Raw genomic sequence first — 57,511 nt, 5'->3', positions numbered from 1 at the left:
ATGAATTCCGGCTTGCCCAACAAGGAAAAAGCGCGCGTGCGGCAGCTGTACGCGGAGGGGCTCGCGACCCGGGAAGACCTGCTGGACGCGGAGGCCGCGTCGTATCACTCCGCTGGCACGTGCACGTTTTACGGCACCGCCAACTCGAACCAGATGGTGGTCGAGGTGATGGGCCTGCACCTGCCGGGCGCCAGCTTCGTGCCGCCGAACACGCCGTTGCGCCAGGCGCTCACTGAAGAGGCCGGGCGGCGCGTCGTCGAGCTGTCCCGAGGCGAGGCGTACACGCCGATTTCGCAGGTGCTGGACGAAAAAGCGTTCGTGAACGGCATCGTGGCGCTGCTGGCCACCGGCGGATCGACGAACCACACGATGCACCTGGTCGCGATCGCCGCGGCGGCCGGGATCCAGCTGAGCTGGGACGATTTCTCGGACCTGTCGGCGGTCGTGCCGCTGCTGGCGCGCGTGTACCCGAACGGCAGCGCGGACATCAACCACTTCCACGCGGCCGGCGGCATCCAGTTCCTCGTCGGCACGCTGCTCGACGCGGGGCTGCTGCACGAGGACGTCCAGACCGTCGCGGGCCCTGGCCTGCGCCGGTACACGCAGGAGCCGATCCTGTCCGACGGCGAACTGGTGTGGCGGGACGTGCCGACGCGCAGCCTCGACGAGGAGGTGCTGCGTCCGGTGTGGCGGCCGTTCGCGCCGGACGGCGGGCTGCGGATGGTGGAAGGCAACCTGGGCCGGGCCGTCACGAAGGTGTCGGCGGTCGCCCCGGAGCACCGGGTGGTGGAGGCGCCGGCGCGGGTGTTCACGTCGCAGGAGGCGTTCCGGATCGCGTTCGAGGCCGGGGAGCTGGACCGTGACGTGGTTGTGGTGCTGCGGCAGCAAGGTCCGCAGGCGAACGGCATGCCGGAACTGCACGGGCTGACCCCGGCGTTGGGGGTGTTGATGGATCGCGGCTTCCGGGTCGCGTTGCTCACCGACGGGCGGATGTCGGGTGCGTCCGGCAAGGTCCCGGCCGCGATTCAGGTGACGCCGGAGGCCGCGGTGGGCGGGCCGATCGCCCGGATCGCCGACGGCGACGTGGTCCGGTTCGACGCCCGGTCCGGGTCGCTCGACGTGCTGGTCGCCGACGAGGAACTGGCCCGGCGGGACCTCGCGGACGCCCCGCCGTCGGAGGCCGCGTGGAGCGGGACCGGACGGGAGCTGTTCGGGGCGCTGCGCCGCGCGGTCGGCCCGGCTGACCAGGGCGCGAGCGTGTTCGGGGCGCTCACGCCGGAGCTGGACCTCGCCCGGGGCGTTCCGCCATTCGGAAGCGGGACAATGGACGGGTCCCCGTACGCTCTCCAGACCCAGGAGGTCGGTCAGTGACCACCGGCTCGGACCTGCTCGCCCTGTCCCCCGTGATGCCCGTCGTGGTGATCGACGACGCCGACGACGCGGTCCCGACGGCCCGCGCCCTGCACGCCGGCGGGATCGGGGTGATCGAGCTGACGCTGCGCACGCCGGTCGCGCTGACCGCGATCGAGCGGGTCGCCGCGGAGGTGCCGGACATCGTCGTGGGCGCCGGCACGGTGACGTCGCCGGAGCAGGCGAAGCAGGCCGCCGACGCGGGCGCGAAGTTTCTGGTGACGCCGGGCAGCACGGACGCGGTGCTGGACGCCGCGTTCGCCACCGGGCTGCCGTTCCTGCCGGGCGCGAGCACCGTGTCGGAGGCGATGCGGCTGGCCGAGCGCGGGTTGAGCGCGCTGAAGTTTTTCCCGGCGGAAGCGAGCGGGGGCGCGGCGTTCCTGAAGTCGATCGCCGGGCCGCTGCCGCAGCTGCGGTTCTGCCCGACGGGCGGGATCACGCTGTCGTCGGCGCGGGAGTATCTGGCGCTGCCGAACGTCGGCTGCATCGGCGGGTCGTGGCTGACGCCGTCGAAGCTGGTGGCGGCCAAGGACTTCGCCGCGATCGAGAAGCTGGCTGCCGAAGCCGCCGCACTGCGCTGAGCCGTTCCGGAAACCCGTCGCCTTCGTGCCGGAGGCGGCGGGTTTCTTGGCGTAGCAGGGCCGGTCAGTCGACCGTGGCGTCGTCCAGCAGGCTGGATTCCGCGCCGAATTCGCGCAACTCGTCGCGGATCACCGTGTACGCCAGTCCTTGCGGATAGCCCTTGCGCGCGAGGAACCCCAGCAGCCGCCGGATCGCGGTCTGCTCGTCAACGTTCCCGAGCGACCTGAGCCGTTTGCGCACCAGCTCGCGGGCGCGTTGTTCCTCGGCGTCCCGGTCGACTTCCTCCGCCGCTTGCGCCGCGATCTCGTCGTCGACGCCCTTGCGCCGCAACTCCGCGACCAGCGCCGTCCGCGACAGTCCTTGGTTGGCGTGCCGGTCGCGAACCCAGGCTTCGGCGAACTCGGCGTCGTTGACGAGGCCGGCGCGGTCGAGTTTGCCGAGCAGGGTTTCCGCGGTCTCGCTGTCGAAACCCTTGCGCTGCAACGTCTGCCGCAGTTCCTCGACTGCCCGCGGCCGGGCGGCGAGGAGGTCGAAGCAGATCTCCTTGGCCTTCTTGGCCCGTTCCTCCGGAGGCAGCTCCATCGGATCGACCTTCGGTGCCCTGGCCACGACCACACTCCCGTTCCCGGTGCCGTCCTCGGACGACGGCACCTCCGTTTCGACGCCGATTTCCACCGGCACCGGCCATCGCTGGCTCAGCACCGGCGCGAAGTCCCGCCGGCCGAACCACGTCCGGCGAAACTCACCCGGCTCGGACCTACCGGCCCGGACCTACCGGCTCAGGCCAGCCGGCCCGCACCGGCAATCCCGGTACCGGCCAACCCGGTACCGACCGACCCGCTCACCGCTTCGCGCCGGTCAAGCACACCGCACCGGTCGGGCACACCGCACCCAGCCGAAGACACAATCCTCGCCGGGCACAGAAGCCCCAGGAGACCACCGCCTCCGAAACACCGCCGCACCCGAAGATCCTGTCACGGCGAAACCGCGGGGGCCTCCGGCTTCAGCGGCGGCCCGGCACCAGGCCCGAGCACCGGGGAGGGAACCCGCCGATCCCCTCCCCTCCCCGGATCAGAAGTCGACCGGCGCGGGCACCGTCTCGGCCTCGGCGTCGACCTGCGGGCCGATGTTGAGCTTCTCCTTGATGCGCTTCTCGATCTCGTTGGCGATGTCCGGGTTGTCGCGCAGGAACTTCCGCGCGTTCTCCTTGCCCTGGCCGAGCTGGTCGCCCTCGTACGTGTACCAGGCACCCGACTTGCGCAGAATGCCCTGGTCGACGCCCATGTCGATGAGCGAGCCCTCGCGGGAGACGCCCACGCCGTAGAGGATGTCGAACTCGGCCTGCTTGAAGGGCGGGGCCATCTTGTTCTTGACGACCTTGACGCGGGTGCGGTTGCCGACCGGCTCCCCGCCGTCCTTGAGCGTTTCGATGCGGCGCACGTCGAGCCGGACCGAGGCGTAGAACTTGAGCGCCTTGCCGCCGGTCGTGGTCTCCGGCGAGCCGAACATGACGCCGATCTTCTCGCGCAGCTGGTTGATGAAGATCGCCGTGGTGCCGGAGTTGTTCATCGCACCGGTCATCTTGCGCAGCGCCTGGCTCATCAGGCGGGCCTGGAGGCCGACGTGCGAGTCGCCCATCTCGCCCTCGATCTCGGCGCGCGGCACGAGCGCGGCCACGGAGTCGATGACCAGGATGTCGAGCGCGCCGGAGCGGATCAGCATGTCCGCGATCTCCAGCGCCTGCTCGCCGGTGTCCGGCTGGGACACGAGCAGCGCGTCGGTGTCGACGCCGAGCTTCCGGGCGTACTCCGGGTCCAGCGCGTGCTCCGCGTCGATGAACGCCGCGATGCCGCCGTTGCGCTGCGCGTTCGCCACCGCGTGCAGGGCGACCGTGGTCTTGCCGGAGGACTCCGGGCCGTACACCTCGATGACGCGGCCGCGGGGCAGGCCGCCGATGCCGAGCGCGACGTCGAGGGCGATCGCGCCGGTGGGGATCACGGAGACGGGCGGGCGGTTGTCCTCGCCGAGGCGCATCACCGAGCCCTTGCCGTACTGCTTGTCGATCTGCGCAAGGGCGAGCTCGAGCGCCTTGTCCTTGTCGGGTGCTGCTGGCATGGAAGTCCACCTCGCTGGTTGGGGCCTGTGTGTTCGGTTGTCCAGATCAAGCTTGTCCGGGGTCCAAGCTCTGTCCGGTCCGACGCTACGGGGAGGGACCGACAATTCCAGGCGCGGCGACTGATCTGTGGATCGCTGGCCCCGTTGTGCACAACACCATAGACGAACAGGTGTTCGAGGTTTACGGCGACACGCCCATCCGGCGAGGTTTTCGCCCGCACTCGCGCCCGGCGCTGGAACCCGCAGGTCAGCGCCGCTCCGGCGGCACCTCGAACTCGACGCACACCGCTCGCCAGATCTCTTTGGCCGGCGTTCCCGAGCCGAGCGCCTCTTCGACCGTGCGCCCGCCGAGCCCGCTGAACACGTGGTCCTTGGCGAGCATCTCGGCGCGTCCGGACCCGAACTCCTCGGCCATCAGCCGTCGGAACACCGTGATACGCATCGGGCGAATGCTAGCTTTCCCGCTCCGGCGGGGATCACTCCCCCGGCTGGACGTTCTGCTCGAAGTAGTCGGCCAGCGCACCCGGCGTGGCCGCCTGGCCGCCTGAATTCACCTGGTAGAGGAACCCGACGAGGGGCCGGTCCTTCACGGTGAACACGAGAACCGCCGACGACTGCCCGGCTGCCGCCGAGTAGTGCCCTTCGAGGGCGTTGCCCTTCCAGTCCGCTTCGGTGCGGTCGCCGCCCGCGGAGGAGAGCAGTCCGTCGGTGTACTGCTTCAGCTCCGCTGCCGACTGTCCCTGCACGTACGTCACCTGAGTGCCCGCACGTCCCGGCGCGGCGCACGTCGACGCGGCCCCGAGGCTCTTCGCCGGTGCGGCCGGGCCGTTGCCCGTGCCGGGCGCACAGCCGCCGTTGTCAGCGACCTTGCCGGCCAGCTGACGCATGCAGCCGGTCAGGCCGGACGAGTCGGCTTGCCCCGGCGTACGGCAGTCGTCAGCGCTGTACGTCTGCACCGACGAACCCTGTGTGGTCAGGAACACGGTCAGCCCCGCCGCGAGCACGACCACCACGGCCGCCGCGATGCCGATCAACAGCTTGGTGCGGCTCTTCTTCTCCGGCGCAGCAGGCGTGTACGTCGGGAAGTTCGACGGTGCCGGCGAAGGCTGGAACGGCGGCATCTGCTGCGGTTGCGGCTGCGGCTGCGCGTACGGCGGGTAGTTGCCCTGTGGCGCGGCAGGCGGTGCGTACGGCGCGCCTGAAGCCACCTGGCCCTCGACGTTCTGCGTACGCATCGACAGTCCGTCTTTAGCAACGTGCTGCGCACCCAGCGCGACGGCCGTCTCAGGCTGGTCGAGACTCGTGGGCACAACGCCAAGCTTCTCCGCGATCATCGACCCGACCAGCGGCAAGCGGCTCGAACCTCCGACGAGGTAGATGCCGGCGAGACGGTCCGAAGTGAGCCCAGCCGCACGCAGCGTCCGCGACAGCAGTTCCACACTGCGCAGCATCGCCGGACGCACCAAGCCTTCAAGCTCTCCGCGCGTGACGAGCACGTCCTTGAACGGCTCCGGCATCGGCACCTCTGTCTGCGGATGCCGAGAAAGTGCCTCCTTCGCGGCCTTCACGTCTTCTTGCAGCGCGCGTCGCGTACGCCGGTCCGCAGTGGACTCGGGACGAAGCAGCCTCTGCCAACGCTGTGGGTCCGAGTGCGACACCTCACGTCCAACGTGGACCATCAGCGCCTGGTCGACGTCGAGGCCGCCGAGGTCAGGCAGTCCGTCTTCGGCGAGCACTGTGTAGCCGTTCTGGTTCGCGCCGACGACTGCGACGTCGAACGTGCCCGCGCCGAGGTCGTACACCGCGAGAGCCTGCCCTGGAGCCAGCGCGCGCTCAGGGAACGAAGCGAAGTGCGCCGCGGCGGCGACTGGCTCCGGCACGAGGACGATGTTTCCGCGAAAGCCGGCGAGCCGCGCCGCGCTCAGCAATACGTTGCGGCGCACCGGACCCCACTGCGCGGGGTGGGTGAGCCGAACCTCGTCCGGCTGCTCGCCGCCGAGCTGGCGGGTGGTCTCGTCGAGCACCCGGCGAAGGATCGCGGCGAGCGCTTCGTTGACCGGCACGACATCCGTGCCGAGGAGCAGCGTCTGCTCGTCGATGCGCCGTTTAGGGTTGGGCTCGAACCGCGTCGGGTCGAGACGCGCACGACGTTCGGCGTCCCTGCCGACCATGAGCGTGCCGTCTTCGCCGGCGAAGACCGCGGAGGGCATGTTGGCCGACCCGTCGACCTCTACGACGCGAGGCGGCCTGCCGTGCGCGGAAAGGACGGCAACGGTGTTGGACGTCCCGAGGTCCACCGACAGGATCCGCACAGTAATTTCCCCTCGACTCAAGCAGTGCTGGCGGAGATGCTGCCACGTGCCCGGTCACCGTGCGTGCGGACCCGCGAAACTCGCGACGCGCGCAACCCCGGGAAGCGACGGAACGTCTCGTCTTCCGAGGACGGGGAGGTAATGACAGAGCTAGTGGACAAGACCCGCCGAGAACAGCCTGAACAGACAGCCGCCGCCAGTCCGGTAGGCAGATGGAGCCGTTCCGGTTACGTACGCGCGGCAGTCCTGTACCTCGTGGTGCGGCTGGTCGGCCTCGCCGCGCTCGCCGCCATGGCCGCGCCCAGGGACCTGCCGCTCGGCGAACGGCTGCAGTCCTGGGACGGCTGGTGGTACCTGCAGATCGCGGAGCACAGCTACGCCGGCGTGAGCAATCCGCTCGACGCCGCCGGGCTGCCGTATCCCGACGCGGCGTACGGCTACTTCCCGCTGTATCCGGCCCTGACCGGCATGCTCGCGAAGCTGCCCGGGGTGTCCTACTTCGGGGCAGGCATCCTGCTGTCGACGCTCGCCGGAATCGCGGCGGCGACGGCGATGTACCGGATCGGCCGGCACGTCCACAGTCAGCGAGCGGGGTTGCTGCTCGCGGCGTTGTGGGGTGCCGCGCCGATGGCGATCGCCGAGAGCATGGTGATGACCGAGGCGCTCTTCACCGCGCTCGCCGCGTGGGCGCTGGTCGGCGTGCTCGAACGCAAGTGGTACCTCGCCGCTTCCGCGACGCTCTTCGCCGGGCTCACCCGGTCAACTGCGTGCGTACTGGTCGCTGTCGTGGTGATCGCCGCGGCTGTCGACGTGTGGCGGAACAGACAGCGGTGGAACGCGCTGGTGTGCGTCTTCGTCGCGCCGCTCGGGTTGCTCGGGTACTGGATGTTCGTCGCGGTGCAGACCGGCAGCTTGACCGGCTGGCAGGACGTGGAGCTTCGCGGCTGGAACACGCGTTTCGACGGCGGGGCCGAAGCCTGGAAGTGGATCACGCAGACGCTCTTCACCTCGGGCAACGCGTGGGAAACGCTCGTGGTGCTCGTAACGGTCGCCGCGATCGCGCTCGCGGTCGTCTCCGTGACCGGCCGCCGGATTCCGTGGCCGCTGGCCGCGTACGCGGTGGGGGTCGTCGTGCTGGTCCTCTGCAGTGCCGGGCTGCCCGCTCTGAAGTCGAGGTTCCTCCTTCCCGACTTCGCGCTCCTGCTGCCCGTCGCGATGGGGCTGGCCGGGCGCAAGAAGTCCACGATGATCGCCGCGACGACCGTGTTCGTGCTGATCGGGGCCTGGTATTCGGCCTATTCGCTGACCGTGTGGAAGTACGCGATCTAAGCCGGTCCGTCACCCCAACGCCAGAGACCTAAGGCGGCGCTGCGGCTGCGCTTGAGGTGCGTCTGCCCAGATCAAGCGGCAGTCAGCACTGACGTTGCGGTCAGCGGTCCGGTCCGGGCGGCAGGAGCGGGTTTGCGGTCCGTGAGGGGAACCCTGGGGGAATCTGATTCCCCCAGGGTTCCCCTCACGGACGCGAAGATACTGCCAGGCGAGCATAAAGCGGGGCCAGCGGGCCAGGAGCGACGCAGTTCAACTCCCTCCGTCACCCACACGAGGGGATCCGGCCCGGGGCGCCCTGTCCCGGCCCCGGAAATTGTCGGGGGTGCCGCGCATGATGGATCCCGTGGCAAACAACGTCCTCGACCTCTTCTCCCCGGCGACCAGCACCTGGTTCGCCGGAGCCTTCGCCGCCCCGACGGCCGCGCAGGAAGGGGCCTGGCGGGCCGCACACGCCGGGCAGCACGCCCTGGTCGTGGCGCCCACCGGGTCCGGCAAGACACTGTCCGCGTTCCTGTGGGCACTGGACCGGCTGTCGGCGGAACCGCCGCCGGCGAACCCGCGCGAGCGGTGCCGGATCCTCTACGTCTCGCCGCTGAAGGCGCTGGCGGTCGACGTGCAGCGCAACCTGCGCGCGCCGCTGGCGGGCATCTCCCAGGCCGCGCACCGGCTCGGCCTGCCCGCGCCGGAGATCGAGGTCGGCATGCGCACCGGCGACACCACGGCGGCCGAGCGCCGGTCGTTCGGGAAGACCCCGCCGGACGTGCTGGTCACCACGCCGGAGTCGCTGTTCCTCATCCTCACGTCGTCGGCGCGGGAGTCGCTGAAGGGCGTCGAGACGGTCATCGTCGACGAGGTGCACGCCGTCGCGGGCGGCAAACGCGGCGCGCACCTGGCGTTGTCGCTGGAACGGCTCGACGCGCTGCTGCCCAAACCGGCCCAGCGCATCGGATTGTCGGCCACGGTGCGCCCGATCGACGAGGTGAGCGCGTTCCTCGCCGGCGGCCGCCCGGTCACCGTCGTGCAGCCCAAGCTCGCGAAGACGATCCGGGTGCGGGTGGAGGTGCCGGTCGAGGACATGGCGAACCTCGACGGCCCGGCTCCGTCGCCGATGGAGCGGCTCGACGACCTCACGTCGTTGTCGCAGCTGCCGTCCGAAGGCGGGATCGGCACCCAGGAGGAGGTCTCGGGCGCGGCGGTGCAGCGGCCGTCGATCTGGCCCGCGGTCGAGGAACGGGTGCTGGAGCTGATCCGCGCGCACCGCTCCACCATCGTGTTCGGCAACTCGCGGCGGCTCACCGAACGGCTCACCGCGCGGCTCAACGAACTGGCGTCCGAGCAGGCCGGCCTGGCTCAGGGAAGCTTGGCTCAGGGCGACGCGTTCCCGGCCGAGGCGGTCGGGCAGTCCGGCGTCACGTCCGGGGCGGATCCGGTGATCGCGCGGGCGCACCACGGCTCGATGTCCCGCGAGCAGCGCACCCATGTCGAGGAAGAACTGAAGTCCGGGCGGCTGCCGTGCGTGGTGGCCACGTCGTCGCTCGAACTCGGCATCGACATGGGCGCGGTGGATCTGGTCGTGCAGATCGAGGCGCCGCCCACCGTGGCGTCCGGGCTGCAGCGCGTCGGCCGGGCCGGGCACCAGGTCGGCGCGGTGTCGTCCGGCGTGATGTTCCCGAAGTTCCGCGGCGACCTGGTGTCGTGCGCGGTGGTCGCGGAACGGATGGCGACCGGGGCGATCGAGGCGGTGCGGTACCCGCGCAACCCGCTCGACGTGCTGGCCCAGCACATCGTGGCGATGGTGGCGCTCGAACCGTGGACGGTGCCGGAGCTGGCGACGCTGGTCCGGCGGGCGGCGCCGTTCAGCTCGCTGCCGGACGACGCGCTGCACGCGGTGCTCGACATGCTCGCCGGCCGCTACCCGAGCGAGGAGTTCGGCGAGCTGCGGGCGCGGATCACGTGGGACCGGGTCGGCGGCGAGCTGAACGGACGGCCGGGTTCGCAGCGGCTGGCCGTCACGTCCGGCGGCACGATCCCCGACCGCGGGCTGTTCACCGTGATGACGCCGGGCGACGAGGGCAAACCCGGCTCGCGCGTGGGCGAGTTCGACGAGGAGATGGTGTACGAGTCGCGGGTCGGCGACACGATCCTGCTCGGCACCTCGTCGTGGCGGATCACCGACATCACCCATGACCGGGTGATCGTCGTGCCCGCCCCCGGCCAGCCCGCCCGGATGCCGTTCTGGAAGGGCGACGCCGCGGGACGGCCGCTGGAACTGGGGCGGGCGCTCGGCGCGTTCGTCCGTGAACTGTCCACTTCGGACACTCCGGCGGCTCGGGACCGGGCCGCCGCGGCCGGTCTCGACCAGCGCGCCTGCGACAATTTGCTGGCGTATCTGGAAGAACAGAAGTCGGCGACCCGGCACGTGCCCAACGACCGCGTCATCCTGCTCGAACGCTACCGGGACGAGCTGGGCGACTGGCGGATCGTGCTGCATTCGCCGTTCGGCGCGCAGGTGAACGCTCCGTGGGCGCTCGCGATCGCCGCGCGGCTGCGGGAAAACCGCGGTGTCGACGCCCAGGTGGCGCACTCCGACGACGGCATCGTGCTGCGGCTGCCCGACGCACTCGACGCCGAAGGCGGCGAAGTCACCATCGGCGCCGACGACGTCCTGCTGGACCCGGAGGAGGTCGAGCAGCTGATCGTGGCGGAGGTCGGCGGCTCGGCGGTCTTCGCGGCGCGGTTCCGGGAGTGCGCGGCCCGCTCGCTGTTGCTGCCGCGCCGTGATCCGCGGCGGCGCACCCCGCTGTGGCAGCAACGGCAACGGGCATCGCAGCTGTTGTCGGTGGCGGCGAAGTACGAGCGGTTCCCGGTCGTGCTGGAGGCCATGCGCGAGGTCCTCCAGGACGTTTACGACGTCGGCGGCCTTCGGGAGCTGATGTCGGACGTCCGGGCGCGCAAGGTGCGGCTGGTCGAGGTGGAGACGCCGGCCGCGTCGCCGTTCGCCCGGAGCCTGTTGTTCGGGTACGTCGGGATGTTCCTGTACGAGACGGACGCCCCGCTGGCCGAACGGCGGGCAGCGGCGCTGTCGCTGGATTCCGCGCTGCTGGCCGAATTGCTGGGCACGGAAGCGATTCGCGAACTGCTCGACCCCGAGGCGGTGGCCGAGGTCGAACGGTCGCTGCAGCGGCTCGATCCGGATCGGCACGCCCGGTCGGCGGAGGACGCCGCCGATCTGCTGCGGTTCCTCGGCGACCTCTCGGTGGCAGAGGCCGCCGAGCGCGGGATCCAGCCGGAATGGCTGGCAGAACTCGCCTCGGCACGGCGTGCGATCCAGGTGCGCATCGGCGGCGAGGAGCGGTATCTGGCCATCGAGGACGCCGGAAGGGTGCGGGACGCGCTGGGCGTCGCGCTTCCGGTCGGCGTGCCCGAGGCGTTCACCGAGCCGGTCGCGGATCCGCTGGGCGACCTGCTCGGCCGCTACGCGCGGACCCGCGGTCCGTTCTCCGCGACGGCCGCGGCGGACCGGTTCGGGCTGGGCACGGCCGTCGTCACCGGTGTGCTCGACCGGCTCACCGGCGAAGGCAGGCTCGTGCGCGGCGAGCTGAGTCCGGTCGGGCATCCGGAAACCCATGGCGTGGGCGTCGAATACTGCGACGCGGCCGTGTTGCGGCGGTTGCGGCGCGCGTCGCTCGCTCGGCTGCGGGCCGAGGTCGAGCCCGTGGAACCGGCGGCGCTGGGCCGGTTCCTGCCCGCGTGGCACGGAATCGGCGCGCGCCTGCGGTCCGCGCCGACCGCCGACGACGTGCTGTCGGTGGTCGAACAGCTGGCCGGTGCGCCGTTGCCGGCGAGCGCGGTGGAATCGCTCATCCTGCCGAGCCGGTTGCCGGGCTACTCCCCCGCGCTGCTCGACGAGCTCACTGCCGCGGGCGAGGTCACCTGGGCGGGCTGCGGCGCGCTCTCCGGCGGGGACGGCTGGCTGGCGCTGGCTCCGTCGGACGTCGCGGATCTGCTGCTGCCCGAGGTCGAGGAGAATCCGCCGTCCAGCCCGCTGCACGACGCGATCGTCACGACGCTGGAAGGAGGAGCGTTGTTCTTCCGGCAGCTCGTCGACCGCATCACGCCGGGCCTGGAGCAACCGCCGGACGACGGTGCCGTAGTAGCCGCGCTGTGGGATCTGGTGTGGGCCGGGCTGGTCACCGGCGACACGCTCGCGCCGCTGCGCGCACAGGTCGCGGGCCACGGCGCGCACAAACCGCGGCGGCAAGCACCACGCGGCCGGTACGCCCGCATGCGCGCCGGACGTCCGGCAATGCCCTCCCGCACCGGGCCGCCGACCGCAGCCGGCCGCTGGGCGCTCACCCCGCCCCGCGAAGCCGAGCCGACTCGCCGCGCCCATGCCCGCACCGAGGCGTTCCTCGAACGGCACGGCGTTCTCACCCGAGGCGCACTCGACACCGAACGGGTCACCGGCGGATTTTCCGGGATCTACAAGGTATTGCGCGGGATGGAAGACACCGGACAGGTCATCCGCGGCTACGTCGTCGAAGGTCTCGGTGCCGCACAGTTCGCCGCGAAGGGCGCCGTTGACAGGCTGCGAGCGCTCTCCAGCACCGCACCCTCCGCCGCAGGCCGAAACGACAACGCCCGCGCCGTAGTCCTCGCCGCCGCGGACCCGGCACAGCCGTACGGCGCGGCGCTGTCCTGGCCTGCCGCCACCGGCGACACGAAACACCGTCCGGCGCGCAAGGCCGGAGCGCTGGCGGTGCTGGTCGACGGAGTCCCGGCTCTGTACGTCGAACGCGGCGGCCGCTCGTTGCTGAGCTTCACCGAGGAACGCGGCTCGCTGCAAGCCGCCGCGGCCGCGCTGTCGACCGCGGTCCAGGAAGGCTGGCTGGGTCAGCTGGCCGTCCAACGTGCGGACGGCGAACACGCCCTCACGTCGGAACTGGCCGAGATCCTGCAGGAAGCCGGCTTCCGCGCGACTCCGAAGGGACTCCGTTTGAGAGCTTGATCCTGCACGGTTTCGCCCCGGGAACAGCAGCCTCGGCCGGTCCGATGGTGCCGCCGATCCGTCGGCTCCGTCGGGCGGCGAGCGGGCGTGATCGGTGGACCCGCATCGGGGAAGCAGGTGGTGTCACTAGACTTCGCGTGGCCCCTCGGTGGATATAAGGACGTTCGATCATGGCGATGCGCGAGTTGCGCTACTTCGGTGACCCGGTGCTCAAGTCCGTGTGCGACCCGGTGACCACGTTCGACAGCAAGATCGAGGCGCTGGTGAAGGACCTCCTCGACAGCGTGCAGCCGGAGGGCCGGGCCGGGCTCGCGGCACCGCAGATCGGGGTCGGGCTGCGGGTGTTCAGCTACGACGTCGGCGGGCTGACCGGGTACGTGATCAACCCGGAGATCGCCCACCTCTCCGAGGAGACGCACGAAATCGGCGAGGGCTGCCTGTCCGTGCCGGAGCTGTGGTTCCCGACAGTCCGCGCGAAGCACGCCGTGGTGCGCGGCGTCGACCTGCGCAACGAGCCGATCGAGGTCGAGGGCGTCGATGTGCTGGCCCAGTGCCTCCAGCACGAAACCGACCACCTCGACGGAAAGCTGTACCTCGACCGGCTCACTCCCGAGCGGAAGAAGCAGGCGCTGCGCGAGGCGCGGGGCAAAGACTGGTTCTGGAACCGCTGACCGCGTTCCACGGCATCCGGGCAGCAGCTCCGGCGAAGAGGCGAAGCACCGTGCCGTCGTCCGGACTGGACTCGACATACAGCCCGGCGCGGGCCGCAGTGCGGGTCATGGCGTCATTGCCCGGAAGACGGACCGCGGTCAGTTCCGTGATCCCGTCGACTCCGGCGAGGGCGACCAGCCGAGCGAGCAGCGCCGTGCCGATTCCCTGTCGCTGCCAGGCATCCTCGACGAGGAGCGATACCTCGGCGGTGCCGTCGCGCTGCGGAATCAGCTGCCCGAACCCGATCACGTCCCGGCCGCACACCGCGAGCACGCTGGATCCGCGCGGCGGCATGAGCAACCGGTGCAGCCATTTCCGGGGAACCGTGCGCAGGCCAGTGTGGTAGCGATTGAACAAAGTCTTCGCTGAACAGCGAAGATGCACCGCGCCGACCGCATCGACGTCCCGCGGAGTGCCAAGCCGCAGCACAACCGCGGCCCCGTCCGGACGGTCGAGCACCACCGGACCGGCCAGATTCTGCCGCGCCACGGCGAGCAACTCTAGAAACGCCGCGGCCTGAGCGAGTTCGGCTTCGGCGAACGGCACCCACCGCCGCCGGGCGACGAAAGCCTGCCCGTCGCCAGCCGGGAAAACCGCTCGGTGCCCGCCTTCGCCACGCCCCGGATTGGCCTCGCTCGCCGGGACGAGCGTGACGAGGTCGGCGGACAGCACGAGCCGCAACATCGGCGCACGGCGACCGGGGTCAATGACCGCCTGCTGAGCGGCGGTGAGCGCGGTTATGGCTGGGTCGCGAAGCCCGCTGGCGCTGGTTTCGGCAGTCGCCTCTCGATCTGCGGGAAAGAAGGTTTCCGCAGATGTGCGCAGTTCCCGCCGGAATTCCTCGGCGTGCGTATCTTCCGCAGCGGTCGACGGAGCATCGGATTCTTGAACGGCGGCTCCGGAAGCTGTCTCCCGGCCAGCGGCTAACGCATCCGCCGCCGGGGCAAGGAGTTCTCGGGCGGCGGCGTCAGCGATCGACTCCTCCGCAGCATGCCCCGAGGCGCGAAGTTCGTGTACCGCAGCTTCAGCGATCGGTGCCTCCTCAGCAGACGTAGAGGCACGGAGTTCACGGGCGGCAGCATCAGCGATCGACTCCTCGACAGCATGCGCGGCACCTGCCGGGGCGCGGACTTCACGGATGACGGTTTCGGTCATCCCCAGGCATTCGCCGCCTTCGTCGCGGATGGCGTCTACGAGAAGATGCTGGGGCAGGCCGTTCGCGGGGCGCAGCACGAATTCGTCCAGTACGCCGCCGGGTACGGGGTGTCTCGTGAGGCCGAGGATGCGGCACTCGAGGTCTGCCAGCCGGATCGCGAAGCGGGCAAGGGTTTCGGGCTGGTCGTCGGATCGGATGCGTACTCGCCAGGCATGGGTGGTTTCGGCGGGACGGTGGGGCTTCCGCTCGGAACTGACGGGCGGGAGGCTCGCTGGTCCGTCGGAAGCAGAGGTCGCGAGGAGATTGCGGCGCGTTGGTGGCGTGTTCATGGCACACACCGTCTCCGGCGCACGTAACCGACGGCCTCCTGTGGTGTTTCGGGTGTGTCAGAGGTTTCCCGGAAATGGTGATCCGCGCGAAACCTGCGAAGGCGGTCAGCGTGGGGCGAGCAGCCGGAATTCGTTGTCTTCCAGGTCGGCGAAGACTGCTCCGGGGGTGCCTTGGGCAAGGCCGATCTCGCGGGCACCGGCGGCCAGGATGCGGCGGGTTTCGGCGGCGTGGTCGTCGTCGTGGTTGGTAGCGATGTCCAGGTGAAGCCGGTTTTTGCCGTGCTTCGGGGTTTGCGCGCGAAGGAACTCGAGCGCGGGGCCGCGGCCGGTGGGGTTGCGCAGCGTGGTGATGGCGGGTTCGTCGGCGGCGACTGGCCAGGCGGTGAACGAGGACCAGAAGCGGGCGAGACGCGCGGGGTCTTGCGCATCGACGACGATCGCTGCCAAGGAACCGGATTCGGCGTATTCGGCGCGGGGTTCGAGGACGCAGAACTCGTTGTCTTCGGGGTCGGCCAGAACGGTCCACGGGACGTCGTGCTGACCGATGTCGATCGGGCGGGCGCCCAGGGAAACGGCTCGGGCGACCGTTTCGCGCTGGTGCTGGACGGAGGTGCTGGAGAGGTCCAGGTGGAGGCGGTTCTTGCCGTTCTTCGGCTGGGACGCCGGGACGAAGGCCAGGCCGATTTCGCAGCCGTCGCCAGGCGGGGCCTGGACGGTGCCCTCCCCCGGGACTTCGGCGGCGATCTGCCAGCCGAGCAGGCCGGCCCAGAACCGGGCCAGAGCTGCCGGGTGTTCGGCCGCTGTGACCAGGCTGACCAGGTGCGTTGGCATGTCGTCCACGATAGTGGGGAGGACCGACAAAAACGGCGTCGAATCGGAGGCGCAGGCGGGGTTGTCCGGGACAGGCGGCTGGTGCGGTCGGAGTTGCGAAGCGGTGCGGGCGGAACATCGGGCGTTCGGGGAGGTCTGGACAGCGCACGGGGCGGGAGAGGTTCAGGAGGGACCGAGCAGCGCAACAACGCGAAAGACGCTCGGCAAGGATCGAGCTGCACACAGCGTGGGAGACGATCGGCGAGAATCGGGCAGTACGCGGCGCGGGGGACGTTCGGGGAGGATCGAGCAGCGCAACGACGCGGAAGACACTCGGCAAGGATCGAGCAGCACACCGCGCGGCGTGGGAGACGATCGGCGAGGTGTTCGAGAAGTGATGTCGCGGGGAATGGGTCTGGCCGTGTGGCGGCGGCAGTCTTGTCGAGAGTGTCCGTCTCGCCGAGTTCGAGTGGCATGATGGCGTTATGAATATCGGGGGTTGCGTCGCGGCGCGGTGACTGTCATCAGTCGGCCGGTGCGAATGCCGCGGTTCGCGTTTTTGGCGTCTTGGGAGTTGGCGGGGCTCGGTGAGCTTCCTGTTGTGGTCGAACCGGGTCAGTCCGGCTGGAACAATCCGCAGCGGGGGCTCGAGGTGCTGGTCCGGCTCGGGCTGGCTGGGGACGACGGTGTGCTCGAGCCGCGTTATCTGCGGACGCTCGGGGTTCTTGGCGCTGCTCGGCGCGAGGTGTTTTGCTGGGACAGCCTCGATTCCGAAGTCGGATCCGCCGCCGGAGTGCTGAGCGCGGTGTCTGGGATGGACGCGGTTCGGCTGATCGCGGATGGCGAGACGGTGCGCCTCGATCCGGTTCGGCCGGCCGAGCTGGCCTCGAGTGTGGCGGATGCGCTGCCGACGTGCCCGCCTGCCCGGGTGAAGCCGTGGGGAGTGCCGAAGGACCCTGGTGAGATCGGCCGGGATTGCGGGGCCGGGGATTTGCTTGCCGAGTTCGCGGAGAAGTCCGCCGAGTTCCGGCTTTTGATGCGGGAGAAGCCGGACGCGGTGCATCAGCTCCGGGCGGCGGGCCGGGGTTGCGGTGGGGAGCACACATGCAGTCCGCCGGTCCGGGCAGTGAGCCAGGGTTGCCGCGGGGAGCACACGTGCGATCCGCCCATCCGGGCAGCAGGCCAGGGTTGCCGCGGGAAACACACGTGCAGTCCGCCTGTCCAGAGTTGCCGCGGGGAGCACACGTGCGATCCGCCGGTCCGGGTAGCGGGCCGGGGTTGCCGTGAGGAGCGCATGTGCAGTGCGCCCGTCCGGGCAGCAGGCCAGAGTAGCGGTGGAGAGCACACGTGCAATGCGCCCGTCCGGGCGGCGGGTCGGGGTTGCCGCGGGGAGCGCACGTGGAGTGCGCCGGGGTGTCTGATCGATCTGGCCGGGCGGGGACGGCTTCTGGTTTTCGTGATGGGAGACACCCGGCGGATCAGTGTCTTCCCGGGGCGGCGCACCCATGTGGCGACTGCGCTCGGGCACCTGGTCGACACGCTCGGCTGAGGGAACAGTTCCGGCAAGCGCGAGGTTTCGCGCTTGCCGGAACATCCTGGATCGCAGCCGGTGGCCGGTAAGAACCGGGAAGCTTCCCCGCTTTCGGTTCTACGCGGCGGTCACCGGGTGGCCAGACGCAGCAGGGCCCAGGTTTGGGCGGACAGCTCGTGGTCGCCGTCGGTGTGGACCATGGTTACTGGGACTCTGCCCCAGAGCCAGAGGTAGACGTTCGCGGGTGAGCCGGTGACTATCGCGTCCGCCGCGTCGGCGTCTCGGGGAGAGCAGCGCCAGGCTTCGGTCTCGCCGGGGCCTGCTCTTGCTATCCAGCTGTGGCCGCCGGTGTGGAAACCCACTGTGCCGTTTCGGGTTCCGGAGATGCCCATGGTGGTGAGCTTGTGTCCGAAGTAGAGGGTGAGGGCCTCGTCTACGCCGTCGGCGGCTAGGTCGTCCGGGACTGTCGATTCGCCTGTTCCGGCCGCATTTTCGGCGTCCACTCGGTGTACGAGGGTTTCGTGGAGCATCCGGCGGCGCCAGAAGCCGTGGGTCGGGTCGGCGGGCCACCAGGTGGCGGCTCGGGCGGTCGGGGCGTGGGCGGCTAGTTCGGTGTCCAGTTCGGTGCGGGCGGCGGCGTAGAAATCTGCCACTGGCTGGCCGGGCAAGGGCTCGCGTCGCCAGGGTTCTGGACGGCGGCCTTCGCGGATCCAGCCGAGCGTCTGCCAGTAGACGGTGCCTACGTGCCGGAGCAGCTCGTTCAGCGTCCAGCCTGGGGCGGTGGGCACCGGCGAATCGGGGGACGCCGAGTGCGCCACTTCCCCTAGCAGCTGGGCTTCCGCGGAGAACGCCTCGAGCAACCGGCCGTGGTCGACCGTGCCGAGTTCACGCGACATGGGCTTCCCCGGACATCGGCAGGCCGTGCACGACCCGGCGGACCAGTTCGAGGAACTGGGCGGTCGCCTGCAGCAGGCCCGCGGCCAGCTCGGCGTCGACGCGGCCGGTGATGCCGGCTTCGGCGGCGGCGCGGGTTTCGGAGTTGGCGGCGAAGAACGCCGACCATTCGCGCAGTTCGGGGGCCACGGCGTCGAGCAGTACCCAGCCGCTGGCCGGGCGGCTCCGGCCCCGGCGCGGGCGGCCTCGGACGGCGAGCACCGCACCGGCGCCGCGCAGGGCGGCGAGGTAGGCACCGATGAAGCGTTCGGCTGGGTCTCGCTCGTTTTCCGCGTGGTCTAGGCCGCGATTGGCTTGGGAGAGCAGGGTTACCGCTTCGGGAGGGGCTGGCGGGCGCAGGGTAAGGGGGAGTTGCGGCTGGCCCTGTGCGCCGGAGCGGCGGGCGGGTGGTTCGGCGGAGGGCCGGACGGCGGCCCGCGTGCGGTGGACGACCTGCCGGGGGGCTGGGGAGCTGGGGCGGGCCGGGGCGGTTTCGGGGACGTGGTGGACGGTTGGCCTGGTGGCCGGGGTGGAAGGAGAACTGGTCGCCGACGCGGTGGAACCGATTTTCGGCGCGGACGGCTGCCCGGAGCTGGCGGCTGCGGATTGGTCAGCGCTGGCAGGCTCGGCGGGCCCGGTCGGCTCGCCGAGAGTCAGCTGTTCGCCTGCCGCGCCGGGGCGGTCCACGGTGGCGCGGTCCACGGCGGAACGATCCATAGCGGGACGGTCTGCGACGGCGCGGTCCGTGCCGGAACGATCCGTGGCAGCGCGGTCCACGGCAGAACGATCCGTGACAGCGCGATCCGCAGCAACGCGGCCCGTGACAGCGCGATCCGTGACAGGACGGTCCATGGCAGCGCGATCCGCAGCGGGACGGTCCGTGGCGGGGCGTCCCTCGGAAGCGCGGTCCGCGGGGGACACGGCCGAGACCGACATGGCGACCCTCCTCCTGCTCGGGCGGGCCGGCCGGGGCCCGAGGTGCTTCCCCCACCCCGGGACCGGCCGGTGCTCTCCCACCGGATATCGAACGTCTGTTCGATCTGTTTCCAGAGTAGCCGCGCCGGCGGGTCCACTCAACCCCGCCGGTGGAATCCGGGCACGTGGTGCGGGACACGGCCGCACCGGCGTGGTCTCATAACCGGGTGAGCACCCAAGACCATCCCGCTGTCGCCAAGGTCACCGCTGCGCTGAGCGAGGCCGGGCAGCACGCCGCCGCCGACGGAGTGCGGGTGCTGCCCGCTGAGGTGCGCACTGCCGCGCAGGCCGCGGAGGCGCTCGGCGTACCGGTCGGCGCTATCGCCAACAGCCTGGTCTTTCGTGCGCGCACGGCCGGCGGGGCCGAGGTCGCGTTGCTCGCGCTCACGTCGGGGGCGCATCGGGCGCGGGAGGCCCGGCTGGCTGAACTCGCTGGTGTTGCCGAGGTCGGCAAGGCGGACGCGGCGTTCGTCCGGGTGCACACTGGGCAGCCGATCGGGGGTGTCGCGCCGGTGGGGCATCCGGCGAAGCTCGTCACGCTCGTGGACACCGCCTTGCGCGGGCACCCGGAGGTCTGGGCCGCGGCGGGGCATCCGAAATCGGTCTTTCCGACGACGTTTGACGCGCTCGTCACGCTCACCGGGGGCACCCCTGGCGATCTCGCGGGCGAAGGGGAGGATGGTCGACTGTGACCGCGATGTCCTCCGGATGCTCCCGCTACGTGCAGCTCTCCGCCGACGAATTCCGGTCCCGGCTGCCGGAAGCGCTGGCGATCTACGTCAACGCCATGCGCTACCCCGAGGGCACGGCCGAGCAGCGCGCGCCGATGTGGCTCACGCACGCGTTGCGCGAGGGCTGGCGCTGCATGGCCGCCCTCGATGACAACGGGGTGCTGCTCGGCGTCGCGTACGGGTACAAGGGCCGTGCCGGGCAGTGGTGGCACGAGCAGGTCCGGCACGGGCTCATCCGCCGTTCCGGGAACGAGGAAGCCGAGCGCTGGCTGACCGACTACTTCGAGCTCACCGAGATCCACGTGCGCCCGGAGAACCAGGGCAAGCAGATCGGCGAGGACCTGCTGCGCCGGCTGCTCGACGGCGTTCCCAGCGCGAACGTCCTGCTTTCCACGCCGGAGGGCACGAGCCGGGCGTGGAAGCTGTACCGGCGCATGGGATTCGTCGACGTCCTGCGCGACTACCAGTTCACCGGCGACCCGCGGCCGTTCGCGATTCTGGGGCGGGCGCTGCCGCTCGACGAGCAGTAGAACCGCCACGCGCCCGGTGGCCGGACCGGGCGCGCGGCGCGCTCGCCTCCGCGAAACACGGCCCCCAAAGGCCCGCGCGACCGCGAACTGTCAGGCGTGGCCCAGTGAAGGCACCACTGTCTTGGCCACGGCGACCGCCTTTGTGCAGGCGGTGGCGGTGTCTAGGCCGCTTTCCGGCTCGCCGCTGAACTGCACGGAGACGATCTCGCCGTACCCGTGCGCCTCGTCTTCCTTCGGGGTCTCGACCTTGCGCCAGGTCGCGTCGCAGCTGACTACACTGCTGTCCTCGTCCTTCTTCTGGATGGCCGTGACGCCACCTCCGAGGTCAGCGGACTGGCCGTCCTCGGCGTCGGCGGGCAGGCCCTGGTACAGGCGCACCGAAACCTGCGGGTAGTGGGTGTCGTCGCCGGACCAGAGGTCGCATTCGTGCAGGCTCTTGGGCTCCACAAAGGACTTCTGCCCCAGCGCGGTCTCCACGGCCCGCTTGTCCGCCGCCGCGCACGGGTCGGTCGTCAGCACGGAGCCGGGCACCTGCTTGTACTGCGGCGGAGTGCTGTGCAGGGCCTGCACGACCTTGGTCAGCGCGGTGCGGCCGGGCGCGCAGGCGTCGCCGGGGGACTTGGTCTGGAAGGTGATCCCCAGCGACTGTTCGAACGACGTCACGACCGAGACCCAGCATGACCCGGGCTTGTCGGCGTCGACGACCAGCGGAAGGCCTTCGAGCTTCTCGACCGGGTCCTTCGACATGATCAGCTGGTCGCCGACGCGCAGCACCAGCTCGACTTTCTTGCCGCCGGCGTCCTTGACGTCGACGCTGCACTCGCCCCATTCGGAGGAGGACAGGCTCGCCTGGTCCGGAGTGCCGACGCTGCCGAGGGTTTTGCTGTCCAGCAGCGCGCACGGATCCACGGTCCGCAGGGCCGCGGCTTGCACCGCGGGGTCGGTGATCTGGGGTTTCGCGTCGGCGGCGGGAGAGGCGGCGGGGTCCGCGCCCGAGCCGCCGCCGCAGCTGGCGAGGAGGGCCAGCGAGGCCATTCCGGCAGTCAGCGCTGACGCCCGGAATGTTCTGTTCTTGGTGATCATGAGCGGCACCGTAGCCGAGTCCCGCACCCGTTCGTGGCGAAATCTCCAAAAACGCGGACAGTCCGTGAAAGATGATCATCGGGGCTCGGGACGCCAGTAGCCGACCGCGAGTGCCGCGACGAGCAGCACCGCGCCGGACCAAGCGAACACGCTCAGCCGTTCGTGCAGGAAAACGACCGAAAGCACGGTCGCCGTAAGCGGTTCCAGCAGCGCGGACAGTGCGCCCAGCACCGGGTGGGCACCGCCGAGGCCGCGGAAGTACGCGGCGTATGCGGCGGCTGTCGGGACGGCTCCGAAGTACACGGCCAGCAGCAGCACGTCGACGCGGGCGGGCAGGCTCATGCCGAGCCACAGTGCGATCGGCGTGAGCAGCAAACCGCCGGTCAGGCAGCCGAATGCGGTGGTGGCCAACGGATCGAGGCCGTCGACCGGCTTCGCCGTGACGAGCGTGAGCACGGCGAAGCCGGTCGCCGCGAGCAGCGCGAAGCCGAGGCCGCCGATCAGCCGCGCGGGTGACGTCGCAGTCTCTGGCGACCAGCGCAACAGCACCAGCCCCGCGACGGCGCCGCCGACGGACACCAGCGTCCACAGCCGGGGCGCGCGCCGATGCCGCACCGCGGAAAACACCGTGAGCACAACGGGTGCGGCACCGATCGTGGTCATCGTCGCCGTGCTGACGGAGCTGAGCGTGACGGAGGCGAAGTAGCTGGCCTGGAAGAGGGCGAAGAGGGCACCGACGAGCAGAAGACGTCGCCAGTTTTGCTTGCTGGGGAGGCGAAGTCCGCCGGCGAGGGCGACGCAGATCGCGCTCGCGGCACCGCCGAGGAGCAGCCGGTAGGTGGCGACGGCCAGCGGATGCAGGCCGGCTTGCTGGCCGAGAAGCGAACCGGACAGGCCACCGGTTCCCCAGAGCACACCGGCGACGACGAGGGCGGCCGACGAGCGGGCGCGCGAAGGTACGGAAACAGACATGCGGAAGAGGGCTCCTGCGTCGAAGGAATCGGAGATCGACGACGCGGGGCAGCGTGCGGTGGCCCAGTTCAGGACATCGTCAAGCGGCCGCGGGCCCGGTTCGGGCGCACGCGGCGAAAACTGCCCCGCTCAGGAGGCTGGTGGTGGGATGACGACGAGAAGCCACTGCACGGGCGGGAGTCAACCACAGGACGAAGCGAAGGCCAACGGGTTTATCGCGGGCGGCGCCAGCGGATCTCGCCGTCCTGCTGTTCGTCGGTGGCGGTGAGGCCGACCGCGGCGGCGACAGCGGCGGACGCCTGGTTTTCCGGGTGGATGTGGGCGATGATCGCGTCCACTGGCTGTCGGCTGAGCCAGTCGACCAGTCCGTGAGCGGCTTCGGTGGCGATGCCCCGGCCCTGCCACGGAGTCCCGACCACCCAGGCGATTTCGGCGACCGAATCACGGACCGTCGCCTGGACGGTGCCCACGAGACCCGAGCCGCGCGGCCGGATCACCCAATTCAGCCAGGACACTGCCGGATCGGGCGAGCCCGCGGTCATCCGCTGGTAGCGCGAACGCAGGGCTTCGGGAGTGTCCGGGGCACCGCCGATGTACGTGTGCAGCGCCGGATCCGAGAGCACGGAGGCCATCTCTCCGGCATGAGAGACGGACAGCGGCACCAGGTCCAGCCTGGCGGTTTCGATGAGCTGCGCGGTCATCACGGGAGGAAGACACCCGGGCCGGCGCCGAGGAAGCACAGGCCCGGGAAAGCAGTCTCAGCCCAGCTGCGCCAGCTGTTCGCGCAGCGTGTCCAGTCCCATGCCGCCCATCTGCAGGGCCTTGGTGTGGAACCGCTTGATGTCGAACGCCGAACCCTGGCGGGCCCGGGCGTCGTCGCGCGCGGCCAGCCACAGGCGTTCGCCGAGCTTGTACGAGGGGGCCTGGCCCGGCCAGCCGAGGTAGCGGTCGATCTCGTCGCGGAGGTGCGCCTGGTCGGTGATCGTGCGGGTCAGCATGAACTCCAGGCCGAGGTCCGGCGTCCACCGCTCCCCCTCGTGGAAACCGGTGCCCGCCGGGATTTCCAGTTCGAGGTGCATGCCGATGTCGACCACGACGCGCGCGGCGCGGAACAACTGCTCGGACAGCATGCCGAGCAGGTTGCCGTCGTCCGAGAGATAGCCCAGTTCCTCCATCAGGCGTTCCGCGTACAGCGCCCAGCCTTCGCCGTGCGCCGAGATGAACGTCATCAGCCGCTGGTACTTCGTGAGCGTCTCGGCCTGGTTGACCGCCGTCGCGATCTGCAGGTGGTGGCCGGGGACGCCCTCGTGGTAGACCGTCGAGACCTCGCGCCACGTGGTGAACTCGTTGCGGTCGGCGGGAAGCGACCACCACATCCGGCCGGGACGGCTGAAGTCCTCGCTCGGGCCGGTGTAGTACGCGCCGACGCCGCCGCCCGGCGGGGCGATCTTGCACTCCAGCGCCATCAGCCGGTCCGGGATGTCGAAGTGCTTGCCGCGCAACGACTTCAGCGCGTCGTCGGACAGCTGCTGCATCCACGCCTCGAACTGCGGGCGGCCCTGCACGCGGTAGCGCGGGTCGGCGTCGAGCACGGCGGCGGCCTCGGCGGGCGTCGAGCCGGGCTTGACGCGGTTCGCGACGGCGCGCATTTCCGTTTCGAGGCGGGAGAATTCGTGCCAGCCCCATTCGTAGGCCTCGCGCAGGTCCAGCTCCGCGCCGATGGAGTAGCGCGACCACAGCCGGTAGACGTCCTCGCCGACGGCGTCCTTCACCGGGGCCTTCGGAGCCAGTTCGGCGCGCAGGAATCCGGCGAACTCCGCGAACGCCTCGTCCGCCGCCCGCGCGCCCGCGGCCAGGTCGGACTTCAGCGCATCCACGCCGGCGTCGGCGACCATGCTCGCGAAGAAGCCAGGGGCGTCCTTGAGCCCGGCCCACGTGTCGCACTGCTCGGCGACCTTCGACACCTGCCGCAGCGCCGAAACCTGGCCCTTGTCGGCCGAGGCCAGCAGCGACGTGCGGAGCCCGGCCAGCGCTTCGGGCACCTTCGGCAGCCGGGCCGCGACGTTCGCCCAGTCGTCCGGGGTGTCGGTCGGCATCAGGTCGAAGACCATGCGCAGGCTCTGCACCGGGCTCTCGATCACGTTGAGCGCGGCCGCGTCGAGACCCGCGTCGTGGATCTCCAGCTCGAGCCCGATCCGCTCGGCGAACACGGCCTTCGCGACCCGCTCCCCCGCGTCCGCCGGTTCCGCGGCGGTCACCGCGGCCAGCGCGCGCCGGGCCAGGTCCGCGCGGGCGTCGTGGCCCGCGGGCGAATAGTCGGTGAGCTGGTCGTCGTAGCCCGCGACGCCGAGCATGGTGGCCGCGACCGGGTCCACGGCCACGTAATCGTCGACGTACCGGTCGCAGATCTCCGGGACGCTCTGTTCGGTGGAAGCCATGTCCGGCACGCTACCGGCCGGACCGGGCCTGAGCCCACGGAGTTAAGCGCGGGCGGGAACCAGTCCGAGCCGGGTGACCACCTCGCGCGTCGCCTTGGACCGGTTGAAGGTGTAGAAGTGCAGGTCGGGCACGCCTTCGGCGATCAGTTTCTCGCACAGTTCGGTGACCCAGTCGATGCCCGCCGCGCGGAAGGCCTTGGGGTCGTCCGACAGCGGTTCGAGCCGGTCCAGCAGGCGCTGCGACGCCGGGGCCCCGGACAGCTTGATCGTGGTGTGCAGCGTCCGCAGGGTGGTCAGCGGCATGATGCCGGGCAGCACGAGCGCGTCGCAGCCCGCGGCGGCGACCCGGTCGCGCAGCCGCAGGAAGTCCTCGGCCTCGAAGAACAGCTGCGCGATCGCGAAATCGGCGCCCGCGCGGAACTTGCGGACCAGGTACTTCGTGTCCAGGTCCAGATCGGCCGAACGCGGGTGGCCGTACGGGAACGCCGAGACGCCGACGCAGAAGTCGCCGAGCGAGCGGACCAGCTCGACCAGTTCCTCGGCGTAGGTGAAGCCTTCCGGGTGCGCCACCCAGTCGCCGTAGACGTCGCCCGGCGGGTCGCCGCGCAGCGCGAGGATGTTGCGGACGCCGACCGCCGCGTACCAGCCGATCACGTTCCGCAGTTCGGACACCGAATGGTCGACCGCCGTCAGGTGGGCCATCGGGCAGAGCGTGGTTTCGGTGGCGACGCGGGCGATGTTGCGGATCGTGCCGTCGCGGCTCGAACCGCCCGCGCCGTAAGTGATCGACATGTAGGCCGGGTCCAGCGGTTCCAGCTCGCGGATGGCCTTCCACAGGACGGCCTCGTCGGCCTCGTCGCGGGGCGGGAAGAACTCGACGGAGAACGCGGGCCCGTCCCCCCGCAGCCTTTCGATCACCGACGTCATGGAGTGAAATGGTAGTGGCTCGCTTCGACGCGCGGCAGAGCCGCGAGGTGGGCTTGGCCACGCGGCGTACCGCCTCCAGGTCCGGTGCGGCTTGCGGCGGGCGCGGGGCGGGGTTGTCCGTGAGGGGAACCTTCACAGACTCTGATTCCCTCAGGGTGTCCCTCACGGACCTTCGCAAATGGTCCGCGAGGCCCGGCCCCGACCGGCATCGACGCGGGTACCGTCAGGGGCGAACCCTCCGGGGAGGCGAGCCATGAGCAGTGAAGACGACCTGGCCTGGGACGAGGACGTGCGCGTGGCCGTCTACCGCGCGTTCGCCTCGCGCGGGCGCCCGCCCACCGCGCCCGAGCTGGCGGACGCCGCGCACGGGTCGCTCGCGGTGGCGAAACAGGCGCTGCACCGGATGGCCGACCCGAGATGGCTGTGGCTGGACGAATGCGAGCACGTGGCGCTGGCCGCGCCGTTCGCCGCGGTCCCGCTCGGGTTCGCGGTGATGGGCGAGCACACCATGTGGTGGGGCGGCTGCGCCTGGGATTCGTTCGCGATCCCGCATCTGGTCTCCGGCGAGCCCGAGGTGCTGGTGGCCACGCGTTGTCCCGGCTGCGGCGAGCCGTCCGCGCTGGTCGTGCGGCGGGACCGGCCGCCGGGCGGTGCGCAGGTCGCGTATTTCCCGGCCTCCCCTGACCAGCTGGCCGGCGACCGCGGGAAGCAGCGGCTGTACTGCGCCGAGTCCTGTGTGGACAGTCCGGGCGAGGTGCTCGGGCTGGACGCGCTGTGGCGGCTCGCGAAGGACTGGTACACCGGCTGCCTCGAACCCGGCTATCAGCCGCGCGGGCCCGTCGAGGCGGCGGAATACTTCGCGGCGAACGGGCGGCCTGGCGCGTTCCGGAGCGCCTGAGCGCGTCTGGTGCGCCACATCCGGGGGCGCCCGGCGTGACCCCGGCCGCCCTCGTCCCGGAGGATGAGGGCATGGACGCGCCCGGATTCGACTCCGACCTCCCCGCGCACGTGGAGCGTGCGCTGGCCGATTTCCTCGGCCGGGCGGGGAGCGAGATCCTGCGCACCGAGCCGAGCGTCGCGGCCGGGATCGAGGCGCTGTCCGGTTTCGTGCTGGGCGGCGGCAAGCGGATCCGGCCGACGTTCGCCTGGTGGGGCTGGCGCGGCGCGGGCGGCGCGGCTTCCGGTCCGCTCGCCGAGGGCGCGCTGCAGGCGGTGGCGAGCCTGGAGCTGATCCAGGCGTGCGCGCTGATCCACGACGACCTCATCGACTCCTCCGACTCGCGGCGCGGCAGGCCGACCGTGCACGTCGCCGCCGAGAAACTGCACGCCGACCGCGGCTGGCTCGGTTCGCCGTCGGTGTTCGGGCTGGCCAGCGCGGTGCTGGTGGGCGATCTGGCGCTGGCCTGGGCGGACGACATGTTCGCCGAGGCCCCCCTGCCCGCGGCCACGATCGCGGCGGCCCGGCCCGCTTGGCGCGCGATGCGCACCGAGGTGCTCGCCGGGCAGTACCTCGACGTCCGCACGCAGGCGGTGGGCGACGCTTCGCCCGAGGCCGCGCTGCGGATCGACCGGCTCAAGACGGCCGCGTACACCGTCCAGCGGCCGCTGCATCTCGGCGCTTCGCTCGCCGGGGCGGACGAGCGGCTGATCGCCACCCTGCTGGAGTTCGGCGGCGACGTCGGCGTGGCGTTCCAGCTGCGCGACGACCTGCTCGGCGTGTTCGGCGACCCGTCGGTGACCGGCAAGCCCGCCGGCGACGACCTGCGCGAGGGCAAGCGCACGCTGCTCGTGGCGCTCGGCCTGCAGCTCGCCGCGGAGCGGGGCGACCACGCCGCGGCCAAGGTGATCGCGGACGCGATCGGGGCGGCCGACCTGACCAGCGGCACGGTGGACCAGGTGCGCGAGGCGCTGACCTCGGTCGGCGCGGTCGCCGCGGTGGAACGCCGGATCGACGAGCTGACCGCCTCCGCGAACGCCGCGCTGGACCGCGCGCACCTGGCCGAGCCCGCCCCGTCGGCGCTCGCCGGGCTGATCCGGCTGGCGACCCAGCGGAACTTCTGATGCGGACGGTGAACGGGCACGCCGATCACGTGGTGGTCGTCGGCGCGGGGCTGGCCGGGCTGTCGGCGGCGCTGCACCTGCTCGGCGCGGGACGGCGGGTGACGCTGCTGGAGCAGCAGAAGATGCCCGGCGGACGGGCCGGGCAGCAGGACTTCGGCGCGAACGCGGTCGACACCGGGGCCAGCGTGCTCACCATGCCGGAACTGGTGGACGAAGCACTGCACGCGGTCGGCGAATCGCTGGCCGGCACCGTGCCGCTGACCAGGCTCGATCCGGCGTACCGGGCGCGCTTCGCCGACGGCAGCACGCTCGCCCTGCACACCGACGGCGACGCGATGGAAGCGGAGATCCGGGCGTTCGCCGGTCCGGCCGAGGCGGACGGTTACCGGCGGCTGCGACGGTGGCTCACCGACCTGTACGCGGCACAGAAGGACCACTTCATCGGCGCGAACTTCGATTCGCCGTTGGACCTCGTCCGGCCGGAGCTGGCCAAGCTAGCGGCGTTGGGCGGCTTCGGACGGCTCGGGCCGCGCGTCGCCCGCTTCTTGCGCGACGAGCGCGTACGGCGGCTTTTCTCCTTCCAGGCGCTGTACGCGGGTCTCGATCCGATGCGTGCGCTCGGCGCGTACGGCGTCATCTCGTACATGGACACTGTCGGCGGCGTGTACTACCCGCGCGGCGGCATGGGCGCGATCGCGCGTGCGATGTCCGACGCTGCGACGCGCGCTGGTGCCGAGCTGCGGTTCGGTACCGAAGCTGCGTGGCTTGAGCGAGTCTCGTCCCGCGTACGCGCTGTACGCACGCGTTCGGGCGAGCGTATCGAGTGCGACGCCGTGGTGCTCGCGACAGAGCTTTCGGCGGCGTACCGGCTGATCGGTGCACGGCCGCGGCGCGTGCTGCCGCTGAAGTACTCGCCGTCGGCCTTCGTACTGCACGGGCACGCGGACCGTTCGTGGCCGGAGCTGGACCATCACACGATCTTCTTCGGACAGGCGTGGGAGCGGACCTTCGCCGAGATCGTCCGCGAGGGCAAGCTGATGAGCGATCCGTCGCTGCTGGTCACCCGCCCGACCGCGACGGAGCCGACGCTCGCCGGAGACGGCGGCGAGATCGTCTCCGTGCTCGCCCCGGCCCCGAACCTGAACACCGGTCCGGTCGACTGGGCGCGCGTCGGCCCGGCCTATCGCGACGAACTGCTGCGCACGCTGGAATCGCGCGGGCTCACCGGGTTCCGCGAAGAGTACATTGTGGACGAACAGCTCACCCCGGCGGACTGGGCGGCGCGCGGACTGGCCGCGGGCACGCCGTTCTCGCTCGCGCACACCTTCGGCCAGACCGGCCCGTTCCGGCCGGCGAACCTGGTGCGGGCAGCGGACAACGTGGTGCTCGCCGGGTGCGGGACCACGCCCGGCGTCGGGATCCCGCCGGTGCTGATCTCCGGACGGCTCGCCGCGGAAAGGATCACCGGCCGGTGAGCGAACTCGACGCGGCCGGCATCGCCGAGCCGGCGCTGCGCGCTGCCTACACGGAATGCCGGCGCGTCAACGCTCACCACGGCCGCACGTTTTTCCTTGCCGCCCGGCTGCTTCCGGCCCGGGCGAGACCGGCCGCGCACGCGCTGTACGGCTTCGCGCGGATGGCCGACGAACTGGTCGACAACCCCGAGCCCGGCACCGATCCGGCGGTCGCGCTGGACAAGGTCGCCGGGCTCGTCGACGAGGTCTACGACGGGAGCGTCCCGGCCGATCCGGTGCTGGCCGCGCTCGCGGACACCGTGCGCCGCTACGACATCCGCCGCGATCTGGTGGACGCGTTCCTGCATTCCATGCGGATGGACCTGACGGTCACGGAGTACGCGACGTACGCCGATCTCGCCGAGTACATCTACGGTTCGGCGTGCGTGATCGGGCTGCAGATGCTGCCGGTGTTCGGGACTGTCGTGCCCCGGGAGGAGGCTGCGCCGAGCGCGGCGGCGCTGGGGGAAGCGTTCCAGCTGACCAATTTCCTGCGCGACGTCGGCGAGGATCTCGACCGCGGGCGGCTGTATCTGCCGACGGAGGAACTGGCGGCATTCGGGGTGGACCGGGCGCTGCTGGTCGACGCGCGGCGGGAGGACCGGGCGGATCCGCGGATCCGGGCGGCGTTCGCGGTGGCGGTTTCGCGGACGCGTGCGGTGTATCGGCGGGCGGAGGCGGGGATTCCGATGCTGCGGCCCGAATCCCGGCCTTGCGTGCGGACGGCGATCACGTTGTACGAGGGCATTCTGGACGAGATCGAGGCGATGGACTACGCCGTGCTCAACCGGCGCGCGGTCGTCGGCAAGGGGCGGCGGCTCGCGGTCGCGCTGCCGGGACTGATCGCAGGTCTCGCTAGACGCTAGCGTTGCCGGGCGCGGTGGGCGGCGACGCGTTCCCTTGTCGCGCAACGGGAAGAGCAGTAGCGGCGCGGGCTTCCGCCGCCCAGATGCGCGAAGGGCTTTCCGCACCACGGTGACGCGCACAGGCCGCCGGGGGCGCTCTGGCGGTCGGCCACCAAGGTCGCCAAGGCCAGCGCGGAGGACGTGATCAGCCACGCGCCCCACGGGCCGTCGTCGGATGAGTCGACGTGGAGGTGCCAGCCGAAGTCGGCGTCGTGCGCGGTCAGGCGCGGGGGTCCGGCGTAGGCGGCGAACAGCGCGTTCAACACCTTGGCGGCCGATGCGGCGTCTGGCGCGGCGAAGACCTCTCGCAGCTCCAGCGCGGCGGCACGCAGTTCGGCCACGTCGCGCGCGGAAAGCCGGAGCCGCGGTTCTCCGTGTTCGACCAGCACGTCGGCTACCGAATCCGGCGAAGGCTCCGCCGTCAGCAGCACATCCAGCAGCGCTACGGCACGGCGTACGGCGTCCCGAGCGGAGCGTCCGGCGAAATCCGGCTGCGTTCCAGGCATGCGCCACTGTAACATCTCAACAGTGACAAGCCGTTACAAGTTCACGGCGTACCTCACCGGGGCGGCGGCTGCGCGCACTGGTGACGAGCTGTCCAGTCCGGCGGTGCTGCTGCTCGGCGTGGGTGCATCGGGGGCGGTCGCGGGGTCGACGTTGCTGGCCGGGCTCACCGTCTCGGCGGCGGTCGGCGGGCCGTTGCTGGGCGCGGTCCTGGACCGGTCGCGCGCGCCGGGCCGGATCCTCGCGGCGGGGCTGATCGGGTACGCGGCTGGGCTGGCTACGATCACCGCGCTCTTCGGGGCGGTGCCGTTTGCGCTGGTGGTGGGGGTCGCCGTGGTGACCGGCTTGCTGGCACCGGCGATCGGCGGCGGGTGGACGGCGCAGGTGCCCGCGCTCGTCCCGCCGGCGAAACTCGGCCGGGCGAGCACGCTCGACGCGATGACGTTCACTGTCGCCGCGCTGGTCGGGCCGGGACTCGCGGGGATGCTTGCCGCGACTGCCGGGGCACCGGTCGCGATGATCGTCGCCGGGGTGCTGGCGCTGATCGCGGTGCCGTTCGCGTGGCGGCTTCCTGGAAACGTCGAACGGCCGCGGTCGCGTTTTCGGGAAGCGGCAACGGTTCTGGTGCGCAATCCCGCGCTGCGGCAGTCGACCGCGACCTCGACATTGTCGTGCGTCGGGATCGGGATGGCGTTTGTGTGTTATCCGCTGATCGGCGAACAACGGCTGGGCAGCGCGGGGTACGGAACGTTGTTGCTGATCGGGCTGTCGGTCGCGTCGTTGCTCGCGAACGCTGTCCTTTCGCGACGGTCGTATTCGCCGGATCGCGCTGTGCAATTGAGCACTGTCGCTATTGGAATCGGACTGGCGGGCGCTGCGGTAGCGCCGAATGCCGTGCTGCTGGTGGCCGCGGTGGCGCTCACCGGAATTGGCGAAGGGCCGCAGCTGGCGTCATTGTTCGCGGTCCGGCATCGGGAAGCGCCGCCGGAAATGCGGGCGCAGGTGTTCACTACCGCGGCGAGCATCAAGATCGCCGGAATAGCGCTGGGGAACGCGGTGGGCGGACCGCTGGCCGCCTGCTCCCCCGCCGCCGGATTGGCCGCGGCGGCGGGGATGCAGGTGGTCGCGGCTGTCGCGCATCCGTTGTGGACGGTCAGAAAGCAGCGAGTCCGTTAGGGGTTCCGTTGCCGGTCGGGCCGTCATAGCCGGGGAGGCCGGTGCAGAGGTAGTCGCCGCCGCATTCCTCGTATTGGATGTTGTCTCCGCTGACGACGTCGTTGAGCTGCCCGGCCTGCGCGTAGAGCCGGGAAGCGTCCGGATACTGGTCGTGGTGCCCGGCCAAGGCGATGACCCCCGCGACGAACGGGGCCGACGCGCTCGTCCCGCCGACTACTATCCAGCCGGTCGCGATCGTCGTTTCGTACACTGCCGGCCCGGTCGCGGGGTCGGCGACGGCGGAGACATCGGCGACCGTCCGGCCGGGACAGTTCGGATCCTTCTGCCACGCCGGTTTCGCCACCCACGCCGAACATCCGCTCGACGCGCCCTTCCACACCGATTCGGTCCAGCCGCGCGTATTGTCCGCTTTGGACAGTGAGGTGCCGCCGACCGCGATGACACTTGAGTACACCGCGGGAAAACTCGGCGCGGTGAAGCCGCTGTCCCCGCTCGACGCGACGATCGCGACCCCGGGATGCCGGTAGTGCGCGGCGAAATCGGCGGACTGACGGCTTTCCGTCGCGCCATAGCTGTTCGACACGATCGTCGCGCCGAGTCGCACCGCGGTGTCCACCGAAACGCCTAACGCCTCGAAGGACGCGTCATCTCCCTCCACCAGCAGGAGCTTGCACTGGGAGCAGGCGGCGGAGGCCATGTCCAAGTCCAGCGCGGTCTCCACCGGCCAGCTGCCCTGCACCGGCGGGAGCGGGCCGGGATCGCCCTGCTGGTTGACCTTGCGGAAGCAGCCGTTCGCCGTGGTGCACGGCGGAAGGCCGTAGGTTTGTCGATATACCGCGAGGTCGGCTTCGGCGGTCGGCGCGTCCCCCGCGTCGACGATGGCGATCGTCTCGCCCGCGCCGCCGATGTCCGGCAGGCGGTAGGCAGAACGCAGGTCAGCCGGGCCGTATCCGGTGGCCCGCAGCGCGTGCCGACTGTCCACTTTGGCGTAACAGCGGGCGAATCCGGGTGCGGCGGGTCCGCAGACGTCCCGGGGCGCGGCGGAAGCCACGGACGGGACGAGTGCGGCGAGGACGATCAGCACAGCCAGGAAACCGAAGCGTCTCATCGCTTACCGTCCTTTCCGACGGTGTAGGCGTTGCTGATCGTTTGCGTGATCGCGTTGCCCGCCGAATCCTGCGCGGTCACCTTCAGCGACGGCGACGTCCCGGCCGGCGGATTCCGCCAGATCGCCACGTATTCGCCGAACAGGCCGAAAACCCGCGCGGGCTGCCAGGTGACTCCATTGTCGACAGACACCGAAACCGTCGCCGAGGTGATCGGCGACTGCCAACCGGCACCGCCGTAGGCGGCGTGCCCGACGTGCAATCCGAGCACCTGGACCGGCGAAGACGACGTCGTGGAAAGGTCGGAATCCAGCTGGTAGTCCACGGTCAGCGCGCCGAGGACCCGGCACGGCTGCGCCGGATCGTTGGTCACGCAATTGTGCGGGGACGGCAGCGCGGGGCCCTTGGCCGGGTCGTATCGCAGAGTCAGTTCAGTCCGCAGTTTTCCGGCCTGGCTGACGCCGGGCACCGCGGTCCGGTCGACGTCCAGCACGCCGCGCAAGGTGGCTGGCGTCTTCGGCATTTCGAGAGACGCGCCGTAGGCGTCGTCCTGGTCGAACACCCGCTGATCGTCGCGGTACAAGGAAAAATGGATCCGCGGCGGGTAGAACAACGGGAGCGCGGAGTGGTCCGGCTCGCTGTCCCGCAATTCCGGGATGGCGACCGAAACCATCCCGCCGGAATGGCAGACCTCGCACAGCCTGGCCCGCTGCCACTGCCCGAGACCGGCGGTCAGCGGGCCGCGGGACCAGTCGACCGTCGTGGTGCTGCCCGGCCGGTAGGTGCGCGGATCGGCCGTCATGAGCGTGTACGAGGAGCCTTTCATCTCATACTGCACCCAGTCCTTCGTGTGCGTGGTGCCGAGGTAGTCGGTCAGCACGCCCGGCGCGGGGATGAAGAAGCCGCTCGCGCCGAGGCCGTGCCGCTCGATCACCGGGTCCACCGGACCGCTGTCGATCGCGACCGGCACCGTGTCGGCCGGATCGGCGTACATCCGGTCCCGGACTGTCGCGAGTTCACTGTCCTTAGTGGAAAACGACTGGTCCTCGGCGACGCCCTCGCTGGCGAACGAGAGATCAACTCGATACCGGTCCTCGGGCTTGGGCGCTTTGCCGCCCCACTGCACGACGTAGTGCAGCAAGCCCTGCGCCGGTTTCGGAACCGGCCGCACGTATTGCTTGACCGTGCTGCCCGAAATGCCGACCGCGAATCCGCGGCCGGTCGCGTCCTCGCGGTAGAAGCTGGTGGTGAGCAAGTCCTGCGTGGCCGATTTCGGCGCGGCCACCTTGACCTCGGCGGTCGCGTACTTCTCTTCCACGGTCAGGGTCTGCACGCCCGGCGAATCGCCGACGACGAACCCCTCGACCCACGAAGTCCGCGCGGCGATCGTGTTGCCGGTGCTGTCGAAGTCGGAGAAGGTCGCGGACGCCGCGTAATGCCCCTCGGGAACGGCGACCCTGGCGACACCGTCGACCTCGACCTGCCGCAGCAGCTTGGCCGCGCTGTCGGTGTTGATCAGCGACACGATGCCGTTGACCGCGCGGCCCTGCAGATCGGCGAGACGGAGTTCGAGGATCTTCATCGGGTAGCGCGGCTGCTGTTCGCGGGGCGTGCCGGCCAGCCGGATCGCCGCGGGCAACGCGCTGCTGCCCGCCGGCCGTCCGGCAGCCGTGTCGGCGGCGATGCGCCGGTGCAGGTCAGCGGTGAATTCCGCCGGGGAGTCGAGGTAGCCGGTCGCGGTGTTCCCGGAGGTCGAGGCGAGCCTGATGCCGGGCAGCGCGGACGGGGTCGCGCCGGCGGGGAAGGTCAGGTCCAGCGGGGTCTTGCCGGACTGCGCCCGGGCGAGTGCGGTGACGTCGAACAGCGATTTGTCCAGCTGCCCGAGAAAGGGAACCGCCTCGCCCGGAATGACGTATCGGTCGCCGCCGTCGGCTTGATACGACTGAAACGCGGTGCGCGGCGGCGACGAAAAGACGTAATTCGTACGACCGGCCGGATCCGGGAAAACCGTGAGCCGGTCCCCCGTCATCAAGGTTACTTCGCGGGCTTGCCGTGCCGATTCCGCGAATGGCGCGGGCGCGGCGTTCGCGGGCGGCGCCAGCACCGCGGAACCGCCCAGGGCCAGCACCGCCGACGCGACAGCACAGCGTCTTCCGGAAATCCGTCCTCTCATGCCCGATGCTCCTCTCCAGCATGCGGCCGAGCAGGATTTTCAGGACGGTTCGGAGGATGGACCGGGTCAATTGACCGCGTCAACGAATCACGCGGTTTCTGTCCGGGACGGCTATCGCGGTCAGCCCGTCCGGAGCAATGCGGAAAGGGCCGGAAGGCCTAGCTGCGTCGTTTCCGAAAGTCTGTGAGGGGCACCTTGAGGGAATCAGAGTCCCTCAAGGAGTCCCTCACAGACTTGAAGAACCTGGAATCAAGGCGTCAATCGGGCATTTCGCTGCCGTAGGCGTCCTTTATGGACGGTTGACAGGCCGAGGCCGCCCGCTTAAGTCCCTGGCATGGGAATCAGAGTCTGTGAAGGTTCCCCTCACGGACGACCAACCCTCGCCCGCCACCCGCCGCCTTCGGCCTGGGCAGACACGCCTCAATCGCACCAGGAACGCCGTACCCAGCGTTATGGGAAACCGCGGAAAGCCTAGAACGCCATCGCCTGCGCGCGCCGCTTCACCTCGGTGCCGTGGCTGGTGCGCAGCGCGTTGATCGGCGTGCTGCCCGGGAGCGTGTCGTCGGCGGTGAAGAGCCAGCGCAGCATCTCGGTGCGGCTGAACCCGGAGTCGGCGAGCACGGTGATGGTGCCGCCGAGGCCCTTGACGACGCCGTCCTTCACGAAGAAGTCGCCGGGCACGCAGAGTTCGCCCTTGCGCCGGACAGCGATCAGCTCGCCGTCCCGCAGCATCTGGCGCACCTTGTTGGCCGACACCCCCAATGCGGCCGCTACCTCCGGCAACGGCTTGACCGCGACCGCGGCGTCGAGGATGTCGTCGGCGACAGGAATCCCACTCACGCGTGACACTCTGCCACATTCCCCCGTCCGGCCCACTGGTACGCACGGGTGACCCGCCCGCGGGCGCACGGCCTTCCGTACGATTGCCCACCGTGACGCGCACCCAGCCCAGCCTCGTCGGCACCCTGCTCGAACGCCGGTACCGCGTTGACCAGCTGCTGGCCAGAGGCGGGATGTCGGCCGTCTACCGGGGCCTCGACACCCGTCTCGACCGGGCGGTGGCGGTCAAGATCATGGACCCGCGGTTCGCCGACGACCGGTCGTTCGTCGACCGGTTCGTGCGCGAAGCGCGGTCGGCCGCCCAGCTGCACCACCCGAACGTGGTAGCCGTGCACGACCAGGGCTTCGACACCCCGGCCGGCCAGGACACCGGGCTCGCCTTCCTGGTGATGGAGCTGGTCGACGGCGGCACGCTGCGCGACCTGCTGGACGAGCAGGGCCAGCTGGACGTCTCGCTCGCGCTGAGCGTCGCGGAGCCGGTGCTGGCCGCGCTGGCCGCCGCGCACGCCGCCGGGCTCGTGCACCGCGACGTCAAGCCCGAGAACGTGCTCATCGGCCGCAGCGGGCAGCTGGCCGGCGGCGTGGTGAAGGTCGGCGACTTCGGCCTGGTCCGCGCGGTGGCCAGCGCGGGCACCACCAGCTCGAGCGTCATCCTCGGCACCGTCGGCTACCTGGCCCCCGAACAGGTCGCCACCGGCGACACCACGGCCCGCAGCGACGTCTATTCGGCGGGCATCCTGCTGTACGAGATGCTCACCGGCCGGCTGCCCTACACCGGGGACACCGCGATCTCGGTCGCCTACCGGCACGTGAACGACGACGTCCCCCGTCCCAGCGAGCTGCGGCCGGACCTGCCGCCGGTGCTCGACGACCTGATCCTGCGCGCCACCCGCCGCGACCCGGAGCAGCGCCCCGCCGACGCGGGCGAGTTCCTGGCGCAGCTGCAGGCCGCGCGCACCGAACTGGGTCTGCAGCCAGTCGCGGTGCCGGTGCCCCCGCCGCCGGACGGCGACCGGGTGTCCGACGTCGAGCGCACCCTCCCGAACATCCCGGCCGTCCAGCAGGCCCCCCAGACCCCGCAGACCATGCAGACCCTGCCGGTCTCCGGTCCGCGCGGCACGCGCGCCATGACCCGCGCGGTGCCCGTCGCGCCGCGCCCGGACGGACCGCCGCCCGCCGAGCCGCCGCCCGCCGCCGCGCCGGACGAGAAGCCGCGCGACAAGCGCAAGCTGATCGCGCTGGCGATCGCCGGGGTGCTGGTGCTCGGCGGGCTGATCGGCGCGTTCGCGTTCATCCTCAGCGATTCCAAGGCGACGACCACGACCGTGCCGAAGCTCGCCGGGATGACCCAGGCCGAGGCGGGCGACCAGCTGCGCGCGGCGAAGCTGAACCCGCGCTACAGCCAGGAGTTCGACAACACCGTCGACGCCAACAAGGTGATCAAGGTGGACCCGGCCCCTGGCACCACGCTCGACCAGGACGCCACCGTGTCCGTGGTGGTGTCGAAGGGCAAGCCGAAGGTGCCGAACATCCAGGTCGGCACCGCGCTCGACACGGCGACCAAGGCGGTCCAGGAGCAGAAGCTCACCGTCGTCCAGGGCACGCCGGAGTACAGCGACACCGCGCCCAAGGGCACCGTCGTGAGCGTGAGCCCGGCGGCGGGCACTCCGGTGGACGTGGGCGGCCAGGTGACGCTGGTGCTGTCCAAGGGCCCGGAACCGCTGCCGCCGGTGCCGGACGTGACCGGCCGGTCCAAGGACGAGGCGTTCCAGCTCCTCAAGCAGTCCGGATTCGACCCGCAGGACGGCGGCGAGGAGTTCTCGCAGAGCGTGCCCGCGGGCGCGGTCACCCGGACCGATCCTGGCGCGGGTTCGCCGGGCAGCAAGAAGGTCAAGGTCTACGTCTCCAACGCGGTGCAGGTCCCGGACGTGCGCTACCGCACGTTCGACGCCGCCGCACAGGCGCTCAAGGAGGCCGGGCTCGAGGTCGACCGCAAGGGCGGCGACGACGACCACGGGCACGGCCACGGCGGCGGCTTCGACTTCGTCCTGCAGCAGGACCCGGCGCCGGGCTCGTTCGTGCCCAAGGGCACCAAGGTCAAGATCCGGGGGTTCGGCGGATGATCGGGAGCCGAGGCCGCGTCACCGGCACCGTCGGGCCGGGCCTGGTCGGCGAGGTGCTGCTCAGCGTCCGCGGCGGCACCGAGGCGTTCTACGCCTATCCCGCCGAGCCGGACGCCGGTTTCCCCGTCGGAACGCCCGTTCTGGTGGTCGATTTCGAGCCCCCGCGCACGGTCTACGTGGAAAGGTGGCAACCGCTGCGCGCTTGACCGCGTCGCAGTGGTGTCCTGCCATCTGAATACTGCTGCGAGGGGCTATGGAAACCTGGGTCATCGTGGTGATCGCGGTCGTCGCCGTGATCCTGCTGTTCGGTCTGCTGCGGATCCTGTACAAGGTCGCGGAGCCGAACGAGGCGCTCATCATCTCCGGCTGGGGCGTGCGCGTCGAGCGCAGCGAGACCGCCGACAGCCTCGGGTTCAAGATCGTCACCGGCCGGGGCGTGAACGTGCTGCCCGGCTTCCAGACCGCGCGCAGGCTGTCGCTGGACACCCGCGGGGTCAACCTGCAGGTCTCGTGCGTGACGAAGCAGGGCCTCCCGGTCACCGTGCGCGCGGTCGTGATCTACAAGGTCGGCGACGATTTCGCCTCGATCGCCAACGCCGCCCGCCGGTTCCTCGACCAGCAGAAGGGCATGAACGACACCATCCACGAGCTGTTCTCCGGGCATCTGCGGTCGATCGTGGGCGGGCTGACCATCGAGGAGATGATCCACAACCGGGACGCGCTGACCGGCGAGGTCCGCCAGTCGTCGGCGACCGAGATGATCAAGCTCGGGCTGATCGTGGACTCGCTGCAGATCCAGGAGATCGACGACGAGTCCGGCTACATCGTCAACCTCGGCAAACCGCACGCGGCCGCGATCGCCGCCTCCGCGCGGATCGCCGAGGCGCAGCGCGACCAGGAGGCCACCGAGGCCGAGCAGGTCGCCGCGGCGCGCAAGGCGGGCGCGATCCGGGAGAGCCAGATCCAGCAGGCCGGGTACCAGGCCGAGGTGGACCAGGCCAAGGCGAAGGCGAGCCAGTCCGGTCCGCTGGCCGAGGCGACCGCGCGCCAGGAGGTCGTGGTCCAGGAGACGAGGGCCGCCGAACTGGAGGCGGCGCTGTCCGAGCAGCGGCTGCAGTCGCAGGTGCGCAAGCCGGCGGACGCGAAGGCGTACGAAACGCGCACCACGGCCGACGCGGAACGCGACGCGCAGATCGCCCGCGCACAGGCGCAGGCGAAGGAAACCGAGCTGCGGGCGGGCGCGGACGCGACCAGGGTCAAGACCGCGGCGGACGCCGAAGCGCAGGCCACGAAGGCGCGTGCGGAAGCCAGCGCGAGTGCGACAAAGGCCACTGGCGAGGCCGAAGCGGCGGCCGCCAAGGCGAAGGGCCTCGCGGACGCCGAAGCGGCGAAAGCCCAGGGTCTGGCCGAAGCCGAAGCAGCGAAGGCGAAGGGGCTCGCCGAGGCCGAGGCGATCAAGGCGCGCGCGGCCGCACTGGCGGAGAACCAGGAGGCTGTGGTAGCACAACAGCTGGCCGAGCGCTGGCCGGAGATCGTCGAAGCCGGCGCGCAGGCCTTCGGCAATGTCGACCACATGGTGGTCCTGAACGGCGCGGACGGGATGTCGGACATGTTCACCAAGGCGCTCTCGCTCGGCGGCACCGGCCTCGGCCTCGCCCGCCAGCTGATGGACGCCATGGGCACCAAGCAGCCCGAGTCCGACGGCGGCCTCGCCCCTCGCGAGGACTGATGAGCTTCTTCACGGACGGTCCTCGCGAGCGCCCCCTGTTCCCGGTGCGGGAGCAGGAGCTGTTCGGCTACGAGGGCCGTCCGTGGACCGGCCCGCCGACCGACCACATCGTGCCCGCGCTGCTGCCGTGGGCGACGCCGCTGGGCCGCTCCGAACGCACGATCGTGGCGCTGCGCGCGGTCGAGGTCTGGCCGGAGGCGATGACGCTGCGGATCGCGGTGTATTCGCGAGACCGCATGGACGGCGCGCCGCTGATCGCCCACCGGCGCATCCCGGACTACAACTCGCTGCTGGTCGGCGTGCTGTTCCCGGACGGCGGACGGGCCAGCTCGGAAACCGTTTCGGTGCCCAGCGCGGGCGAACCGCACGAGCCGGTGCTGCGCGTCGAGGACGGCGGCGGTTCGGAATTCCGCTACGAGCACGCGGTCTTCGTGTGGCCGCTGCCCAGCGCCGGTCCGCTGAAGGTGATCGTGCAGTGGCTCGACCGCGAGATCCCGGAAACCCACACGAAGCTCGACGGCGGACGGCTGCGCGCGGCGGCGCTCGACGCCAGCGAACTGTGGCCGGGGCTGCCGAAGCGGCCGGGCAACGGCGTCGCGATGCGCCAGATCGCCGCCGACGTGAACGACGCGGCCGCCGGTCCCGGTCTGCCGCAGCGGCAGCCGCGGCGTGCCACGGGTGAGTGAAATTTCGCGGATTTAGCGTCCTGGCAACATAACGGCCGTCCGCCTGTCACACCCGAGTAGTGTCGTTGCTTTCGCCCTCGACATTCGCACTCGACGCCGGACGTTGGAAGGTGGACCATGGCACCTGCCCCGCTCAGCTCGCTCGATGTCGCTTTTCTTTGTCTCTCCAGGGAAACCGCGCCGATGCACATGGGCGTGGCCCTCGTGTTCGCGCCGGACCGGCCGGTCGATCCGGACCGGCTGACCGCGCTGCTCGCGCGGCGCGCGGCGAATATTCCGCCGCTGCGCCGGAAAATCCGCGCCGAGCTGTTTCCGCCGGGGGCCGCGACCTGGGTGGACGACCCGGATTTCCGGGCAGTGAAACACATTCGCCACCACCGGCTCACCACGCTGTACGACCCGGACCCGCTGCCGGAGTTCGCCGCGAGGTGGATCGCCGAACCGCTCGACCCGCACCGTCCGCTGTGGGAACTCACTGTGGTGACGGGCTTTCCGGACGGCGGTTTCGCGGTGTTGCTGAAACTGCACCACGCGCTCACGGACGGAGCAGGCGCTTACGCCGTCACGGTCGGGCTGCTCGACGGAATGCCGTTGCCGGAGCCCGCGCCGTCGATCCCGCGGCCTCGTTCGCCCCTGAGCGCGGTGCGGGAAACGGTGGAGACAGCGGGAATCGCGTCGTCGGTCGTCCGTGCGGCCCGGCCGCCATGCCTCCCGCTGGCCGCGCCCGCCACCGCCGAACGGCGCCTCGGTTTCGCCCGGCTGGCCTCGGCCGATCTTCGCCGGATCCGGCGAACGCACGGCGGCACCACGAACGACGTCGTGCTCGCGGTCCTGTCCGGCGCGTTGCGCGAATGGCTGATGAATCGCGGCATTCGCGCGACCGGGCGGTCCGTGCGCGCGCTGATTCCCGTGAGCGTGCGCGGGAGAGCGGCCGGGCAAACGGGCGGGAACAAGCTTTCCGGCTATTTGTGCGATCTGCCGATCGGAGTGGACGATCCCGTGCGGCGGCTCGCCGAGGTGCGCGCGGCGATGACGCGCAACAAAGCCGCCGGTCCGTCGCGCGGGGCCGGGGCTTTCCCGCTGCTGGCCGACCGGATGCCGCCGGCGCTGCACTGGCTGGGCACGCGGACCGCCGGGCTGGCCGCGCCGCTGCTGTTCGACCTGGTGGTGACGACCGTGCCGATCCCGCCCGCCCGGCATGCGCTCGCCGGTTCGCCGCTGACGCAGGTGTACCCGTTCGTGCCGCTGGCCCCGCGCCAAGCGGTGGGCATCGCGGTGGCGCCCTACCGCGACAGTGTCCACATCGGACTGCAGGCGAACGCGGAGGCGGTGGAGGATCTCGGGTCGTTGCGGGACGCGGTGGCCAAGGCAGCGGCTGAGCTGCTGGACGCGTCGTGAGTGTTTATCCCGGTTCTAACCGGGATAAACACTCACGAGCCGTGGTCAGCCGCGCAGCATCTCCGCGACCAGGAAGGCCAGCTCCAGCGACTGCTGGGTGTTGAGCCGGGGGTCGCACGCGGTCTCGTAGCGGCCGGAGAGGTCGACGTCGGAGATTTCCTGTGCCCCGCCGAGGCATTCGGTGACGTCCTCGCCGGTCAGCTCGACGTGGATGCCGCCGGGGTAGGTGCCGAGCTTGCGGTGCACCTCGAAGAAGCCCTGGACCTCGTCGACGATGCGGTCGAAGTGCCGGGTCTTGTAGCCGGTGGACGACTCGTGCGTGTTCCCGTGCATCGGGTCGCACTGCCAGATGACCTTGTGCCCGGACGATTCGACCTTCTCCACGATCGCGGGCAGCACCTCGCGGACCTTGCCGTTGCCCATCCGGGAGATGAGGGTGAGCCGCCCCGGCTCGCTGCGCGGGTCGAGCCGTTCGACGTACTCGAGCGCTTGCTCGGGCGTGGTCGTCGGGCCGATCTTGAGCCCGATCGGGTTCGACAGCAGTTCGGCGAACGCGATGTGCGCGCCGTCCAGCTGCCGGGTGCGCTCGCCGATCCACAGGAAGTGCGAGGACAGGTTGTACAGCTTCGGGTTCGCCGCGTCGGCCTGGTCCATCCGCAGCATCGCGCGCTCGTAGTCGAGCAGCAGCGCCTCGTGGCTGGCGAAGATCTCGGTGTACTGCAGGGAGGAGTCGGTGACGCCGCAGGCGTTCATGAACCGCAGGCCGCGGTCGATCTCGGCGGCGAGCGCCTCGTACCGCTCCCCCGCGGGCGAGGAGGACACGAAGTCCTTGTTCCAGTCGTGTACCTGGTGCAGGTCGGCCATGCCGGCCCCGGTGAGCGCGCGGACCAGGTTCATCGCCGCGCCCGCGTTCGCGTAGGCGCGGATCATCCGGCCCGGGTCCGGCACCCGCAGCTCCGGCTTGGCGACGAGCGAGTTGATGATGTCGCCCCGGTAGACCGGCAGCCCGAGCGCGTCGGTGCCGGACGAGCGCGGCTTCGCGTACTGGCCCGCGATCCGGCCGACCTTCACCACCGGCAGGCTGGCCCCGTAGGTGAGCACGACGGCCATCTGCAGCAGCGTGCGCAGATTCGCCCGGATGTGCGGTTCGGTGTTGGACTCGAACGTCTCCGCGCAGTCCCCGCCCTGCAGCAGGAACGCCTCGCCGCGGGCCACCATGGCGAGCCGGCTCTTCAACCGGTCGATCTCGGCGGGCACGGTGATCGGCGGCACGCTCTCCAGCACGCCCCGCACCCGCTTGGCCAGCGCGACGTCCGGCCACTCCGGCTGCTGCGCGGCGGGCAGCGACAAGGCGGCGTCGAGGCGGTCCCGCAGCTCAGGAGGCAACGGCGGCAGCTCGGGGAGAGTGTCTACGGGAACGTCGACTGTCCAGTTCACGCGTCTCAGGATAGGGTCTGCCGGGTTTGCCCGGGCCGTCGGGCGGCGAGGGTCACGCGTCCGGGTCTTCTTGCCGGTAGAGGGCGCCGAAGCGGTCGGCTACGTCCAGGAGACCGGCGAGTTCTTCGGTGTCCAGGGCGGGGACGATTACGGACCAGTGGTCGAGGCGGACGGCTTCGGCGAGGATGCGGCGGCGTTCGTCCGGCGGGGCGGCGGCGGAGATTTCGACCAGGAGACGGGCGCGGTCCTGGTCCCGCTCGACCAGCCGTGCTTGCCCGAGCGCCCGGGGCAGGTCGTGTTTGGCGAGTTCGGGCAGGAACGCGAGGACATGCCGCTCGCGTTCCTGATCGTCTTCGACGCTCGCGAGGACAGCTTCGGCCTGGTCGAGATACCCGGCGGCGGCCAGGCCCCGGACGAGAATCCGCCGGGCTTCGGGCACGTATCCGCACAGTTCGAGTGCCGCGGCCACTTCGCCCCGGGCCGCCAGACACGCCATCCCTTGCTCAACCGCCGAACCTAAGCCAGCCTCTTCCTTCGGAAAACCAGCGACCAGCTCGACGACCTCGTCGGGCTCGCCTACCGCGGCCATCATCACGATCGCCGCGCGCAAGTCGTGCCAAACGTAATCCCGGTTCTCGGGTGCCGTCGTTATCCCGCTTCGCACGTACCCGGCGATCCGGGCCAGCGCGGCGTGGTCGCCGGCCAGCCGAAGCCGGCCGGCGAGCGACGTCACGGGTTCCCGCATCGCCGGCCAGTAGGCGACGCCGCAGATCAGTTTCTCCGCGATCCGCGGATCTCCCCGTTCGGCGAGAAGGTTCGCCAGCGACTTGATTTCCGCCAGCCCTTGCCACTCCGGCTGCGCCAGAGAGGCGAGCACCTCGGCTCGGCGCACGTCGCCAGCCGCCACGACCGTCTTGGTCAGAGCGCTGATCGCCGCCGCCGCGCGCAAGTCGTGCGGCGGACGGCGCGTCAGCGCTTCCGCCCGCTCCGCGGCCTGCCGCGCGAGGTCCCGGTCCCCCGCCGCCAGCAGAGCGTCCGCCAGTATCACGAACCGGCGCGCGTCGTTTTGCAGTTCGAGAGCCGACTGGCGGGCGGAAAGGCGCTGGGCCGTCCGGTGGAAAGCGCGGTCGGCCTCGCCCGCGGCGACGAGCGCCTGGACAAACGGGGCTGTCATCGCGGTCCGGACGAACGGATTGGTCATCGAGTCCAGTACCGCGGGAATGTCCGCCAGCCTGCCCGTCGCGGCCAGAAACTCGATCAGGACGGGGACGAACCGGTGCTCGCGGTCCGCCTCGGAGAATCTCGCGCCGATCGCTCCAGCTGCACCAGCCGGGTCGTCCGACGCCGCCAGTTCGGCGGTGATGTCGAGATGGAACAGCACTCCGGCCGCGCCACGCTCCTGTGCCAGCGCGCGAGCCCGGTCCGCCTCCCCGCGCCGGGCGAGCCGCTGCGCCAGCTCCGCGAAGGTTTCGCAGCGGCGCACCTCGTGCGTCATGACACCGGCCAGCTCGACTGCCGCGTCCAGGTCGTCGGCAGCCAGCGCCAATTCCCGGAGCGTCCGGTCCCGAAGGTCTTCGCGGGAAACCTCCCCCGCCAGCTGCCCGGCCCTGGAGAAGTCCGATTCGCGGACGGCGGTCACCGCGGCGATCCGCCTGCGTTGGTCCGCGCTGACCCGGTCGGCGATCCTCGCGGCCGCCGCGGGCTTCCCGCCGTGCACCAACGTTACGGCGGCTTCCGCGAGCAGGACGTCGCGCAGGTCCGGGTCGTGCTCGTCCTCGGCCAGTCGCTCAGCGCGATCGGACTGTCCGGTGTGGGCGAGTTCCCTGGCCAGCTCGAGCAGCGCTGGCGTGCGCGACCAGCGATCGGTCATGGACTGCGCCAGAGCCACGGCGTGGTCGAACTGCCCCAGCGCGGCCCACACCGCGGGCAACCGCACCGGCGTGATCTTGTTGCGGTCTCGGAAGTTGTCCCGGTAGGTGTCGAGCGTGATCAGCCGGACCAGATCGGGTTCGCCGGACGAGAGCAGAGCCGTGCGGGCCGCGTCCAGTTCGCCCATCGCGGCCAGTTCGCCGCCGGACACGTCCAGCAGGCGTTCGTGCCGGGCCGGGTCTCCCGCCAGGTCCGCGAGAACCGCCGCGTCGCCGCTCTCCTGGACCAGCCGGAAGTACCCGCGCAGCAGGAATTGCGGGGTGTCCGGCGGCCAGCCCGCCGAGCGGTGTCCGGCGGCCCATGCGTCGATCGCCTCGCGATAGCGGGACAGGTCGCCGCCGAAGGCTTCAACAGCCTCGCGTTGCAGGTTTTCGTGGCCCAGCAAGAAGATCTCCGGTGCCTCGCGCGGCCGCCAATGCGCCGGGCGGCGGGTGAACGAGCGGCTCGCCACGCTGTTCAGGACCCGCTCGACATCTCGCGGGCGCCGCTGGGTCAACTGCGCCAGATCGTCGCTGCTGAGACCTCCTCGGGCCGCGACCAGGAAGCCCAACAGGTCCTTTTGGTCTTGGAGCAGCGCGTCGAGTTCGCGCTCCATATCGGCCTTCGCCGCGACAGCCGCGGGCGAAGGTGCGAGGGAACGCTCGATGCCAGGCGTCCGCAGAGGATGGTCGGAGCGCACGTCGGGTGGTACATCGGGATTGAGACGGCTCGCGACGATCACGCGCAGGCCATGCTGGGGGAACGGCAGGAGTGCCGCGATGCTGTGGCCGCCGGAGCTTGCGCCGCGATCCTCGTCGAGCCCGTCTACGACTAGCACTAACCGTTCGCCGCGGGCTCGGCAGTGTGCGGCGGCCTCAGAGAAAACCGCATTGAGGTTTCGGGCTTCGGGATCCTTCGCGGCACCGAGGACTTCGGCCAATTGCTCTTGGACAACGTCCACAAACGCTTCGCGAGTGTCGTCGCCGAGAGAACGCGCCGTGACGAAGAACGACACCACCCGCACTCCCTCAGGCGGTGACAACACGAATGACGCCATCAAGGCCGACTTGCCCGTCCAAGGAGCCGCGCGCCACCACACGTACGAAGGAGCATCGTCCGGAGCAGTGCAGAACCGGGCCAGCTCGGCCAGTTCAGGTTCGCGGCCGATGAGCTGTTCCGGCGCCACCTGGCGCACCCACTGCCGGTACCGCGACCGGGCGGGCGGCGAGGCAAACACGACCGAGTCCGCGTGGCCCACCTGCACGACCTTGCCCGTGACCGGGCCGAGGACCTGGTTCGTGATCCGCACGTCGTCGTCCACCTGGAGTCCCCCTCCGACGGTTCAAGTTTCCCACGATCCGTGTCGCACCGGTCACATCGGATGGAAGTTGACACCGGTGTCAACACCTAGCGTCGGTCTCGAATCGACCGCGATGGAGGAGTAATGGGCACTGCCTTGGGATATCGGGCGTTCGGCACCGCCGAGGTCCAGGAGTTCTTCGACCGGCCAGACCCGGCGCCTGGCCCCGGAGAGGTTCTCGTGCGCGTCGCGGCAGCGGGGGTGAATCCGCTCGATCACCTGCTGCGGTCCGGGCACGTTCCCGACCTGAACGGGCATCTGCCGTTTCCCCAGGTGCTCGGGATGGAAGCGGTGGGGACGGTGCTCGCGACCGGGAAGGACGTAACCGGGCTGGACGTCGGCGACCGGGTCACCGGGTTCGCGTTGACTGGGGCGGGCACGTACGCGGAGACGACGCTGCTGCTCGGCGAGTCCACCGCGCGTATCCCGGACACGCTGCCGTGGACCTGGGCGGCGACCATTCCCGTCGCGGGCACCACCGCGCTGGACGTGCTCGACCAGCTCGACCTGGAAGAGGGCGCGTCGCTGCTGGTGAACGGGATCGGGGGCGGAGTCGGCATCGCGGTGGCGCAGCTCTCGCGGGATCGGGGGCTGGTCGTGACGGGCACCGGCAGCACGGCCAAGCGGGATCTCGCGACGAAGTACGGGGCGGCGTTCGTCGACTACACGGCAGGCAGCGTCGTGGGCCGGTTCGACGCCATCGTCGACACCGTCGGCGGCGAATCCTTGCGCACAGTCGCGCCGTTGGCGGGAAAGCTCGTCTCGGTCGGAGACCAGTCGGTGACCGAACTCGGCGGGGAGTTCGTCCATCGTCGCCTTGACCGGGCAAGTCTGGAACGGGTCGCTGAGCTGATGGCCGACGGGCGGCTCGATCCGCACATCACGGAGACCTATCCGCTCGCACGGGCGCAGGAGGCGTTGGCGCTCGTCGAGTCCCGCCACGCGGCGGGAAAGCTAGTGATCGACCTGAGCCGCTAGCACGAGCTGCCCTCGCCCCGCCGGTATCGGGCGTTCGCTTCGATCAGGACGTCGAGGGCGTCCCGGGCCTCGACGCGGCGGGCGATGTCGGCGGTCAGCCGGTCCCGCTCCCCCACCATCGTGGTGAAAGCGTCTTCGATGACGGCCTCGTCGTCGCTGTGCACGCAGGGCAGCAGACGGGCGATCACCTTGCTGGGCAAGCCCGCGTCGAACAGCCGGCGGATGAGTTCGACGCGTTCGACCTCGGTCGCCGGGTAGTGCCGCTGCCCGCCGGCCGAGCGCGTGCTCTGCATCAGGCCCTGCTGCTCGTAGTACCGCAGCGAGCGGGTGCTGACCCCGGTCCGCCGGGCTAGTTCGCCGATCCGCACGACATCCAGCTTAAAGAAACGGGCCCCGGCGCGCCGTTGCGCCGGGGCCCGAGCCAGGGGGAATCACACCACCGCGAGCGGCAGTGCGGTCGGGTGCACGGGGGCGGGCAGGTCCGAGTCTCCGGTCAGGAAGGTGTCCACCGCGGCGGCCACCGAGCGGCCTTCGGCGATGGCCCACACCACCAGCGAAGCGCCGCGGTGGGCGTCGCCGCAGACGAAGACGCCGGGGGTTTCCGTCTGCCAGTCCGCACCGCACGACAGGGTGCCGCGGCGGGTCAGCGTGAGGTCGAGGCCCTCCAGCAGCGGCATTTCCTCCACGCCTTCGAAGCCGATCGCCAGCAGCACCAGGTCCGCGGGCAGCGTTTCGACCTCTTCGGTGACCGGGATGACCTCGCGGCGGCCGGTTTCCGGGTCCTTCCGCACGCGGACTTCCTGCAGTTCCACGGCTTTCACGTGTCCGTCGCCGTCGTCGACGAAGCGCTTCACGGCCACGGCGAACTTCCGCTCGCCCGCTTCCTCGTGCGCCGGGTAGGTGCGCAGGATGTACGGCCAGGTCGGCCACGGCGACCGCTCGTCGTCGCGGGTCTGCGGCGGCGTCGGGTACTGGTCGAGCTGGGTGACCGACAGCGCGCCCTGGCGGGTCGCGGTGCCGTAGGAGTCCGCGCCGGTGTCGCCGCCGCCGATGATCACGACGTGCTTGCCGTTCGCGTCGACCGGGGACGGGCCGTCGCCCTCCACGAACTTGTTGGCGGGCACCAGGTGTTCCATCGCCAGGTGGATGCCGTGCAGCGATCGGCCCGGCGTGGTGCGGTCGTCCCGGCCGCGCAGGGCGCCGACGGCGAGGACCACCGCGTCGTACTGCGCGCGCAGGTCTTCCACCGTCAGGTCGACGCCGACCTCGCAGCCGGTGACGAACTTCGTGCCCTCCTTGCGCAGCTGCGCGAGCCGCCGGTCGAGGACCTTCTTCTCCATTTTGAACTCGGGAATGCCGTACCGCAGCAGGCCGCCGAGCCGGTCGTCGCGTTCGAAGACGGTGACCTCGTGGCCCGCGCGGGTCAGCTGCTGCGCCGCGGCGAGCCCGGCCGGACCGGAGCCGACGACGGCCACCTTGCGGCCCGAGGACACCTCGGCCGGCTGCGGCTGCACGTACCCGGCTTCCCACGACTGCGCCGCGATCGTCTCCTCGACGCGCTTGATCGCCACCGGCCCGCCGGACAGCGGCGAGATCGACAGCACGCAGCCCGCCTCGCACGGCGCGGGGCACAGCTTTCCGGTGAATTCCGGGAAATTGTTGGTGGCGTGCAAGCGATCGCTGGCCGCCGCCCAGTCGCCGCGGCGGACGAGGTCGTTCCACTCCGGGATCAGGTTGCCCAGCGGACAGCCAGAACCGCCGGAGTGGCAGAACGGGATGCCGCAGTCCATGCACCGCGACGCCTGCGTGCGCACCTGCTCGTTGCGCTCGTCCGGCGCGACGTCCGCGTAGACCTCGCCCCACGAGGAAAGCCGTTCCTCGTAGGACTTCTTCTTCGGCTCTTGCCGTTCGTGCTTCAGAAAACCGGTGGGGTCAGCCACGAGCCGCCTCCATGATCGCTTCGTCGACGTCGCGGCCCGCGGCGCGCGCCGCCTTCGCCGCATCGAGGACCCGCTGGTAGTCGCGCGGCATCACCTTGGTGAACGCCGCCGAGCGCCGGGTCCAGTCGCCGAGCAGCGACGCGGCCACGGCCGAGCGGGTGAGGTCGTGGTGCTGCTGCACGATCTGCTTGAGCCAGGCCAGGTCCTCCGGGTCCGGCGGAAGCAGATCGACCATGTCCTGGTTGACCTTCGCGCGGTCCAGGTCGAGCACGAACGCGCTGCCGCCGGACATCCCGGCCGCCAGGTTCCGCCCGGTCGGGCCGAGCACCACCGCGCGGCCGCCGGTCATGTACTCGAACGCGTGGTCTCCCACGCCTTCGGCCACGACCGTCGCGCCGGAGTTGCGTACGCAGAACCGTTCGCCGACCTGCCCGCGCAGGAACAGCTCGCCGGACGTCGCGCCGTAGGCCAGCGTGTTGCCCGCGATCGTCTGCTGTTCGGCGGCGAACCTCGCGTCCGGATGCGGGCGGACCACGATCCGGCCGCCGGACAGGCCCTTGCCGACGTAGTCGTTCGCGTCGCCGACCATCTCCAGCGTGATGCCGCGCGGCAGGAACGCGCCGAGCGACTGCCCGGCCGAACCGGTGAGCAGCACGTGGATCGTGCCTTCCGGCAGGCCCTCGCCGCCGTAGCGGCGGGTGATCTCCGAGCCCAGCAGCGTGCCGACGGTGCGGTTCACGTTGCGCACCGGCAGCTCCAAACGCACCGGATGCGCGTCCTCCAGCGCCGCCTCGGCGAGCTGGATGAGCGTGCGGTCGAGCGCGTGCGCCAGGCCGTGGTCCTGCTCGCGCACGCGCCGCTTCGCACCGCCGTACGGCGTGTCCGCGGGCATGTCGAAGACCGGACTGAGGTCGAGCCCGGAGGCCTTCCAGTGCTGCACGGCCTCGTCGGTGTCGAGCATCTCGGCGTGCCCGATCGCCTCGTCGAGCGTGCGGAAACCCAGCTGTGCCAAGGTTTCCCGCACCTCTTCGGCGACGAACTCGAAGTACCGCACCACGTGGTCGGCCTGCCCGGTGTAGCGCTTGCGCAGCTCCGGGCTCTGCGTGGCGACACCGACCGGGCACGTGTCGAGGTGACAGACGCGCATCATGATGCAGCCCGCCACGACCAGCGGAGCCGTCGCGAAACCGTACTCCTCGGCACCGAGCAGCGCGGCGATCACGACGTCGCGGCCGGTCTTCATCGCACCGTCCACCTGCACCGTGATCCGGTCGCGCAAACCGTTGAGCAGCAACGTCTGCTGCGTTTCGGCGAGCCCGATCTCCCACGGCGTGCCGGCGTGCTTGAGCGAGTTCATCGGCGACGCGCCGGTGCCGCCGTCGTGCCCGGAGATCAGCACGACGTCCGCGTGCGCCTTGGACACGCCCGCCGCGACCGTGCCGACGCCCAGCGAGGACACCAGCTTCACGTGGATGCGGGCCTGCTCGTTGGCGTTCTTGAGGTCGTGGATCAGCTGCGCCAGGTCCTCGATGGAGTAAATGTCGTGGTGCGGCGGCGGCGAAATCAGCCCGACGCCCGGCGTCGAATGCCGCGTGCGCGCGATCCACGGGTACACCTTGTTGGGCGGCAGCTGCCCGCCCTCGCCCGGCTTCGCGCCCTGCGCCATCTTGATCTGGATGTCGTCGGCGTTGACCAGGTACTCGCTCGTGACGCCGAACCGGCCCGACGCGACCTGCTTGATCGCGCTGCGCCGCTGCGGGTCGTACAGCCGCTCCGGGTCCTCGCCGCCCTCGCCGGTGTTGGACCGGCCGCCGATCCGGTTCATCGCGATGGCAAGGGTTTCGTGCGCCTCGGCCGAAATCGAGCCGTATGACATCGCCCCGGTGTTGAACCGGCGCAGGATCGCCGATGCGGGCTCGACCTCGTCCAGCGGGATCGGCTCGCGCGCGCCGTCGCGGAACCTGAACAGCCCGCGCAGCGTGCCGCCCTCGCGGTAGAGCCGGTGCACCTCTTCGGTGTACTGGCGGTACACCTCGTCGCGCCCGGTCTTCGACGCGTGCTGCAGCAGGAACACCGTCTCCGGCGTGAACAGGTGCAGCTCGCCCTCGCGGCGGTACGCGTACTCGCCGCCGGTGTCCAGTCCGCGGTGGACCCGGTCGGTCGGGTTCTCCGGGTACGCCCGGCGGTGCCGCACCGCGACCTCTTCGGCGAGCACGTCCAGCCCGACGCCGCCGAGCTTCGACGAGGTCCCGGTGAAGTACTCGTCGAGCAGTTCCTGGCTCAGCCCAAGGGATTCGAACACCTGCGCCGCGGTGTACGCGCCGACGGTGGAGATGCCCATTTTGGACATGATCTTCAGGACGCCCTTGACGAGCGCCTGCACGTAGCTGCGGATCGCCTTGGCAGGCTCGATTCCGGTGATCGCGCCCTGGCTGATCATGTCTTCGATGGTTTCGAAGGCCAGGTACGGGTTCACCGCCGCCGCGCCGTAGCCGAGCAGCAGCGCGATGTGGTGCACCTCGCGGGCGTCGCCGGTCTCCACGACCAGCGCGACGCGCAGCCGTTCCTTGGTGCGCACGAGATGGTGGTGCACCGCGGAAACCAGAAGCAGCGACGGGATCGGGGCCATCCGGTGGTCGGAGTCGCGGTCGGACAGCACGAGCGTGCGCGCGCCGCCGGCGATCGCCTCGGACGCGTCGCGCCGCACCCGTTCGATCGCCGCCGCCAGCGCGTCCGGCCCGCCGTCCACTTCGTACAGTCCGGAAAGGACGCTGCAGGCGAAACCGGGCAGATCGCCGTCGTCGTTGATGTGGATGAGCTTGGCCAGCTCGTCGTTGTCGATCACCGGGTACGGCAGGTTCAGGTGCCGGCACGACGCGGGCCCCGGCGCGAGCAGATTGCGCTCCGGGCCCATGATCCGGCTCATCGACGTGACGAGCTCCTCGCGGATCGCGTCCAGCGGCGGGTTGGTGACCTGCGCGAAGTTCTGCTTGAAGTAGTCGTACAGCAGCCGGGACCGCTTGGACAGCACGGCGACCGGGGTGTCCGAACCCATCGACCCGATCGGCTCGGCCCCATTGGCGGCCATCGGCGCGAGCAGGATCTTCAGTTCTTCTTCGGTGTAGCCGAAAGCGAGCTGGCGGCGCAGCACCGAATCGTGGCTCTGCACCACGTGGTCGCGGTCGGGCAGCTCGGCGATCTTGAGCAGCCCGGCGTGCAGCCAGTCGCTGTACTGCTGCTTGCGCGCCAGGGCGGACTTGACCTCTTCGTCGTCCACGATCCGGCCCGCGGCGGTGTCCACGAGGAACATCCGGCCGGGCTGCAGCCGTCCCTTCGCGACGACGTTTTCCGGGGCCACGTCGAGCACTCCGGCCTCGCTGGCCAGCACCACGCGGTCGTCGGCGGTACGCCACCAGCGCGCCGGGCGCAGGCCGTTGCGGTCGAGCACCGCGCCGACGAGCGTGCCGTCGGTGAAGGTGACGCACGCCGGGCCGTCCCACGGCTCCATCAGGCTGGCGTGGAACTGGTAGAAAGCGCGCCGTTCCGGGTCCATCGAGGTGTGGTTCTCCCACGCCTCCGGGATCATCATCAGCACCGCGTGCGGCAGCGAACGGCCCGCGAGATGCAGCAGCTCCAGCACCTCGTCGAAGGACGCCGAGTCCGACGCGTCGGCCGAGCAGACCGGGTACAGCCGCGAGAGATCGCCCGGGAGCAGATCGGATTCGAGCAGCGCCTCGCGGGCGCGCATGCGGTTGCGGTTGCCGCGGATCGTGTTGATCTCGCCGTTGTGCGCCACGAACCGGAACGGGTGCGCGAGCGGCCACGACGGGAAAGTGTTGGTGGAGAACCGGGAGTGCACGAGCGCGATCGCGCTGGTGAGCCGGGAATCGCGCAGGTCGGGGAAGAACCGGGGCAGCTGCTCGGGCGTGAGCATGCCTTTGTAGACGATCGTGCGCGCGGACAGCGACGGGAAGTACGTGCCGCAGCCGGAAGCGAGGCTCTCGTGCTCGACCCGCTTGCGCAGGCAGAACGCCAGCCGGTCCAGCTCCAGGCCGGTTTCGCCGTGCGGGGACGACACGAACAGCATCGCGAAGTGCGGCATCACCGAACGCGCGGTCGGCCCGATCTCCGCGCCCTCGGTGTCCACCGGAACCTCGCGCCAGCCAAGGACAGTGAGCCCTTCCTCGGCGGCGATCCGTTCGGTGAGGCCGATCGCCTTGCGGCGCTGCTCGTCCTCGGCGGGCAGGAACGCGATCCCGGCGGCGAACGCGCCGGCGGCCGGCAGCGGGAAACCCGCCTCGGCGCGCAGCAGTTCGTCGGGCAGTTGCAGGAGGATCCCGGCGCCGTCGCCGCTCGTGGGCTCGGCTCCCGCGGCACCGCGGTGGTCGAGATTCGTGAGCGCGGCGAGACCGTCGGTGACGATGCCGTGCGTACGGCGGCCCTGGACGTCGGCGACCATGGCGACGCCGCAGGAATCCTGCTCGGTGTCCGGGTCGTACAGACCCTGCTTGCCGGGGATGGCGGAGAAGATCATGGAAAAGGGACCTCCTTCGTCGTTTCGTGCGGTGGCCGGCGAACCGGCCGCGGGGAGCGCACGGGACGACGATGGCCCGCTTGTTAGCGCGACTTTAACACCTGGGAAACACCCCAGCAGCGCCTCGGAGCTCCCCGAACGGGGAAGAACGGTAACGATCCGGCAGCGCGGAACGACATAGTTCCTGATGGGTTCCCGATGCTTCGGTCCGCGAAGCATAAGCCCCCGGACGGCCCCGCGCACCTGTCACGTGACGCAGTCGATGCGCCCGCTTCGTCCCCTTCGCCCGATCTTCCCAGGTAATCGCACAAATTTCCGGGAACCGCCCACACTCGGTGATCGTCGGTTGCCATAGTGTTCGGCAACCGAAAAGCTCACGGGGAGGGCGGTTTCTTTCATGTCCGGCATAGAAGTCGACGTCGAGACGATGAACCAGTACGCCGAGGTGCTCGACAGCCTCCACGAGAAGATCAGCAAGATCAACGACTACATGCGCTCCACCGCGTGCGACACGTCCGGGTTCACCGGCCTGTTCGTGGTGCTGCAGCCGGTCGTGCAGCTGGTCGGGAACCTGTACGGCGGCACGCTCGACTTCGGCCATTCGCGGCTGACCTCGCTCTCGGAAGGGGTCAAGCAGGCGGCACAGGCCTACGAGCACCACGACTCGAATTCCGCGCAGCTGCTCAAGCAGTTCGTCGACAAGTTCGACGGCATCGATTCCGGGAGCGGCAAGGCCTGATGCGCACCGGCACCGCACAGTTCTGACGAGGGGGAGAAGACATGGCACGGCACGGCGGCGGGCACGGCGGAGGCCACCACTCCGGGGGAAGCGGGACGACGCATCCGCCGTCCCGCCCGGGCGGCAGCCACTCCGGGGGGAACCAGCATCCCGGCGGCACCGGCGGAAACCAGCATCCGGGCGGGAACCAGCCCGGCGGCAACCAGCACCCGGGCGGCAACCAGCATCCCGGCGGCAACGGCCCGGACGGGCGCCGTCCGTCCGGAGGGGACGACCAGACGCATCCGAGCGGCTCCGGCGGCGACGGCCGGGACGGTCGTGATGGCCGGGATGGTCGCGACGGTCGGGATGGCCAGGACGGCGGCGACGAAGGCGGCAACGGCCGGGGCCGCGGCAATGAGGACGGCGGCGACGGCAATGGCCGCGACCGCGGCAACGAGGGCGGCGACGAGGGTTCCGGCGGCGAAGGCGGAGAGGGCAGCGAAGGCGGCGAGGGAGGCGGCGAAGGCGGCTCCGGCAGCGAGGGCGGCGGCAACGGCGGAGAGGGCGGCACCGGGGGTTCGGGCGGCGAGCCCGGCGGCGCCGGCGCGACCGGCGACTTCGACCGCGGCGATTCGATCACCGAGCTGCTGCAGCCGCCGGAGGACACGTCCGGCGAGGACGTCCAGGCGCTGGTGCAGGACGCCGGCGTCGAGGTGATGGCCGTCGAGTGGGTGTACCAGAAGTTCACCGGCACCACGCTCACCCAGCAGTTCATCCAGCCGCTCACCGGCGATTTCTCGAAGATGTCGGCCGACGCCGAGGCGTGGCGCAACATCTCCGAGGCGATGAAGGCGTTCTCCGAGGTGATGGTCGCCAACGAGAAGACCGTCAGCGATTCCTGGCACGGCACGGCTTCCCTGCAGCACAAGGCCTACGTGCAGGCCGGATGGCGGGCCGGGCTGGCCGCCGAGGCCGGGATCGCGTCGCTGATCGCCAAGGGCTTCGACCTGCTGGCGGACACGTCGAAGAAGCTCGCGGCCAAGGCGCTGGACCTGCTGAAGAGCCTCATCGACCGGCTGCTGGTGATGGCCGCCGAGGCGTGCATCCCGATCGCGGGCTGGATCGCCGACGCGATCACTGCGCTGTCCGAACTGATCCCGCTGATCAACGCCCTGATCTCGATCATCGAGATGATCCAGGACATCATCACGAAGGTCCAGGACATCTGGAACTCGATCAAGGACATCGGGTCGCAGCTGCAGAAGATCAAGGACGTCGGCAGCATCGGCGATCTCGCCGACATCGCCAAGAACATCGGCGGCGACATCGGCGACATCAAGGACAACGCCCAGGGCATCGGCCAGGACGCCAAGGACGCCGTGCAGGCGGGCAAGGACGGCGTCAACGAGTCGCGCCAGCAGCACGAGGACAACCGGCGCGCACGCGAAGGCGGGGACGACGAGGGCGGCGACACCCGGTCGTCCGGGGACGAGGGCAGCAGCAACCGCCGCTCCGGCGACGACGGCGACCGGTCGCCGGGTTCGAACCAGCGGTCCGAACCGGACGGGCCGCAGCACCAGCCCCCGCGGAACCAGCAGAACCACCAGCCGGCGCAGAACCACCAGCCCCCGGACCACCAGCCGTCCCATCCGCACCGTCGCTCGGCGAGCGGCCGGATCCACGGCCGCATCGACTAAGAAGGAAGTGCCGAGATGTCCCAGCCCACGACCGCGGACGACTCGTGGAAGACGCCGGAGCTGCGGGAGGCCGAGGCCTCGCTCGACCGGGCCGTCCGCAAATCCCAGCAGCTGCTGAAGGACCTGGAGAAGATCAAGCTCCGCCCGCTGCCCAAGACCGACACCCCGGAACGGATCGAGGCGATCAAGCGGGCCGCCTCGCGCCCGGACGCGCCCGCCCAGCTGCGGCTGATCAAGCGGAAGGTGGACGCGGGCGAACTGTCCTGGGAGGACGTCGCCGCGGGCCGGGCCTTCGCCGACCCGGAGGTCCGCGCCCTCGCCGACGAAAAGCTCAGCGAGGCCAAGGACATCCTCGAGGAGCTGGAGGAGGGCCAGACCCCCGAGGAGATCCTCGAGGCGCGCACCGGCGGCGCCGGGAACCCGTTGGCGGACAACGGCCGTTCGACGTACCAGGACACGCCGGACAAGCCCGCCGGCTACTCCGCCGAAGACCCGCTGGCGAGCAGCGCCCGGCCGCGGCCCCCGGCTCCGCCCGAGCCGGAACCGTCCGGGTACTCGAACGAGAATCCGCTCGCCGAACGGACTCCGCCCCCAGCGCCGCCGCGCGAAGAACCGCCTGCCCCGCCGGCTCCGCCTCGCCATCGCGCGCCGGAACCGGAGCCGGAGGACGACTTCGCCGACCCGCTGGCCGACCGGGGCGACCGGAAGCGGCCCGCTCCCCCGTCGTCCCCGCCGCCGTCGTCCGGCCGCCGTGCCCGCCGCCAGGACTCCGGCGATGACGACGACTACTTCGGCGGCTCATTCCTCGGCTAGCCGCTGCTCCTCGGCTAGCCGACGTC

At 70.7% G+C, this 57,511-nt stretch carries 44 protein-coding genes and 1 pseudogene (1 of these 45 running past the window's edge); 23 read left to right on the top strand and 22 right to left on the bottom strand.

Annotation, left to right across the window (positions count from 1 at the left end):
* Window positions 1-1,371 carry the 3' portion of a phosphogluconate dehydratase gene (gene edd, locus ACFSVL_RS41540; RefSeq protein ID WP_378312816.1) on the top strand. Its footprint begins 570 nt before the window's first position, so 1,371 of the gene's 1,941 nt are visible here — the last part of the coding sequence; the start codon falls outside the window, past its left edge; the stop codon is at window positions 1,369-1,371.
* Window positions 1,368-1,991 (top strand): bifunctional 4-hydroxy-2-oxoglutarate aldolase/2-dehydro-3-deoxy-phosphogluconate aldolase, encoded by a 624-nt coding sequence (gene eda / locus ACFSVL_RS41535; RefSeq protein ID WP_378312814.1) that lies wholly within the window; start codon window positions 1,368-1,370, stop codon window positions 1,989-1,991. Before edd ends, eda begins: the two co-directional genes overlap by 4 nt.
* Before the next feature lie 64 nt (window positions 1,992-2,055).
* Here the strand turns inward: eda and ACFSVL_RS41530 are convergent, their stop codons facing one another.
* The 4 genes from ACFSVL_RS41530 to ACFSVL_RS41515 all read right to left on the bottom strand — a co-directional run bounded on the left by ACFSVL_RS41530 (window position 2,056) and on the right by ACFSVL_RS41515 (window position 6,419).
* On the bottom strand, window positions 2,056-2,574 hold the full coding sequence (locus ACFSVL_RS41530) for a regulatory protein RecX (RefSeq protein ID WP_378313198.1): 519 nt from the start codon (window positions 2,572-2,574) through the stop codon (window positions 2,056-2,058).
* A gap of 489 nt (window positions 2,575-3,063) precedes the next feature.
* The gene (gene recA / locus ACFSVL_RS41525) at window positions 3,064-4,107 is read right to left on the bottom strand and encodes a recombinase RecA (protein WP_378312812.1); all 1,044 of its coding nucleotides are present in this window, start codon (window positions 4,105-4,107) and stop codon (window positions 3,064-3,066) included.
* A 247-nt stretch (window positions 4,108-4,354) separates the two neighbouring features.
* A complete protein-coding gene (locus tag ACFSVL_RS41520) occupies window positions 4,355-4,549 on the bottom strand; it encodes a DUF3046 domain-containing protein (RefSeq protein ID WP_378312811.1) in 195 nt (64 codons plus the stop codon).
* Between the two features lie 34 nt (window positions 4,550-4,583).
* Entirely contained in the window at window positions 4,584-6,419 is a 1,836-nt protein-coding gene (locus ACFSVL_RS41515; RefSeq protein WP_378312809.1) for an Hsp70 family protein, read from the bottom strand.
* A gap of 141 nt (window positions 6,420-6,560) precedes the next feature.
* Here ACFSVL_RS41515 and ACFSVL_RS41510 point away from each other — a divergent pair, with 141 nt between their 5' ends.
* The 3 genes from ACFSVL_RS41510 to def all read left to right on the top strand — a co-directional run bounded on the left by ACFSVL_RS41510 (window position 6,561) and on the right by def (window position 13,427).
* Complete coding sequence (locus tag ACFSVL_RS41510) at window positions 6,561-7,748, top strand: hypothetical protein (RefSeq protein ID WP_378312807.1); 1,188 nt, start codon at window positions 6,561-6,563, stop codon at window positions 7,746-7,748.
* Window positions 7,749-8,082: 334 nt separating this feature from the next.
* Window positions 8,083-12,756, top strand: a complete 4,674-nt coding sequence (locus ACFSVL_RS41505; protein ID WP_378313196.1) for an ATP-dependent helicase — start codon at window positions 8,083-8,085, stop codon at window positions 12,754-12,756.
* 170 nt (window positions 12,757-12,926) lie between these two features.
* Window positions 12,927-13,427: a peptide deformylase gene (def, locus tag ACFSVL_RS41500; RefSeq protein WP_370939116.1), complete on the top strand. Its 501-nt coding sequence runs from the start codon at window positions 12,927-12,929 to the stop codon at window positions 13,425-13,427.
* On the opposite strand, the gene ACFSVL_RS41495 is transcribed toward def, so the two are convergent.
* Window positions 13,360-14,151, bottom strand: coding sequence for a GNAT family N-acetyltransferase (locus ACFSVL_RS41495; protein ID WP_378312805.1), 792 nt, complete (start codon window positions 14,149-14,151; stop codon window positions 13,360-13,362). The two genes, def and ACFSVL_RS41495, sit on opposite strands and share 68 nt — an antisense overlap.
* Window positions 14,152-14,478: 327 nt before the next feature.
* Between ACFSVL_RS41495 and ACFSVL_RS41490 the strand changes: the two genes are divergently transcribed.
* The gene (locus ACFSVL_RS41490) at window positions 14,479-14,979 is read left to right on the top strand and encodes a hypothetical protein (protein WP_378312804.1); all 501 of its coding nucleotides are present in this window, start codon (window positions 14,479-14,481) and stop codon (window positions 14,977-14,979) included.
* 78 nt (window positions 14,980-15,057) lie between these two features.
* Here the strand turns inward: ACFSVL_RS41490 and ACFSVL_RS41485 are convergent, their stop codons facing one another.
* On the bottom strand, window positions 15,058-15,783 hold the full coding sequence (locus ACFSVL_RS41485) for a VOC family protein (protein ID WP_378312802.1): 726 nt from the start codon (window positions 15,781-15,783) through the stop codon (window positions 15,058-15,060).
* Window positions 15,784-16,303: 520 nt separating this feature from the next.
* Here ACFSVL_RS41485 and ACFSVL_RS41480 point away from each other — a divergent pair.
* Window positions 16,304-16,870 (top strand): annotated as a pseudogene (locus tag ACFSVL_RS41480) (ESX secretion-associated protein EspG); the annotation flags it as partial.
* Between the two features lie 551 nt (window positions 16,871-17,421).
* Here ACFSVL_RS41480 and ACFSVL_RS41475 read toward each other — a convergent pair.
* Complete coding sequence (locus ACFSVL_RS41475; protein WP_378312800.1) at window positions 17,422-18,189, bottom strand: maleylpyruvate isomerase family mycothiol-dependent enzyme; 768 nt, start codon at window positions 18,187-18,189, stop codon at window positions 17,422-17,424.
* Window positions 18,179-18,943, bottom strand: a complete 765-nt coding sequence (locus ACFSVL_RS41470) for an SAV_6107 family HEPN domain-containing protein (RefSeq protein ID WP_378312798.1) — start codon at window positions 18,941-18,943, stop codon at window positions 18,179-18,181. Before ACFSVL_RS41470 ends, ACFSVL_RS41475 begins: the two co-directional genes overlap by 11 nt.
* Before the next feature lie 425 nt (window positions 18,944-19,368).
* Between ACFSVL_RS41470 and ACFSVL_RS41465 the strand changes: the two genes are divergently transcribed.
* Complete coding sequence (locus ACFSVL_RS41465; protein ID WP_378312797.1) at window positions 19,369-19,893, top strand: YbaK/EbsC family protein; 525 nt, start codon at window positions 19,369-19,371, stop codon at window positions 19,891-19,893.
* The gene (locus ACFSVL_RS41460) at window positions 19,890-20,462 is read left to right on the top strand and encodes a GNAT family N-acetyltransferase (protein WP_378312795.1); all 573 of its coding nucleotides are present in this window, start codon (window positions 19,890-19,892) and stop codon (window positions 20,460-20,462) included. Before ACFSVL_RS41465 ends, ACFSVL_RS41460 begins: the two co-directional genes overlap by 4 nt.
* A 90-nt stretch (window positions 20,463-20,552) precedes the next feature.
* Here the strand turns inward: ACFSVL_RS41460 and ACFSVL_RS41455 are convergent, their stop codons facing one another.
* The 5 genes from ACFSVL_RS41455 to ACFSVL_RS41435 form a co-directional block, all read right to left on the bottom strand.
* The gene (locus ACFSVL_RS41455; protein WP_378312793.1) at window positions 20,553-21,545 is read right to left on the bottom strand and encodes a DUF3558 family protein; all 993 of its coding nucleotides are present in this window, start codon (window positions 21,543-21,545) and stop codon (window positions 20,553-20,555) included.
* 75 nt (window positions 21,546-21,620) lie between these two features.
* Window positions 21,621-22,517: a DMT family transporter gene (locus ACFSVL_RS41450; protein ID WP_378312791.1), complete on the bottom strand. Its 897-nt coding sequence runs from the start codon at window positions 22,515-22,517 to the stop codon at window positions 21,621-21,623.
* Window positions 22,518-22,729: 212 nt separating this feature from the next.
* On the bottom strand, window positions 22,730-23,218 hold the full coding sequence (locus ACFSVL_RS41445) for a GNAT family N-acetyltransferase (protein ID WP_378312789.1): 489 nt from the start codon (window positions 23,216-23,218) through the stop codon (window positions 22,730-22,732).
* A 57-nt stretch (window positions 23,219-23,275) separates the two neighbouring features.
* The gene (locus ACFSVL_RS41440) at window positions 23,276-24,955 is read right to left on the bottom strand and encodes a DUF885 domain-containing protein (RefSeq protein ID WP_378312787.1); all 1,680 of its coding nucleotides are present in this window, start codon (window positions 24,953-24,955) and stop codon (window positions 23,276-23,278) included.
* 42 nt (window positions 24,956-24,997) lie between these two features.
* Window positions 24,998-25,882: a methylenetetrahydrofolate reductase gene (locus tag ACFSVL_RS41435; protein WP_378312785.1), complete on the bottom strand. Its 885-nt coding sequence runs from the start codon at window positions 25,880-25,882 to the stop codon at window positions 24,998-25,000.
* Between the two features lie 253 nt (window positions 25,883-26,135).
* On the opposite strand from ACFSVL_RS41435, the gene merB reads away from it, so the two are divergent.
* The 4 genes from merB to ACFSVL_RS41415 all read left to right on the top strand — a co-directional run bounded on the left by merB (window position 26,136) and on the right by ACFSVL_RS41415 (window position 30,323).
* On the top strand, window positions 26,136-26,780 hold the full coding sequence (gene merB, locus ACFSVL_RS41430) for an organomercurial lyase (protein ID WP_378312783.1): 645 nt from the start codon (window positions 26,136-26,138) through the stop codon (window positions 26,778-26,780).
* A gap of 71 nt (window positions 26,781-26,851) precedes the next feature.
* Window positions 26,852-27,943: a polyprenyl synthetase family protein gene (locus tag ACFSVL_RS41425; RefSeq protein ID WP_378312782.1), complete on the top strand. Its 1,092-nt coding sequence runs from the start codon at window positions 26,852-26,854 to the stop codon at window positions 27,941-27,943.
* Window positions 27,943-29,418 carry a phytoene desaturase family protein gene (gene crtI / locus ACFSVL_RS41420; RefSeq protein ID WP_378312780.1) on the top strand — a complete coding sequence of 492 codons (1,476 nt, stop codon included), beginning with the start codon at window positions 27,943-27,945 and terminating at the stop codon, window positions 29,416-29,418. The genes ACFSVL_RS41425 and crtI overlap by 1 nt, the downstream gene beginning before the upstream one ends.
* Window positions 29,415-30,323, top strand: a complete 909-nt coding sequence (locus ACFSVL_RS41415) for a phytoene/squalene synthase family protein (RefSeq protein WP_378312779.1) — start codon at window positions 29,415-29,417, stop codon at window positions 30,321-30,323. Before crtI ends, ACFSVL_RS41415 begins: the two co-directional genes overlap by 4 nt.
* Here ACFSVL_RS41415 and ACFSVL_RS41410 read toward each other — a convergent pair.
* A complete protein-coding gene (locus tag ACFSVL_RS41410) occupies window positions 30,320-30,868 on the bottom strand; it encodes a CGNR zinc finger domain-containing protein (RefSeq protein ID WP_378312777.1) in 549 nt (182 codons plus the stop codon). The two genes, ACFSVL_RS41415 and ACFSVL_RS41410, sit on opposite strands and share 4 nt — an antisense overlap.
* Window positions 30,869-30,890: 22 nt before the next feature.
* On the opposite strand from ACFSVL_RS41410, the gene ACFSVL_RS41405 reads away from it, so the two are divergent.
* A complete protein-coding gene (locus ACFSVL_RS41405) occupies window positions 30,891-32,042 on the top strand; it encodes an MFS transporter (protein WP_378312775.1) in 1,152 nt (383 codons plus the stop codon).
* Here the strand turns inward: ACFSVL_RS41405 and ACFSVL_RS41400 are convergent.
* From ACFSVL_RS41400 to ACFSVL_RS41390, 3 genes are all read right to left on the bottom strand, one after another.
* Window positions 32,020-33,150 carry a S53 family peptidase gene (locus ACFSVL_RS41400; protein WP_378312773.1) on the bottom strand — a complete coding sequence of 377 codons (1,131 nt, stop codon included), beginning with the start codon at window positions 33,148-33,150 and terminating at the stop codon, window positions 32,020-32,022. The genes ACFSVL_RS41405 and ACFSVL_RS41400 overlap by 23 nt on opposite strands.
* The gene (locus ACFSVL_RS41395) at window positions 33,147-35,321 is read right to left on the bottom strand and encodes a hypothetical protein (RefSeq protein WP_378312771.1); all 2,175 of its coding nucleotides are present in this window, start codon (window positions 35,319-35,321) and stop codon (window positions 33,147-33,149) included. The genes ACFSVL_RS41400 and ACFSVL_RS41395 overlap by 4 nt, the downstream gene beginning before the upstream one ends.
* A gap of 471 nt (window positions 35,322-35,792) precedes the next feature.
* Entirely contained in the window at window positions 35,793-36,161 is a 369-nt protein-coding gene (locus tag ACFSVL_RS41390; protein ID WP_182890862.1) for a helix-turn-helix domain-containing protein, read from the bottom strand.
* Window positions 36,162-36,253: 92 nt separating this feature from the next.
* On the opposite strand from ACFSVL_RS41390, the gene pknB reads away from it, so the two are divergent.
* The 5 genes from pknB to ACFSVL_RS41365 all read left to right on the top strand — a co-directional run bounded on the left by pknB (window position 36,254) and on the right by ACFSVL_RS41365 (window position 42,097).
* Window positions 36,254-38,284 carry a Stk1 family PASTA domain-containing Ser/Thr kinase gene (gene pknB, locus ACFSVL_RS41385; RefSeq protein ID WP_378312769.1) on the top strand — a complete coding sequence of 677 codons (2,031 nt, stop codon included), beginning with the start codon at window positions 36,254-36,256 and terminating at the stop codon, window positions 38,282-38,284.
* Window positions 38,281-38,490, top strand: a complete 210-nt coding sequence (locus tag ACFSVL_RS41380; RefSeq protein ID WP_378312767.1) for a hypothetical protein — start codon at window positions 38,281-38,283, stop codon at window positions 38,488-38,490. Before pknB ends, ACFSVL_RS41380 begins: the two co-directional genes overlap by 4 nt.
* A gap of 47 nt (window positions 38,491-38,537) precedes the next feature.
* A complete protein-coding gene (locus tag ACFSVL_RS41375) occupies window positions 38,538-40,013 on the top strand; it encodes an SPFH domain-containing protein (RefSeq protein ID WP_378312765.1) in 1,476 nt (491 codons plus the stop codon).
* A complete protein-coding gene (locus ACFSVL_RS41370; RefSeq protein WP_378312764.1) occupies window positions 40,013-40,699 on the top strand; it encodes a hypothetical protein in 687 nt (228 codons plus the stop codon). The genes ACFSVL_RS41375 and ACFSVL_RS41370 overlap by 1 nt, the downstream gene beginning before the upstream one ends.
* A gap of 117 nt (window positions 40,700-40,816) precedes the next feature.
* A complete protein-coding gene (locus ACFSVL_RS41365) occupies window positions 40,817-42,097 on the top strand; it encodes a wax ester/triacylglycerol synthase domain-containing protein (RefSeq protein ID WP_378312762.1) in 1,281 nt (426 codons plus the stop codon).
* Window positions 42,098-42,142: 45 nt separating this feature from the next.
* On the opposite strand, the gene ACFSVL_RS41360 is transcribed toward ACFSVL_RS41365, so the two are convergent.
* Entirely contained in the window at window positions 42,143-43,534 is a 1,392-nt protein-coding gene (locus ACFSVL_RS41360) for a class II 3-deoxy-7-phosphoheptulonate synthase (RefSeq protein WP_378312760.1), read from the bottom strand.
* A 52-nt stretch (window positions 43,535-43,586) separates the two neighbouring features.
* Window positions 43,587-46,763, bottom strand: a complete 3,177-nt coding sequence (locus tag ACFSVL_RS41355; RefSeq protein ID WP_378312758.1) for a hypothetical protein — start codon at window positions 46,761-46,763, stop codon at window positions 43,587-43,589.
* Between the two features lie 123 nt (window positions 46,764-46,886).
* Between ACFSVL_RS41355 and ACFSVL_RS41350 the strand changes: the two genes are divergently transcribed.
* The gene (locus ACFSVL_RS41350; protein WP_378312757.1) at window positions 46,887-47,780 is read left to right on the top strand and encodes an NADP-dependent oxidoreductase; all 894 of its coding nucleotides are present in this window, start codon (window positions 46,887-46,889) and stop codon (window positions 47,778-47,780) included.
* Here ACFSVL_RS41350 and ACFSVL_RS41345 read toward each other — a convergent pair.
* The 3 genes from ACFSVL_RS41345 to gltB form a co-directional block, all read right to left on the bottom strand.
* Window positions 47,777-48,148 carry a MerR family transcriptional regulator gene (locus tag ACFSVL_RS41345; RefSeq protein ID WP_378312755.1) on the bottom strand — a complete coding sequence of 124 codons (372 nt, stop codon included), beginning with the start codon at window positions 48,146-48,148 and terminating at the stop codon, window positions 47,777-47,779. The two genes, ACFSVL_RS41350 and ACFSVL_RS41345, sit on opposite strands and share 4 nt — an antisense overlap.
* 63 nt (window positions 48,149-48,211) lie before the next feature.
* Window positions 48,212-49,720, bottom strand: coding sequence for a glutamate synthase subunit beta (locus tag ACFSVL_RS41340; protein WP_378312753.1), 1,509 nt, complete (start codon window positions 49,718-49,720; stop codon window positions 48,212-48,214).
* The gene (gene gltB, locus ACFSVL_RS41335; RefSeq protein WP_378312751.1) at window positions 49,713-54,254 is read right to left on the bottom strand and encodes a glutamate synthase large subunit; all 4,542 of its coding nucleotides are present in this window, start codon (window positions 54,252-54,254) and stop codon (window positions 49,713-49,715) included. Before gltB ends, ACFSVL_RS41340 begins: the two co-directional genes overlap by 8 nt.
* 397 nt (window positions 54,255-54,651) lie before the next feature.
* Here gltB and ACFSVL_RS41330 point away from each other — a divergent pair, with 397 nt between their 5' ends.
* The 3 genes from ACFSVL_RS41330 to ACFSVL_RS41320 are packed head-to-tail and all read left to right on the top strand — an operon-like array spanning window position 54,652 to window position 57,485.
* Complete coding sequence (locus ACFSVL_RS41330; RefSeq protein WP_378312749.1) at window positions 54,652-54,993, top strand: hypothetical protein; 342 nt, start codon at window positions 54,652-54,654, stop codon at window positions 54,991-54,993.
* Between the two features lie 41 nt (window positions 54,994-55,034).
* The gene (locus ACFSVL_RS41325) at window positions 55,035-56,672 is read left to right on the top strand and encodes a hypothetical protein (protein WP_378312747.1); all 1,638 of its coding nucleotides are present in this window, start codon (window positions 55,035-55,037) and stop codon (window positions 56,670-56,672) included.
* A 15-nt stretch (window positions 56,673-56,687) separates the two neighbouring features.
* Complete coding sequence (locus ACFSVL_RS41320) at window positions 56,688-57,485, top strand: hypothetical protein (RefSeq protein WP_378312746.1); 798 nt, start codon at window positions 56,688-56,690, stop codon at window positions 57,483-57,485.
* Window positions 57,486-57,511: the final 26 nt, after the last annotated feature.

Origin of the sequence: Amycolatopsis silviterrae (genome assembly GCF_042684085.1) — a bacterium.
In the GTDB taxonomy this organism is placed as follows: domain Bacteria; phylum Actinomycetota; class Actinomycetes; order Mycobacteriales; family Pseudonocardiaceae; genus Amycolatopsis; species Amycolatopsis silviterrae.
Note: the sequence above shows the minus strand (reverse complement) of the source record. Positions and strands in the feature narration are given on the sequence as shown.

Excerpts from the sequence above, each read along its gene's own strand:
- ACFSVL_RS41530 (WP_378313198.1), bottom strand. The coding sequence starts at position 2,574 with ATGGAGCTGCCTCCGGAGGAACGGGCCAAGAAGGCCAAGGAGATCTGC.
- recA (WP_378312812.1), bottom strand. The coding sequence starts at position 4,107 with ATGCCAGCAGCACCCGACAAGGACAAGGCGCTCGAGCTCGCCCTTGCG.
- ACFSVL_RS41520 (WP_378312811.1), bottom strand. The coding sequence starts at position 4,549 with ATGCGTATCACGGTGTTCCGACGGCTGATGGCCGAGGAGTTCGGGTCC.
- ACFSVL_RS41510 (WP_378312807.1), top strand. The coding sequence starts at position 6,561 with ATGACAGAGCTAGTGGACAAGACCCGCCGAGAACAGCCTGAACAGACA.
- ACFSVL_RS41505 (WP_378313196.1), top strand. The coding sequence starts at position 8,083 with ATGGATCCCGTGGCAAACAACGTCCTCGACCTCTTCTCCCCGGCGACC.
- def (WP_370939116.1), top strand. The coding sequence starts at position 12,927 with ATGGCGATGCGCGAGTTGCGCTACTTCGGTGACCCGGTGCTCAAGTCC.
- ACFSVL_RS41495 (WP_378312805.1), bottom strand. The coding sequence starts at position 14,151 with ATGTTGCGGCTCGTGCTGTCCGCCGACCTCGTCACGCTCGTCCCGGCG.
- ACFSVL_RS41485 (WP_378312802.1), bottom strand. The coding sequence starts at position 15,783 with ATGCCAACGCACCTGGTCAGCCTGGTCACAGCGGCCGAACACCCGGCA.
- ACFSVL_RS41475 (WP_378312800.1), bottom strand. The coding sequence starts at position 18,189 with ATGTCGCGTGAACTCGGCACGGTCGACCACGGCCGGTTGCTCGAGGCG.
- ACFSVL_RS41470 (WP_378312798.1), bottom strand. The coding sequence starts at position 18,943 with ATGGATCGTTCCGCCGTGGACCGCGCCACCGTGGACCGCCCCGGCGCG.
- ACFSVL_RS41455 (WP_378312793.1), bottom strand. The coding sequence starts at position 21,545 with ATGATCACCAAGAACAGAACATTCCGGGCGTCAGCGCTGACTGCCGGA.
- ACFSVL_RS41450 (WP_378312791.1), bottom strand. The coding sequence starts at position 22,517 with ATGTCTGTTTCCGTACCTTCGCGCGCCCGCTCGTCGGCCGCCCTCGTC.
- ACFSVL_RS41445 (WP_378312789.1), bottom strand. The coding sequence starts at position 23,218 with ATGACCGCGCAGCTCATCGAAACCGCCAGGCTGGACCTGGTGCCGCTG.
- ACFSVL_RS41440 (WP_378312787.1), bottom strand. The coding sequence starts at position 24,955 with ATGGCTTCCACCGAACAGAGCGTCCCGGAGATCTGCGACCGGTACGTC.
- ACFSVL_RS41435 (WP_378312785.1), bottom strand. The coding sequence starts at position 25,882 with ATGACGTCGGTGATCGAAAGGCTGCGGGGGGACGGGCCCGCGTTCTCC.
- merB (WP_378312783.1), top strand. The coding sequence starts at position 26,136 with ATGAGCAGTGAAGACGACCTGGCCTGGGACGAGGACGTGCGCGTGGCC.
- ACFSVL_RS41425 (WP_378312782.1), top strand. The coding sequence starts at position 26,852 with ATGGACGCGCCCGGATTCGACTCCGACCTCCCCGCGCACGTGGAGCGT.
- crtI (WP_378312780.1), top strand. The coding sequence starts at position 27,943 with ATGCGGACGGTGAACGGGCACGCCGATCACGTGGTGGTCGTCGGCGCG.
- ACFSVL_RS41410 (WP_378312777.1), bottom strand. The coding sequence starts at position 30,868 with ATGCCTGGAACGCAGCCGGATTTCGCCGGACGCTCCGCTCGGGACGCC.
- ACFSVL_RS41400 (WP_378312773.1), bottom strand. The coding sequence starts at position 33,150 with ATGAGACGCTTCGGTTTCCTGGCTGTGCTGATCGTCCTCGCCGCACTC.
- ACFSVL_RS41395 (WP_378312771.1), bottom strand. The coding sequence starts at position 35,321 with ATGAGAGGACGGATTTCCGGAAGACGCTGTGCTGTCGCGTCGGCGGTG.
- ACFSVL_RS41380 (WP_378312767.1), top strand. The coding sequence starts at position 38,281 with ATGATCGGGAGCCGAGGCCGCGTCACCGGCACCGTCGGGCCGGGCCTG.
- ACFSVL_RS41375 (WP_378312765.1), top strand. The coding sequence starts at position 38,538 with ATGGAAACCTGGGTCATCGTGGTGATCGCGGTCGTCGCCGTGATCCTG.
- ACFSVL_RS41370 (WP_378312764.1), top strand. The coding sequence starts at position 40,013 with ATGAGCTTCTTCACGGACGGTCCTCGCGAGCGCCCCCTGTTCCCGGTG.
- ACFSVL_RS41365 (WP_378312762.1), top strand. The coding sequence starts at position 40,817 with ATGGCACCTGCCCCGCTCAGCTCGCTCGATGTCGCTTTTCTTTGTCTC.
- ACFSVL_RS41350 (WP_378312757.1), top strand. The coding sequence starts at position 46,887 with ATGGGCACTGCCTTGGGATATCGGGCGTTCGGCACCGCCGAGGTCCAG.
- gltB (WP_378312751.1), bottom strand. The coding sequence starts at position 54,254 with ATGATCTTCTCCGCCATCCCCGGCAAGCAGGGTCTGTACGACCCGGAC.
- ACFSVL_RS41330 (WP_378312749.1), top strand. The coding sequence starts at position 54,652 with ATGTCCGGCATAGAAGTCGACGTCGAGACGATGAACCAGTACGCCGAG.
- ACFSVL_RS41325 (WP_378312747.1), top strand. The coding sequence starts at position 55,035 with ATGGCACGGCACGGCGGCGGGCACGGCGGAGGCCACCACTCCGGGGGA.
- ACFSVL_RS41320 (WP_378312746.1), top strand. The coding sequence starts at position 56,688 with ATGTCCCAGCCCACGACCGCGGACGACTCGTGGAAGACGCCGGAGCTG.